Source organism: Aquibacillus koreensis (genome assembly GCF_025154055.1).
In the GTDB taxonomy this organism is placed as follows: domain Bacteria; phylum Bacillota; class Bacilli; order Bacillales; family Amphibacillaceae; genus Aquibacillus_C; species Aquibacillus_C koreensis.
In genome coordinates this window covers 1-57,671 of record NZ_JAOALK010000037.1, presented here as the reverse complement: position 1 = coordinate 57,671, position 57,671 = coordinate 1, and the positions used below count along the sequence as shown (strand labels likewise).

Annotated in this window: 53 protein-coding genes, 10 tRNA genes, 1 rRNA gene and 2 pseudogenes (1 of these 66 running past the window's edge); 12 read left to right on the top strand and 54 right to left on the bottom strand. The window is 37.8% G+C overall.

Annotated features, from left to right (window positions below; translation table 11 throughout):
- Together NYQ66_RS10335 and NYQ66_RS10330 are read right to left on the bottom strand one after the other, a co-directional pair.
- Positions 1–767, bottom strand: partial view of an ABC transporter permease gene (locus NYQ66_RS10335; protein WP_259869286.1) — the 5' portion only. The gene continues 220 nt to the left of window position 1, outside the view; the window shows 767 of its 987 coding nt (coding positions 1–767); it begins with the start codon at positions 765–767; its stop codon lies beyond the left edge, outside the window.
- A 78-nt stretch (positions 768–845) separates the two neighbouring features.
- A complete protein-coding gene (locus tag NYQ66_RS10330) occupies positions 846–1,913 on the bottom strand; it encodes an ABC transporter substrate-binding protein (protein WP_259869285.1) in 1,068 nt (355 codons plus the stop codon).
- Positions 1,914–2,086: 173 nt separating this feature from the next.
- Between NYQ66_RS10330 and NYQ66_RS10325 the strand changes: the two genes are divergently transcribed.
- Complete coding sequence (locus NYQ66_RS10325) at positions 2,087–3,205, top strand: NAD(P)/FAD-dependent oxidoreductase (protein WP_259869284.1); 1,119 nt, start codon at positions 2,087–2,089, stop codon at positions 3,203–3,205.
- Positions 3,206–3,242: 37 nt separating this feature from the next.
- Here the strand turns inward: NYQ66_RS10325 and NYQ66_RS10320 are convergent, their stop codons facing one another.
- Together NYQ66_RS10320 and ilvD are read right to left on the bottom strand one after the other, a co-directional pair.
- Complete coding sequence (locus tag NYQ66_RS10320) at positions 3,243–6,677, bottom strand: hypothetical protein (RefSeq protein WP_259869283.1); 3,435 nt, start codon at positions 6,675–6,677, stop codon at positions 3,243–3,245.
- 148 nt (positions 6,678–6,825) lie between these two features.
- Complete coding sequence (ilvD, locus tag NYQ66_RS10315) at positions 6,826–8,508, bottom strand: dihydroxy-acid dehydratase (protein ID WP_259869281.1); 1,683 nt, start codon at positions 8,506–8,508, stop codon at positions 6,826–6,828.
- Positions 8,509–9,242: 734 nt separating this feature from the next.
- Between ilvD and NYQ66_RS10310 the strand changes: the two genes are divergently transcribed.
- A complete protein-coding gene (locus NYQ66_RS10310; RefSeq protein WP_259869280.1) occupies positions 9,243–9,785 on the top strand; it encodes a M15 family metallopeptidase in 543 nt (180 codons plus the stop codon).
- A gap of 36 nt (positions 9,786–9,821) precedes the next feature.
- On the opposite strand, the gene NYQ66_RS10305 is transcribed toward NYQ66_RS10310, so the two are convergent.
- From NYQ66_RS10305 to NYQ66_RS10255, 11 genes are all read right to left on the bottom strand, one after another.
- Positions 9,822–10,400: a hypothetical protein gene (locus NYQ66_RS10305; protein ID WP_259869279.1), complete on the bottom strand. Its 579-nt coding sequence runs from the start codon at positions 10,398–10,400 to the stop codon at positions 9,822–9,824.
- A gap of 7 nt (positions 10,401–10,407) precedes the next feature.
- On the bottom strand, positions 10,408–11,295 hold the full coding sequence (locus NYQ66_RS10300; RefSeq protein WP_259869278.1) for a hypothetical protein: 888 nt from the start codon (positions 11,293–11,295) through the stop codon (positions 10,408–10,410).
- A 144-nt stretch (positions 11,296–11,439) separates the two neighbouring features.
- A complete protein-coding gene (gene fni, locus NYQ66_RS10295; protein ID WP_259869277.1) occupies positions 11,440–12,471 on the bottom strand; it encodes a type 2 isopentenyl-diphosphate Delta-isomerase in 1,032 nt (343 codons plus the stop codon).
- Positions 12,472–12,483: 12 nt separating this feature from the next.
- Positions 12,484–13,308 carry a phytoene desaturase family protein gene (locus NYQ66_RS10290; RefSeq protein WP_259869276.1) on the bottom strand — a complete coding sequence of 275 codons (825 nt, stop codon included), beginning with the start codon at positions 13,306–13,308 and terminating at the stop codon, positions 12,484–12,486.
- 258 nt (positions 13,309–13,566) lie between these two features.
- Positions 13,567–13,950, bottom strand: coding sequence for a phytoene desaturase family protein (locus NYQ66_RS10285; protein WP_259869274.1), 384 nt, complete (start codon positions 13,948–13,950; stop codon positions 13,567–13,569).
- Positions 13,947–15,071, bottom strand: coding sequence for a glycosyltransferase (locus NYQ66_RS10280; protein ID WP_259869273.1), 1,125 nt, complete (start codon positions 15,069–15,071; stop codon positions 13,947–13,949). Before NYQ66_RS10280 ends, NYQ66_RS10285 begins: the two co-directional genes overlap by 4 nt.
- Entirely contained in the window at positions 15,053–15,802 is a 750-nt protein-coding gene (locus tag NYQ66_RS10275; RefSeq protein ID WP_259869272.1) for a lysophospholipid acyltransferase family protein, read from the bottom strand. The genes NYQ66_RS10280 and NYQ66_RS10275 overlap by 19 nt, the downstream gene beginning before the upstream one ends.
- Positions 15,771–16,517, bottom strand: coding sequence for a carotenoid biosynthesis protein (locus NYQ66_RS10270; RefSeq protein ID WP_259869270.1), 747 nt, complete (start codon positions 16,515–16,517; stop codon positions 15,771–15,773). Before NYQ66_RS10270 ends, NYQ66_RS10275 begins: the two co-directional genes overlap by 32 nt.
- A 14-nt stretch (positions 16,518–16,531) precedes the next feature.
- A complete protein-coding gene (locus tag NYQ66_RS10265; protein ID WP_259869269.1) occupies positions 16,532–17,362 on the bottom strand; it encodes a phytoene/squalene synthase family protein in 831 nt (276 codons plus the stop codon).
- Positions 17,356–18,813, bottom strand: coding sequence for a phytoene desaturase family protein (locus NYQ66_RS10260; protein ID WP_259869268.1), 1,458 nt, complete (start codon positions 18,811–18,813; stop codon positions 17,356–17,358). The genes NYQ66_RS10265 and NYQ66_RS10260 overlap by 7 nt, the downstream gene beginning before the upstream one ends.
- On the bottom strand, positions 18,810–20,342 hold the full coding sequence (locus NYQ66_RS10255; protein WP_311202017.1) for a phytoene desaturase family protein: 1,533 nt from the start codon (positions 20,340–20,342) through the stop codon (positions 18,810–18,812). The genes NYQ66_RS10260 and NYQ66_RS10255 overlap by 4 nt, the downstream gene beginning before the upstream one ends.
- Before the next feature lie 246 nt (positions 20,343–20,588).
- On the opposite strand from NYQ66_RS10255, the gene NYQ66_RS10250 reads away from it, so the two are divergent.
- Complete coding sequence (locus NYQ66_RS10250; protein WP_259869266.1) at positions 20,589–21,479, top strand: MerR family transcriptional regulator; 891 nt, start codon at positions 20,589–20,591, stop codon at positions 21,477–21,479.
- Between the two features lie 94 nt (positions 21,480–21,573).
- On the opposite strand, the gene NYQ66_RS10245 is transcribed toward NYQ66_RS10250, so the two are convergent.
- Positions 21,574–21,816, bottom strand: coding sequence for a hypothetical protein (locus NYQ66_RS10245; protein ID WP_259869265.1), 243 nt, complete (start codon positions 21,814–21,816; stop codon positions 21,574–21,576).
- Positions 21,817–21,882: 66 nt separating this feature from the next.
- Between NYQ66_RS10245 and pepT the strand changes: the two genes are divergently transcribed.
- Both pepT and NYQ66_RS10235 read left to right on the top strand, forming a co-directional pair.
- Entirely contained in the window at positions 21,883–23,121 is a 1,239-nt protein-coding gene (pepT, locus tag NYQ66_RS10240) for a peptidase T (protein WP_259869264.1), read from the top strand.
- Between the two features lie 542 nt (positions 23,122–23,663).
- Entirely contained in the window at positions 23,664–24,458 is a 795-nt protein-coding gene (locus tag NYQ66_RS10235; protein WP_259869262.1) for a TIGR00266 family protein, read from the top strand.
- A 148-nt stretch (positions 24,459–24,606) separates the two neighbouring features.
- On the opposite strand, the gene NYQ66_RS10230 is transcribed toward NYQ66_RS10235, so the two are convergent.
- Positions 24,607–24,768: a hypothetical protein gene (locus tag NYQ66_RS10230; RefSeq protein ID WP_259869261.1), complete on the bottom strand. Its 162-nt coding sequence runs from the start codon at positions 24,766–24,768 to the stop codon at positions 24,607–24,609.
- Between the two features lie 771 nt (positions 24,769–25,539).
- On the opposite strand from NYQ66_RS10230, the gene NYQ66_RS10225 reads away from it, so the two are divergent.
- Together NYQ66_RS10225 and NYQ66_RS10220 are read left to right on the top strand one after the other, a co-directional pair.
- Positions 25,540–26,076: an HD domain-containing protein gene (locus NYQ66_RS10225; protein ID WP_259869260.1), complete on the top strand. Its 537-nt coding sequence runs from the start codon at positions 25,540–25,542 to the stop codon at positions 26,074–26,076.
- A 204-nt stretch (positions 26,077–26,280) separates the two neighbouring features.
- Positions 26,281–27,552 (top strand): helix-turn-helix domain-containing protein, encoded by a 1,272-nt coding sequence (locus NYQ66_RS10220; RefSeq protein WP_259869259.1) that lies wholly within the window; start codon positions 26,281–26,283, stop codon positions 27,550–27,552.
- 96 nt (positions 27,553–27,648) lie between these two features.
- Here NYQ66_RS10220 and NYQ66_RS10215 read toward each other — a convergent pair.
- The 9 genes and pseudogenes from NYQ66_RS10215 to NYQ66_RS10175 form a co-directional block, all read right to left on the bottom strand.
- Positions 27,649–27,849 (bottom strand): annotated as a pseudogene (locus NYQ66_RS10215) (MerR family transcriptional regulator); the annotation flags it as partial.
- 79 nt (positions 27,850–27,928) lie between these two features.
- Positions 27,929–28,663, bottom strand: a complete 735-nt coding sequence (locus tag NYQ66_RS10210) for an exonuclease domain-containing protein (protein WP_259869258.1) — start codon at positions 28,661–28,663, stop codon at positions 27,929–27,931.
- Complete coding sequence (locus tag NYQ66_RS10205) at positions 28,657–29,676, bottom strand: DUF294 nucleotidyltransferase-like domain-containing protein (RefSeq protein ID WP_259869257.1); 1,020 nt, start codon at positions 29,674–29,676, stop codon at positions 28,657–28,659. Before NYQ66_RS10205 ends, NYQ66_RS10210 begins: the two co-directional genes overlap by 7 nt.
- Positions 29,669–30,937 carry an ammonium transporter gene (locus tag NYQ66_RS10200; protein ID WP_259869255.1) on the bottom strand — a complete coding sequence of 423 codons (1,269 nt, stop codon included), beginning with the start codon at positions 30,935–30,937 and terminating at the stop codon, positions 29,669–29,671. The genes NYQ66_RS10205 and NYQ66_RS10200 overlap by 8 nt, the downstream gene beginning before the upstream one ends.
- A gap of 292 nt (positions 30,938–31,229) precedes the next feature.
- Positions 31,230–31,889: an SIMPL domain-containing protein gene (locus NYQ66_RS10195; RefSeq protein ID WP_259869254.1), complete on the bottom strand. Its 660-nt coding sequence runs from the start codon at positions 31,887–31,889 to the stop codon at positions 31,230–31,232.
- A gap of 222 nt (positions 31,890–32,111) precedes the next feature.
- Positions 32,112–32,321: a CDGSH iron-sulfur domain-containing protein gene (locus NYQ66_RS10190; RefSeq protein ID WP_259869253.1), complete on the bottom strand. Its 210-nt coding sequence runs from the start codon at positions 32,319–32,321 to the stop codon at positions 32,112–32,114.
- A gap of 70 nt (positions 32,322–32,391) precedes the next feature.
- The gene (metA, locus tag NYQ66_RS10185) at positions 32,392–33,300 is read right to left on the bottom strand and encodes a homoserine O-acetyltransferase MetA (RefSeq protein ID WP_259869252.1); all 909 of its coding nucleotides are present in this window, start codon (positions 33,298–33,300) and stop codon (positions 32,392–32,394) included.
- Between the two features lie 174 nt (positions 33,301–33,474).
- Positions 33,475–33,936: a hemerythrin domain-containing protein gene (locus NYQ66_RS10180; RefSeq protein ID WP_259869251.1), complete on the bottom strand. Its 462-nt coding sequence runs from the start codon at positions 33,934–33,936 to the stop codon at positions 33,475–33,477.
- 292 nt (positions 33,937–34,228) lie between these two features.
- Complete coding sequence (locus NYQ66_RS10175; RefSeq protein WP_259869250.1) at positions 34,229–34,981, bottom strand: HpcH/HpaI aldolase family protein; 753 nt, start codon at positions 34,979–34,981, stop codon at positions 34,229–34,231.
- Positions 34,982–35,093: 112 nt separating this feature from the next.
- Here NYQ66_RS10175 and NYQ66_RS10170 point away from each other — a divergent pair, with 112 nt between their 5' ends.
- A complete protein-coding gene (locus NYQ66_RS10170) occupies positions 35,094–35,921 on the top strand; it encodes an MBL fold metallo-hydrolase (protein WP_259869249.1) in 828 nt (275 codons plus the stop codon).
- 52 nt (positions 35,922–35,973) lie between these two features.
- Here NYQ66_RS10170 and NYQ66_RS10165 read toward each other — a convergent pair whose 3' ends face one another.
- Positions 35,974–37,401 (bottom strand): DHA2 family efflux MFS transporter permease subunit, encoded by a 1,428-nt coding sequence (locus NYQ66_RS10165; RefSeq protein WP_259869248.1) that lies wholly within the window; start codon positions 37,399–37,401, stop codon positions 35,974–35,976.
- Positions 37,402–37,796: 395 nt separating this feature from the next.
- On the bottom strand, positions 37,797–38,492 hold the full coding sequence (locus NYQ66_RS10160; protein WP_259869247.1) for an AIM24 family protein: 696 nt from the start codon (positions 38,490–38,492) through the stop codon (positions 37,797–37,799).
- A gap of 229 nt (positions 38,493–38,721) precedes the next feature.
- Between NYQ66_RS10160 and NYQ66_RS10155 the strand changes: the two genes are divergently transcribed.
- The 3 genes from NYQ66_RS10155 to NYQ66_RS10145 all read left to right on the top strand — a co-directional run bounded on the left by NYQ66_RS10155 (position 38,722) and on the right by NYQ66_RS10145 (position 41,062).
- A complete protein-coding gene (locus NYQ66_RS10155) occupies positions 38,722–39,783 on the top strand; it encodes an NAD(P)/FAD-dependent oxidoreductase (protein ID WP_259869246.1) in 1,062 nt (353 codons plus the stop codon).
- A 164-nt stretch (positions 39,784–39,947) separates the two neighbouring features.
- Positions 39,948–40,583, top strand: a complete 636-nt coding sequence (locus NYQ66_RS10150; RefSeq protein ID WP_259869244.1) for an FMN-dependent NADH-azoreductase — start codon at positions 39,948–39,950, stop codon at positions 40,581–40,583.
- Positions 40,584–40,852: 269 nt separating this feature from the next.
- A complete protein-coding gene (locus NYQ66_RS10145; RefSeq protein ID WP_259869243.1) occupies positions 40,853–41,062 on the top strand; it encodes a hypothetical protein in 210 nt (69 codons plus the stop codon).
- Between the two features lie 222 nt (positions 41,063–41,284).
- On the opposite strand, the gene NYQ66_RS10140 is transcribed toward NYQ66_RS10145, so the two are convergent.
- The 15 genes and pseudogenes from NYQ66_RS10140 to sigW form a co-directional block, all read right to left on the bottom strand.
- Positions 41,285–41,704 (bottom strand): DUF3237 domain-containing protein, encoded by a 420-nt coding sequence (locus tag NYQ66_RS10140; RefSeq protein WP_259869242.1) that lies wholly within the window; start codon positions 41,702–41,704, stop codon positions 41,285–41,287.
- A 298-nt stretch (positions 41,705–42,002) separates the two neighbouring features.
- Positions 42,003–42,971: a class II fructose-bisphosphatase gene (gene glpX, locus NYQ66_RS10135; protein ID WP_259869241.1), complete on the bottom strand. Its 969-nt coding sequence runs from the start codon at positions 42,969–42,971 to the stop codon at positions 42,003–42,005.
- A gap of 88 nt (positions 42,972–43,059) precedes the next feature.
- Positions 43,060–43,860: a pyruvate, water dikinase regulatory protein gene (locus NYQ66_RS10130; protein WP_259869240.1), complete on the bottom strand. Its 801-nt coding sequence runs from the start codon at positions 43,858–43,860 to the stop codon at positions 43,060–43,062.
- A gap of 18 nt (positions 43,861–43,878) precedes the next feature.
- Positions 43,879–44,514, bottom strand: coding sequence for a helix-turn-helix transcriptional regulator (locus tag NYQ66_RS10125; protein ID WP_259869239.1), 636 nt, complete (start codon positions 44,512–44,514; stop codon positions 43,879–43,881).
- A 301-nt stretch (positions 44,515–44,815) separates the two neighbouring features.
- Complete coding sequence (locus NYQ66_RS10120) at positions 44,816–45,580, bottom strand: IucA/IucC family C-terminal-domain containing protein (protein ID WP_259869238.1); 765 nt, start codon at positions 45,578–45,580, stop codon at positions 44,816–44,818.
- Between the two features lie 38 nt (positions 45,581–45,618).
- A pseudogene (locus NYQ66_RS10115) lies at positions 45,619–45,968 on the bottom strand (iron chelate uptake ABC transporter family permease subunit); the annotation flags it as partial.
- 56 nt (positions 45,969–46,024) lie between these two features.
- Positions 46,025–46,156 carry a YpzI family protein gene (locus NYQ66_RS10110; RefSeq protein WP_259869236.1) on the bottom strand — a complete coding sequence of 44 codons (132 nt, stop codon included), beginning with the start codon at positions 46,154–46,156 and terminating at the stop codon, positions 46,025–46,027.
- A 202-nt stretch (positions 46,157–46,358) separates the two neighbouring features.
- Positions 46,359–47,912 carry a sigma-E factor regulatory protein RseB domain-containing protein gene (locus NYQ66_RS10105; protein WP_259869235.1) on the bottom strand — a complete coding sequence of 518 codons (1,554 nt, stop codon included), beginning with the start codon at positions 47,910–47,912 and terminating at the stop codon, positions 46,359–46,361.
- Entirely contained in the window at positions 47,905–48,387 is a 483-nt protein-coding gene (locus NYQ66_RS10100) for a sigma-70 family RNA polymerase sigma factor (RefSeq protein WP_407652072.1), read from the bottom strand. Before NYQ66_RS10100 ends, NYQ66_RS10105 begins: the two co-directional genes overlap by 8 nt.
- Before the next feature lie 220 nt (positions 48,388–48,607).
- On the bottom strand, positions 48,608–50,410 hold the full coding sequence (glmS, locus tag NYQ66_RS10095; RefSeq protein WP_259869233.1) for a glutamine--fructose-6-phosphate transaminase (isomerizing): 1,803 nt from the start codon (positions 50,408–50,410) through the stop codon (positions 48,608–48,610).
- A 525-nt stretch (positions 50,411–50,935) separates the two neighbouring features.
- A complete protein-coding gene (gene glmM, locus NYQ66_RS10090; protein WP_259869232.1) occupies positions 50,936–52,282 on the bottom strand; it encodes a phosphoglucosamine mutase in 1,347 nt (448 codons plus the stop codon).
- Between the two features lie 210 nt (positions 52,283–52,492).
- Positions 52,493–53,731 (bottom strand): CdaR family protein, encoded by a 1,239-nt coding sequence (locus tag NYQ66_RS10085; RefSeq protein ID WP_259869231.1) that lies wholly within the window; start codon positions 53,729–53,731, stop codon positions 52,493–52,495.
- On the bottom strand, positions 53,724–54,545 hold the full coding sequence (gene cdaA, locus NYQ66_RS10080) for a diadenylate cyclase CdaA (protein WP_259869355.1): 822 nt from the start codon (positions 54,543–54,545) through the stop codon (positions 53,724–53,726). The genes NYQ66_RS10085 and cdaA overlap by 8 nt, the downstream gene beginning before the upstream one ends.
- 178 nt (positions 54,546–54,723) lie before the next feature.
- Positions 54,724–55,347 carry a zf-HC2 domain-containing protein gene (locus NYQ66_RS10075; RefSeq protein WP_407652069.1) on the bottom strand — a complete coding sequence of 208 codons (624 nt, stop codon included), beginning with the start codon at positions 55,345–55,347 and terminating at the stop codon, positions 54,724–54,726.
- A 6-nt stretch (positions 55,348–55,353) separates the two neighbouring features.
- On the bottom strand, positions 55,354–55,917 hold the full coding sequence (gene sigW / locus NYQ66_RS10070; protein ID WP_259869228.1) for an RNA polymerase sigma factor SigW: 564 nt from the start codon (positions 55,915–55,917) through the stop codon (positions 55,354–55,356).
- Positions 55,918–56,078: 161 nt separating this feature from the next.
- Here sigW and NYQ66_RS10065 point away from each other — a divergent pair, with 161 nt between their 5' ends.
- The gene (locus tag NYQ66_RS10065; RefSeq protein WP_259869227.1) at positions 56,079–56,243 is read left to right on the top strand and encodes an aspartyl-phosphate phosphatase Spo0E family protein; all 165 of its coding nucleotides are present in this window, start codon (positions 56,079–56,081) and stop codon (positions 56,241–56,243) included.
- 134 nt (positions 56,244–56,377) lie between these two features.
- Here NYQ66_RS10065 and NYQ66_RS10060 read toward each other — a convergent pair.
- The 11 genes from NYQ66_RS10060 to rrf all read right to left on the bottom strand — a co-directional run.
- Positions 56,378–56,453: transfer RNA gene (locus NYQ66_RS10060), tRNA-Ala, on the bottom strand.
- Between the two features lie 8 nt (positions 56,454–56,461).
- Positions 56,462–56,536: transfer RNA gene (locus tag NYQ66_RS10055), tRNA-Gly, on the bottom strand.
- A 140-nt stretch (positions 56,537–56,676) separates the two neighbouring features.
- Positions 56,677–56,749, bottom strand: a tRNA-Lys gene (locus NYQ66_RS10050).
- An 88-nt stretch (positions 56,750–56,837) separates the two neighbouring features.
- Positions 56,838–56,912, bottom strand: a tRNA-Gln gene (locus tag NYQ66_RS10045).
- 48 nt (positions 56,913–56,960) lie between these two features.
- Positions 56,961–57,046: transfer RNA gene (locus NYQ66_RS10040), tRNA-Tyr, on the bottom strand.
- 14 nt (positions 57,047–57,060) lie between these two features.
- Positions 57,061–57,136: transfer RNA gene (locus NYQ66_RS10035), tRNA-Thr, on the bottom strand.
- A gap of 3 nt (positions 57,137–57,139) precedes the next feature.
- Positions 57,140–57,215 (bottom strand) — tRNA-Val (locus NYQ66_RS10030).
- A 35-nt stretch (positions 57,216–57,250) separates the two neighbouring features.
- A tRNA-Glu gene (locus tag NYQ66_RS10025) sits at positions 57,251–57,325 on the bottom strand.
- A 25-nt stretch (positions 57,326–57,350) separates the two neighbouring features.
- A tRNA-Thr gene (locus NYQ66_RS10020) sits at positions 57,351–57,424 on the bottom strand.
- Between the two features lie 3 nt (positions 57,425–57,427).
- Positions 57,428–57,502 (bottom strand) — tRNA-Asn (locus NYQ66_RS10015).
- A gap of 75 nt (positions 57,503–57,577) precedes the next feature.
- Positions 57,578–57,671, bottom strand: a 5S ribosomal RNA gene (gene rrf, locus NYQ66_RS10010); the annotation flags it as partial.

Sequence of the window (57,671 nt, the reverse complement as noted above, 5' to 3'; positions counted from 1 at the left end):
ACAATTGTCTTCTTACCAAATATCGCTTCCCCAATAATAACGGATGCAAGACCAATAACGATCATACCAATCCCCGATTTCAAATCTACGAATCCATCATTTTGGGCGATTAATGCACCGGACAGTGCTACTAATCCGTTCGAAAACCCTAATCCTACAATCTTTAAATTATCTGTATTTGCCGATAAACTTCTAATCATCTTTTCATTATCACCAGTCGCTCGTAACGCTAAGCCTACTTCTGTCTTTAAGAAAAAGTCGGTTATTAGTTTAACAATGATCGTGACAATAATCATAATAAAAAGAACTATCCATGTGCTAGGAACCGCTTCTGCTCCCCATGCTTTTGCCCAGCTATTTAACTGTTGATCAATTCCAGTATTACTCCAAAAGTCTCCGAACATTTTAAAAACGGTTGTTTCCGTTAACAAAGGTATATTCGGACTGCCCCCCATAATCCTCAAATTAATGGAGTACAGAGCAGTCATCATCAAAATCCCAGATAATAATGGGTTTATTTTACCTTTTGTATTTAGAATCCCTGTAATATTTCCAGCGACGAAACCAGCTATTGTTGCCAAAATGGTTGCGGTCACTGGTGATACACCATTAACGATGCACACTGCTGCGACGGCACCACCCGTAACAAAGCTTCCATCTACGGTTAAGTCAGGAAAATCTAATACGCGGAAAGATAAGTAAACACCGAGTGCCATAATTGCGTAGATAATTCCAATTTCAACTGCACTGAACATAGAAAAAAACATGCCTTAATCTCTCCCTCTAACATTTGAAAAGAAAACCGACACTTAAACCTTAACGGAATTAATGTCGGTTTACTTTACTTATTCTGATTTTGTTTCTAAGAATTGAGCCTCTTCATCCCACGCAGCATTCCAATCAATTCCTTGTTCTTCAGCAGCTGCTTTATTTATAAATAACTGCATTTCAGGTGGAATCTCCACTGGGATATCCGACGTTGCTTTTTGACCAGTAAGTACTTCTACAGCCATTTCACCAGCACGGTAACCAATTGTGTGGTAATCAATACCATAGGTAGCGAATCCACCCTTTTCTACAGAGTTAGGTTCACCCACAATTAATGGAATGTCTTGTTCATTCGAAACACCGATCACAGCCTCTAAAGCATCTACCACTGTATTATCCGTAATAACGTAGATCACATCTGCTTCGCCAACTAAAGTTGTTGTTGCTTGTTGTACCTCTGCAGAAGTTGCAACCGTACGTTCCACTGTGCTTAGACTAGTACCTTCGATCGCAGCGTTCACTGCATCGATTTGAGCAACTGAATTAGCTTCACCTGAGTTATAAATAAGTCCAACTTTCGAACCTTCAAAATAAGTATCAATGAATTCAATTGTATTTTTAATGGCGTCTGGGTGAAGGTCTAGAACACCTGTAATGTTCTCTCCAGGTTGATCCATCGCTTCTACTAGACCCCCTGCAACTGCATCTGTTACAGAAGTAAAGATAATTGGAATATCTTTCGTAGCGGCCAAAGCACTTTGTGCACTTGGCGTAGAGTTAGCAAAGATTAGATCTACACTATCAGCCACAAAATTATTTGCGATTGTTTTCCCATTATTCACATCGTTTTGAGCACTTTGGAAATCATATTCAACCTCTAGACCGGCATCTGCAATCGCTTCTTGAAACCCTTCATAAGCAGCATTTAGAGATGGATGTTCTACAATTTGTGTAGCACCAATAACATATGTTTCTCCTTCTGCTTCTCCAGCTTCTTCTGCCTCTTGATTTGTATCTTCTTCTGTCTCATTGGAAGGCTCTGAAGATGAAGTAGTATCCTCATCCGTTCCACAAGCAGCTAACACAAACATACTTATCATTGCTATAACCAAAATAAATAGCCACTTATTATTCCTAACGTTCATACCTATTACCCCCGTTTTCTATCTTTTTTAAATTTTCAAAAGATTTGAGATACATTATATCACAGAATAAATTAATTGGGTACATGTTATAATTATTCAAATGAATAGGTTGTTTTTTTGGATAAGATAAACGTTATCGTAACACAAGATTTTAAATATAAAGGAGTATTATTTTGCCAAAACATATAGTAGTTGGAGCTGGAATTGTTGGCGCATCGGTTGGTTATCACTTAGCGAAAGCTGGGGTTGAGGTGGTTATGATCGACCGGAAAGACCATGGGCAAGCAACTGATGCCGCTGCAGGAATTGTCTGCCCGTGGTTATCGCAAAGAAGGAATCAAGCTTGGTATCAATTAGCAAAAAAAGGCGCTGCATTTTACCCGAAATTAATTGAAGAACTGGAGTCTCAAGGCGAAACGGAAACAGGTTATAAACAAGTCGGAGCAATTGCACTACGACAAGAAGAGAAGAAGTTAATAGCCATGGAGGAAAGAGCCTACAAACGACGTAAAGACGCACCGGAAATTGGAGAAATTACTCGATTAACACCTAAAGAGACAAAAGCGTTATTTCCACCCCTTTCAGATGCGTACAGTGCAATACATATAAGTGGAGGAGCACGAGTGGACGGTAGGCAAGTGCGTGATGCACTTCGTCGAGCAGCGGTTAAGCATGGAGCTTCTTTTATCGAAGGAAGTGCAACAATCCACTACACCGGAAAAGAGGTTCACGGTGTATCTGTCAATGACCAAGAAATGAAAGCCGATAAAATAATTGTTACGGCCGGTGTATGGGCAAAGGAATTTTTGAAGCCATTAGGAATCGACCTTGCTGTTGAACCACAAAAAGCGCAGATTTCTCATTTCCACATACCCAATACAGATACGAGTAAATGGCCAGTTGTTATGCCACCAAGCAATCACTATTTGTTAGCTTTTGATAACGGCAGAATTGTTGCTGGTGCAACACATGAAGACGACGTTTCACTTGAAGACACTCGCGTAACAACTAGTGGCATGAAAGAAATTTTCGATAAGGCACTTAGCATTGCTCCGGAACTAGGAGAGAGTTCGCTTTTAGAAACTCGAGTCGGATTTCGACCCGTTACACCAGGGTTTCTGCCAATTATCGGCGCTGTCCCTAATTATGATAACATTCTAATTGCGAATGGATTAGGCTCATCTGGACTGACGACAGGTCCATTTATTGGAGCTCAATTAGCGAAGCTTGCTACAGGTGAAGACATAGATATTGATCTTAATTTATATCCTGTTTCAGGGGCTTTACAATAAAAAACGAGGTGGTAAATAAGATTGCCACCTCGTTTTTCTATTGCCACTTCTTTAGATTATTTACAAGTTTCTTCATCCATTGCTTTAGTTTATCCTCTTTCTTCGATTGCTTTTGCCATTCGTTATAGCTTGCAACAGTTATTAGTGTAAAACCAGCAATTAATAAATATCCCCACCACGGCATATTTCCCCAATACGGTTTCGTTTGATATAGGACGTTAAACAATAACGTACCTACCCCAACAAAAAAGTAAGACTTGATTTTGGCTTGCATCCCTACAATCATCGAAAATAGTGATAGGAAACCAATGATGACTGCATCCCAGATCGTATTGCTCTGAATCGCATCCATCACAAGATAGGCAGTAATTAATACTAGAACAATAAGCTGTATCATGTGCATCATTTTTTTATGCGTTTTCCAAGTGGTTACAGTTAGAACGACCGTTAACGCCAACAACGGCAACATCATTAATTCCGCTTGAATCAAATCCGGAATACGATCGTAGTATGCATCAAAGACAATATAATACGATGGTAAAAGGCTGACTCCGATTAATGTTTGCGTGACCCTTCTTGCTATTGGCTTCATCATTCTTCTCAACTGAACAAATAAGCCCAATGTAATTAATAAAAACGGAATCACTTCCATCCAAATAGCTGCTTCTTGATCGATAAAATTCAGAGCATAGACGGCATAGATGAATGCAATCACTGCATACCAATCGATGTGAATAGGTTGAGCTTTCCAATTGTAAAGTTCCTTATGGAGAAGCTGACCTGCGACCATTAAGACAAAGAAACAAGCCACACTAATGAACCATAGACTTTTACTCGTTGAAAATGTAGGTTGTAATTGTTCCCACATCGCTATACTTAATAAAAGTGGAATCATATTCAACAATGTCCAGTGTCGCTTATGCAAAAAGAATAAATTCAATATTACATAGCCGACCAATGGAATTATTTCTACATAATGTTCAAAGATACGCGAAGATACAATTGCAACTAAACCATATAAAGAAAATGGAACAATAAAATATTCCATACGTTTTCGCCATTCACCTTTTACTCCAAACCAAGTGACTAGATAAATCAAACTAGCTCCAAGCCAATAATAGACGGGTGCAACAGCTTGGAATAGATCATAATAAGGTAGAACTGTGGCAAAAACTAGCGCTACCATTGTCATTGCAGCATATAGGTGGAGCCTCACGTGCCATTCTTTTTTATGCCATTGTGTACTGTATAAATAGATTACAAGCGGTACAAAAAGGATAATAGGGGTAACCGTCTTCGAGAACATCTGATCTAATACAATTGCCATGATTAATAGAAACTGCACACCGTGGCTAAACCAGAAGAAATATGGCTTCAATCCCGTGATCTTTACCCCTACCCATTTTTCTACAGCAAAAAAGATTACAATTCCAAATTGCAGGAAGAAGATAATTCCCTGAAAAGAGTCAATTGCTAACGTGCTTAATAAAGAAGCATAAAAACTATAAGCGACCATTGCCACTAAAAGCCATAACACATGCGCTTTCACTCGTTGAACAAGCTGTACCGCTAATGCAATTCCAATTAGTAAAATAATTGGACGCACGTATGTTTCATTCGTTTGGTATATACTCACTAATTGCAATAAACCAATAAAATATAACCCTTGTGCAATATAGAAGCTCGTATTCTCTAACTCTCTCTTATTGATTTTTTTCCAAAGGTAGCTAATAGCTAAGATTACTAACCCAGAAAAAGATAGATGAAATGGCCAGTCGAACATCGTCTGGTATAAAGGATATTGGTCTGTAATTTCAGGAAAAAGGACAAGTAAAGCCAAGCCCCAACTAATAGCATAGATCCATCCTGCCAATTTATTTTCTAATTTCTTACTGTGGAGCACAACTATAATTGCTAGCGCGCCAAAAGAGAAAAGCATGATTGCAAGTTGAATTGGGCTTTCCATTAATAGCTCATATAACATACATAAAAGCATGACACCAATGGAAGTATAATAGGTACTTTTTCTAATTGGAAGAAGATATTTATTCCTATTCCAGATCCCTAATGTTAAAAACAATAGTGTACTGTACCCAAACATAAATAAACCTGGCTCATCTACCTGTAGCCATTTATAAAAGCTATTCCACAATTGAAGTCCAGTTGCAAACAAGAAAACGGGCGCTAAGTAGCGAAAGATCATTTGGTTCGTTAAAAAAGCCAAATAAATATAATTAAAGGCTATGATTAAATACGCTAACAAGAGTATCCACGAATCTTCACCGGCTCTTATTATTAAGCCTTGATAACTCACATAAATAAAAGCAAAAACGGATATTACTCCGCTTGTGTATCGGAAAACTTTTGACATCCATCCATCATTATTTGCGAAGAAAGAGAAAGCTAAATAAGCTAAACCAATCATCGCATACATAACGACATCCACCGATTGTAAGAACGAATGCTCCGTTAATTGATAAACGCCATATGCAAATAGGGCTAAAAACACAAACTGGTATTCCTTGGTTTTATATAAAAATACCATTGCCATATATAAACTAGCAGTAATAAATAGGTTAAAACTATAAAAGACTTCTTGTTCATAAATAAATAGCATTAATAGTGTAGAAACAACAAGATTTAACTGCGCATAGCTTGGAAGTTCTTTTAGGAAAATCCCTAAACCTTCCTTGTTCTTCAAACGGTGATACCCATATAGAAGAAGCGCATTAAACAGCATAATCCCTAAATAAAAGAAATCTACAGATACGTGCGTTGCCGCAATAGCAAACCCCGCTGATAAACTTAGAAACAAATAAGAAATCCATACAAATAGTCTAGATTTGTGCTTGCTTGCATACCTAAAATATAACGGTAAAGGAACCAGTGTACCGATCAATCCCAAGACAAAACGACCATCACCAGTGAGAGACAAATACTCCCCCAAGAGTTCAAAGTAACCAATCGCTATAATTGTAATCGGAATAAGCATACTTCCTAATGTTAAGAAAGCGAAAGCCGTCTTATCAATTTTCAGAAACCTACTCGTGACTGTACTTAGTCCAATGAAAAAGACGGAAACAAAGGATAGAGAAATTACTTTTAATATTGGCCCCATTTGATCCCACGTACTTGTTGCTAACACAAGACCTCCTACCAAAATAAATAAAACACCTAAAATAAGCGACCAAGTAATATTTCTTTCTCTTACTTGTTCTGGAGTTTTCTTTTGTACAAATGGTTTTGGTTCTGCCTTTTTTACATTCGTTTGCAAAATAGGTTTCTTTTCTTGCTCTTCATTTTCTGTAACTGTAGCAACATCCTTATTAGGGTTGAATTTAAATTTTAGATAATCATCATAGGATGACATGAGTTTTTGGTACATTTCCTGCGAAATAAAACCTTCATTCCTTAATTGGACAAGTTCTTGTTGGAATACCTTCTGTCTTTCACGCTCCGTTATATGATCCAATATGTTTCACTCCCACCCCGCGCTCAATACTTTTGTAACGTTTAGTGTAATTTTACACTATACCTTTTTGTGTTTCAACCTATATTTACCATATTATCATAGAAAAATAACCTCCAAGAAATCTATTCTTGGAGGTCAAATATATGTCTTATCTATTAAAATAATCTGTTACAGCACCCTTGGATGAACAAGATACATTATGTGCGTATTTACCAAGCACACCTCTTGCGTGTAAAGGAGGTGCTGTCCAATTTTTACGACGATTATCGATCTCTTCTTCGGAGACATCCATTGTAATTTCTTGCAGCTCGGAATCAATTGTTACAATGTCTCCCTCTTTCAAGAAGGCTATTGGTCCGCCTACTTGGGCTTCAGGAGCAATGTGCCCTACTACTAAACCATGTGTACCACCAGAGAAACGGCCATCCGTTAACAATGCTACTTTCTGCCCTAAGCCTTTCCCAACTAGGATTGCCGAGATCGATAGCATTTCTGGCATTCCTGGCCCACCTTTAGGACCTACGTTACGGATTACTAGGACATCACCTTCATTGATTTTATTATCAATGACAGCATTCGTTGCCTCTACTTCATTATCAAATACACGCGCAGGACCTGTATGGCGTTTTACTTTTACACCAGACACTTTCGCTACTGCACCATTTGGAGACAAGTTTCCTTTTAAGATCACAAGTGGTCCGTCTTTACGTTTTGGATTATCAAATGGCATGATAATGTCTTGCCCCTCTTTAAGTGATGGTGCTTCAGCCAAATTCTCCGCCAACGTTTTACCTGTTACAGTTAGACAGTCACCGTGTAGGTATCCATTTTCAAGCAATAGCTTCATAACGGCTGGAACGCCACCAACTTCATGCAGATCTTGCATCACATATTTACCACTAGGCTTTAAATCAGCCAAGTGTGGTACTTTCTTTTGGATGCGGTCAAAATCATCAATCGTAATATCTACTTCGATTGCATTTGCAATAGCAAGCAAGTGTAGCACTGCGTTTGTAGAACCACCTAACGCCATTACTACAGTGATTGCATTTTCAAATGCTTCCTTTGTCATAATATCTTTTGGATAAATGTCAGCCTCTAGCAATTTATAAACGGCATCTCCAGCTTTTCTACAATCTTCTAATTTATATTTAGATTCTGCCGGATTGGATGAGCTACCTGGTAAACTCATACCTAATGCTTCCACTGCAGTCGCCATTGTGTTCGCCGTGTACATACCACCGCAAGAACCCGCTCCAGGGCATGCATTGCATTCGATCCCATGAAGCTCTTCTCCACTAATATCACCATTGTTATGCTTTCCAACACCTTCAAATACAGAAACAATATCCAGTTTTTCTCCATTTCTAAATCCAGGTGAAATAGTGCCACCATAGACAAATACCGCAGGAACTTCTGATCTTGAGATTGCGATCATACATCCTGGAATATTTTTATCACAACCACCGATTGCGACATAGCCGTCTAAATTCTCCGCACCAACGACTGTTTCAATTGAATCCGCAATAACATCTCGGCTAGGTAAAGAATAGCGCATGCCATCTGTTCCCATCGAAATACCGTCAGATACGGTGATCGTATTAAAAATTAACGGAACGCCTCCTGCTTCGGCAGCACCTTGCTTAGCACTTATCGCTAGTTTATCAATATGCATATTACATGGTGTTACTTCACTCCACGTGCTCGCTACACCAATCATTGGTTTCTTAAAATCTTCATCCGTAATCCCTACCGCACGTAACATCGCTCGGTTTGGAGCTCTTTTTGCATCATCAAACACCTGACTTTTAATACGTAAATCCTTTTTCATTGCAATTCCCCCTGTCATTCTTTCTATCAACTATAATATGTATTGCTATATAGTTCAATATATTTACTATATTCTGAAAATGGTATTAATAGACATTACTAATATTATAGAGGCGTTATTTTGTATGATGTTGTTAAGACTGATTTTATATAGAGTGCGTCGTAACACAAGATGATGGGAGAATACAACGCAAGCGGTCATGAGTTCCCTTATTTTCCTGTTTCTAACCATTTTTGAATCTGAGCGGTCATTCAGTACGCTATTTTAACAACATGCCATTGAAATCAATGCAATTAGGGCATATAACGGATCTCATGACCGCCAAGATTTCCTTAGAATTCTGAGCGGCTATGAGAGACCTTATTTTCCTATTTTAGGCCAATTTAAAATCTAAGCGGCTATACAGTACGCTATTTCAGCAAAATGCACACGCAATTAATGAAATAAGGGCAAATAAGGGATCTGGTAGCCGCTAAAATAATATAAACGAAGATTTCGGACAAATAACGGATCTCATAGCCGCCCCAAAATCGAACATAGATGGCGGGTGAGAGATAGTTACGTCGGATTTCCCATCAATTCTGATATATAAAAAGTAACCATATTTATAAAATGAACCTTTTTAATAGCAAAGTTTTGTAACTATTCATGTACTTTTTTCGTTTCTATATATAGGCATGATAACAAGTGCAGAAATGTAGTGTATCAATTAAAACTTACAGGAGTAATAATTTATGACAAAAAACCGACCTTTCTTATTTGTAACTGTAATCATACTCATTGGACTTATCTATTATGTAGTCAACAATTTTTCACTAGAAGATCAACCTATGCCAACGCAGCTACATCCACTTGTTTTAGAGAAATCAGATCAACTGATCGAACAAGCGGAGCAGAAAGGAATTACCATTCGAATTACAGATGAATTCCGTTCCATTGCAGAGCAAAACAATCTATATGAACAAGGCCGTTCTGATCCTGGTAGTGTCGTCACAAACGTGCAAGGTGGAGAATCCTACCACAACTACGGACTCGCCATTGACTTTGCGATTGAATTGGAAGATGGTAGTGTAATTTGGGATCTATCTTATGACGGTAACCAGAACGGGGAATCAGATTGGATGGAAGTAGTGGACATTGCAAAAGAGCTAGGCTTCACGTGGGGTGGGGACTGGGAAAACTTCCGTGATTATCCACATCTGCAAATGGATTTTGGATTAAGTATTTGGGAATTAAAACGAGGTAAACGGCCAGAAGGTATGGATGAAACGGAATGACCTGCACAAAAAAGTGCGCTCATTCCGTTTCGTTTTTTATCCACTTATATCTATATTCACTTTCATGAATCTGCGCAGTAATACTAGAAATATAATCTCCATAACAAATGCTATAATTCCTAAAACGAAGATCATTCCGAACATGATATCGACAGGGATATTTTTGAAAAACGGCGAAAGGATGAGTACCACAACATTTATGCCGATATACCACCGCATTGTATTCACCGTTCTATTTAATAAATAATTATCCTCAAATTGGGTTGCGATCGTCACCATTACTTTAAAGACATAAAAGACAAGTGTTACATGTATAACATGTAGAAGATCTGAATACATCCATCCCCACGATGACATCCAATACTGGGATGTTTCATTTGCAACATTTTCATCGATAAACATGGATGGTATGGAGAGGAAGATTAACAACAAGGATATACGTACCCCTATTTGTGCTTGCTGATAATTTTTCAGAAGGGCAGATAACCCCTTAAAAATAAGAAAATAACCAATTGGGTCAGGTATGAAATCGAAAGAGACCGCATCTGTTGAAAAATTAAAATCGAATAATACAAGTATGAATCCCCAAAAAACACGCGAAAATATAGTATGCACGAATAATCTACTCCCCCGTCTTAATTTTTATGATTCGATCTACTAACCTCTCATTCCAAAAAGGCTCTGTAAAAATTGGTCTTGAGTCCGTGAAACCTCCCCCTGTATCTGTTTCACCTTTAATTTGTAAATTAAATCTACTGTAATAGGTTCGATCTTCCCCTGATAACGTTGAAATAAGTAATCCGTCATTTTCATTTAGGTGGACAGGCAATGTATCATCAGCCAGTTCACCTAAAAAATTCACCCAGTCCTCGGGTAAATTATAGTGTACATCTTGATCTTGATCTATATCTATTTTAATTGTGAAATCAGCAGCTATTTGAGAAAAGGGAATCGAGACCGCATCAATTGTCATGGGTTCTAACGCCTTTCCCATTTGACTTTGCACATTATTACTACTACTACCGCTAACAATCCCTTCTAACTTAGGTTCTTGTTCCGAGTCATACCCTACTAACCGTACTTCTCCAATATCCGCCTTTATTGACGTGCCATCAGTAAAGTAAACATACATCTCGTTGAATAACCATTCCTCATCCTCTTCAATCTTCCCTGCTAGCTCGGTGGAAAAATCGATCGTAACTGCCTTTAAGTAATGATGCGTAAATGCTTTCTGATACTGTACTTCATCTGGGTTATGCCACATAAAGCCATCTCCATATGGATCATAAACATGTCCGGTCACGCCACCCATTTCCACAGAATTCACCTCAACCGGATCACTTTTATTAGTCAAATAATAAAAGGTTATAGGTTCATCACCTTCCACCCACTCATAATAATGGTCTAGGAAAACGGGGTGTTTCAGTTGTTGGCTTTGAAAGTAAAGATGATTTCCAACACTACTCAGTACGATTAATAGAATCCCAATCCAAAAGTACCTCACCTTCATATTTCATTCTCCTCTGTCTGTTCTGCAACAACACATTTTTTATTTAACAAACCTCACCTTAATATTACCATATTAAGGAAGGGTGTTAAGCGTACAATAAAAAAAGCTAGACATCTAAATGCCTAGCTTTCACACCTACAAAACCTATTTTTTTAAACGTGTTGTTTGCTTTAGGTCCTCTATCGACTGAGCACCAATACCGAACATCGTCATTTTTAATTCAAGCTCTCGTACTTCCATCACTTCTAAAAGGGCCTCGACGGATTCTGTTGCTTGCTTTAAGATGGATCGCCCAAATCCGGCAGCATCCGCTCCTAATGCGATGGCTTTTGCAACATCCATTCCATTCTTAATACCTCCACTAGCGATAATCGTATTGTCGCTAACACTTTCACGTACAGATTGAATACACGCTGCTGTAGGGGTTCCCCAATCACTAAATGCCTCTGCTGCTTTCTTTTTAATCTTTTCTTTGGACCTGAGTTTCTCAACCTGACTCCAAGACGTTCCACCCGCACCAGCTACATCAATGAATGAGATTCCCACTTCACTAAGTTTTTTCGCGACTTGTCCATCAATGCCAAACCCTACTTCTTTAACACCAACAGGAACTGCAAGCTCACGACAGAGCTTTTCAATTTTAGTTAGTAAATCTTTAAAATTCGTGTTGCCGTCCTGTTGGATGACTTCCTGAATGGTGTTTAAATGTAATACAAGTGCATCCGCTTCTGTAATATCAATGATTTGTTTACATTCTTCCACACCGAATCCATAGTTTAGTTGGACAGCACCTAAGTTAGCCACAATTGGCACGTTGGGTGCATACTTTCTAACTTGAAAGGATTGGCGATAAGCATGGCTCTCTATTAATGCACGCGTAGAACCGAGGGCAAAAATCCATCCCTTTTCTTCTGCTGCAATAGCTAGATTTCGATTGATCGTTTCTGCCATTGCCGCCCCGCCTGTCATTGAGCTAATCAAAAAAGGTGTAGCAATGGATTTTCCTAAAACGTTAGTTCCAACATCAATTTCCTCAAAATCAATCTCAGGAAGTGCATGATGTATAAAACGATAAGCATCAAATCCCGTAGTTATTCGGTCGCCTGTCACTTGATCCGTCAAACATAATTCAATATGCTCGGACTTCCTTTTATTAATCACATCATTATCCGTCATCGTATAAACCCCTTACTTTTTATATCTTCGTATGATTTCCTCCGCTACTAGTTTTCCAGAAAGCGTTACAATCGGTGTACCTCCACCAGGGTGTGCAGTACCTCCTACAAACCATAAATGATCATAATCATTAGCTTTATTCGGAATCCTAGAGAAGGCTTGTTGTATATTATTTGATGACATTCCGTAAATGGCACCCTGATAAGCACCTGTATTCCTTTTAATATCCGCTGGCGTCATCGTTTGTATGTAGGCAATGTTTTCTCTGAGATCAACTAGCCCTTTCTCTTCTAGCTTTTGCAAAATCTTTTCCATTAAAGGCTCGCGTAATTGTTCCCAATCCGTCTTTTCATTTATATATGGTGCATTAACAAGTACAAATAAATTACTCGTTTGCTTCTTTGTCATTGTAGGGTCAGAATAACCGGAATAGCAAATATAAATGGTTGGGTCATCTGGCATTTCTCCCCTATCAAAAATAGATATAAATTCATCTTGATAATTTTCTGGGAAGAATACGTTATGATGCACTAATTGATCATACTGTTTATTTACACCCAACAACATGGCATAACCAGATACAGACGGTTCACGTTTCGTCCATTTATTACGCTTACTCTTTGGAAGCATTTTTTCATATACTGTTAATGCATCTATGTTTGCTATAATTTCATCACCAGCGATAAACCCCTTTATTGTATCGACACCTATAGCTTTTTTACCTTCTATAACAATATGGTTTACATCGGTATTCGTTATAATCTGTACACCGAGTTCTCGAGCAAGTTTTTCAAATGCTTCTACAATTGTGTACGTTCCTCCTCGTACACCATACACCCCTAAGTTCCCCTCTAGGTGTGTCATCATGCTAAAAGTTGCTGGTGCTAGATAAGGAGAAGAACCAACATACGTAGCATATCGTCCAAACAACGCCAACGTATTCGGGTGCTTAAAATACTTTTGAAGCAATGTTTGGTAACGGGTAAATGGTTTTACACGTAAAAAGTTAGTGATTAATTTAGGGTCTAGTTTATCTTTATAGGTTAATAATAACTGATTTAAAAAATACTTGTCCGCGATTGTATAGATTCGCTCTCATTCCTCTAAAAAAGAACGATATTGCAGCGCATCCTCAGGACTATACACATGAATCTGTTGCTCGACATCGTCAATGGAAGTATTAAAATCAACGCTATATCCATCGGGGAACACATTTCTCGTCCCCGTCTCGATCGGATAAAATTGAAGATAATCCTCTACTTCTCGCCCACACGCTTCAATAACAGATTCAAACACATGCTTCATCGTAATCGTACTTGGCCCTAAATCAAAGGTAAATCCATTCGTTTCAACACGTTGTAGCTTGCCCCCAAGGGTTGCTTCTTTTTCCACAATCGTTACATTATACCCTTGATTCGCAAGGTGAATCGCACTAGATAAACCTCCTAAACCTCCACCTATCACAATGACTTTTTTCAAAAATAACGCCTTCCTTTCCAAGCGTAACCTAAATGATAAAAGGAACGCATCGCTGCATGGAGCGCGATGCAGATCGTGCCAAGAATACTAAATGGAATAAACAATCCATACCATGCTGATACACCATTTGATACATCTGAAATGCTTTTTGTCACTATAGCAAGCAGGTACGCAACCAGTGCAAATATATGTAGGTCTCCTGTAACGACTCCTTGTATGAGTACGAAGAAAGGAAAGACATAAAGCCAGACGTAACTAATTACTAAGATCGATAATAATAAAAAGTTGCGATTCATTCCCGTAAAAATATTTTTGCTGAATCCGTGCCAAACACCTTTCACATTATGATACATACGCATGTGAACAATCGAATCAACTTTCAACAAGGTAGTTGGTTGTTGACTAAGCTTTACTTGTTTCATTAACGCCATATCATCTAATAATTCACCCTTAATCGACTCATGACCACCACAAGTTTGATAGCTTTTTCGATTTATTAAAATAAAGCCCCCATGCGCCGCAACAAATTTTAATTGCTTTGATTTTCGAACCATCCAAATTGGTAAATGACACAAGATCACAAACATCATCATCGTTACGATTAACTTCTCACTAATTGTCCGTACAATTTGCCTCGGGAAGCCCGAAATCATACCACTGCCTTGGGATTCTATTGACGGGACTAGTTTTTCTACGGCATCTTTTTCCAACCTTACATCCGCATCTAAAAATAGGAACCAATCTCCTTTTGCTTGTTTGGCTAATTGGTGGCATGCAAATGACTTCCCTTGCCAATCTGGCTCAAGTGGCTTGCCTTTCATTAGTTTTACCTGTTGGTAATTCGCGGCCAACTCTCGCACAATCGAAGCTGTCTGATCGGTTGAGTGGTCGTCTAAAACAAGTATCTCTATAGGTTGATGCGTTTGAGCCAGGATAGACTGTAAGACACCCTGGATATTTCTTTCTTCGTCTCTTGCAGGAATTAATACGGAGATTGTTGGGGTAGGTCGACTAGACGTCTGCATCTTGTTATGAATAGATGGAAACGAATATAAATTTAAAACCATAAATAGGAATTGCGCAACTAAGAAACAACAAATAATTATGAGAAGGGTGTCCATTTACGCACCCCTTTTCTAAATTGGTCAAAATAATCACTCGTTGACTTACTTTCTTTCATTACCGGCAGAAATAGTGCGTTACGTAAAAAGGAAGGGTCACGGATCACCTGTAGTCTATGTACATCTACCTGTTTCTCTAATATCCTCGCAAGCTTTTCGGTCCAATCTTTACGATTATGATCACTTCCGTTATAGACCACACCATCATCAATCACAATAGAAGCGATTGGTTTCTGATGATCACCAAATGTATAATGTAAGCTAACCATTTTCACTGTTACCTTGTTACATACAGAGATTAAATGACCAATTCCAGAATCAAATTCGTAGGGGCGCTTGTCTTGGTGTTGGATACTCCCTTGAGGGAAAACCCAAACACTCTTTCCGCTTTTCAAAAGTTCTTCACTATACTTCAGCGTTCGCACTATCTCCCTCGGATTGTTTTTTTGGACTGAAAACGCTCCTAATTTACGAAAAAAGGGATACTTCTTTAGTCCTATTTCATCCATTAGAATATAGTGGTCCAACTCTGAGTATTTTTCGGTTAATTGAAACAGTAGTAGTCCGTCCCACCAAGAACTGTGGTTGGCAATATAGATTGTAGGACCAGATTCAATTGGGTCCACATCCCCTTTAACGAAAACGCGATAGAAATTTCTTTTTAATAAGTAAAAGTGTTGGTACATGTAGCATAGCTTTCTAAACCGTTTGTTCTTTTGCGCTGTTATCATAGCGATACCTACCCTCACAGATGAAAATAAAACAAACCGATAAGACAAAGACCATCAGTAGCCCCTCTTTTAAACCAAGTAATCCAAACATCAAGAGCATCAACTGGTAAAGTCTTGTCGCCAATTGCCTAACTTTTTGAGAAATGCGGAAGAGAGGCATAAAAAGAGAAACAACAGCACCGATCACAAACCAACTAATAAAGTTGGTGAGTGGTATATCATAGTACAAGCCATTCCCATACCAATCCCAAAAGTGCATGCGTTCTGCAACAGGATCGAGAATTAAATCAAGTAACACAACCCAGGCACCCACCTCCATTGCACGCCAGACCTTCGTCTTCTGATTAGAAATCATGATACTATTCACGATGACACCTAGCCACGCCACCGTAATGGTAAAAGGTACCCCAAATACTAGAAATCCTAATGTAGGTTGATATTGATATGCACCGAAAGGAAAACCCGTCGCTACACCGATAACTTCAATTAAAAATGTATTAATTGCAATCGATACGGCACCTTTTAAAATTATCAAATTCTTCGTTCCTTTGTCACTTGCATAGATGAATAGTTCCAACGCGCATACTGCATATAATATTAGGAAAATGCTATTGGAAAACGCTAGCCACGACGGAACATACCAAAATAACATCAGGAGTAAGCCAATGCTATACCATACTACAAATGCTGGATAAATTTTCAACGATTGTCGCATAACTAACATCCTTTTTAATTGGTAAGTTGTAAGAACAACTTACCTTTTCTCGTGTTTGTCACTACAGCTCTCTTCGTAAATACTTCATACTCATTTTCCTGAATGACTTGGGTAATTTCACGGTAATATCCGGCAGCAAGTCGAATAGACACCGCGCTTTCTCTTGGATACGTATGAATATATTTTAATCCTTCTTTAAACCATTCATCTGCAATATAAATCATTTCATTAATTAATAGTTTAAATGGCCAGTTGATTACCTTTTCTTCAAATTCCGCTTGTGTATAACCGTGCTTTGTCATGATATCTAATGGAATATACCTGCGACCTAGCTTCTGATCTGCCCCTACGTCACGGATAATATTAACAATTTGCATTGCCTTTCCTAGAGCAATTCCAGACTTCATAGCTAGATGATTGGGTTGATCATGTAAAATTGGTAACAACATCTCCCCTACAGAACCCGCTACACGGTAACAATACTCTTCCAATTCATCCATTGATTGGTAAGCAGTCTTCACATAATCCATCCTTTGCCCACTTATTTGGGTATAAAAAGGGTTCTTCGTAAGCGGAAAATGGGCAAACAACCATTTGAGCGCTGGCCATATAAAGTGATGGTCTTCCACTCTATCTAAATTCTCGAGACAATACTCTAATTCTTCCAATGTATAAATTGATTTTTCAGGTTCGTCAACAGCGTCATCAATCATGCGACAAAATGCATAAATAACAAACACTGCTTCCTTTTTAGGCGAAGGTAAAAACTTAAATGCGTGATAAAAACTTGATGACCCTTCCTTCATTGCTTGTTCACATGCACGAACAATTTCAGCACTTAGCATACTTCCATCTCCTTTTTCATCCATTCATGTAAGAGTTTTGCACCTTGCATAACGATTGGAATTCCACCGCCAGGATGCACCGATGCACCAACAGCATATAAACCTGCAATGGTTGGATGGATCACTTGTGGCCTGAACCCTCCAGATTGCAGCATATGTGGAGCAATGCCAAAGCTCCCACCCCTATATAGACCGGCTTGTTCTGCCTCTGATGGGGTGCGGATTGATTTCCATTGAATTGCATCACGTAATCCAGTAAAGCGCATGTTTTCTACCTTCTCTATTTGTTGATCAACCAATTTTTCTACATCCTGATCCCAATCGTCCGAATCATTCGATGGCACTGGAATTAACATATAAAGAACACTTTTTCCATTAGGTGCCGCATCTGTATCAATCGCAACAGGATTAAACACATAACAGGATGGATCGCTAGGAATCTTTTGATCTACAAATATCTCTTTCATATTTTGATTAAAATCATCCGGTAAGAAGAATTGGTGTGCTTGTGCATTTGACCACCGTTTATTAACACCTAAATAGACCAATAGACAACCTGAAGACGGTTTATAGGTTTTCTGGCCTGGCTTCTTTTTTTCCTTTGTTAATTGGGAAAGGTTTGGATAGTCACCGTTATATACCACTGCATCATATGGAATTGTTTTACCATGAACGACAATCCCTTTCACTTGTTGGTTTTCTACTACAATGCGATCAACTGCACTATTACAACAAATTGTAATCCCTCGCTCGATACACTTCTTTTCTAATACCGGAACAAGACTTGCATAGCCACCCTTGATATACCAAATACCAAAAGCATGCTCACTATACGAGATCAAACCATATAAAGCCGGAACACTTTGCGGTGAACCACCGATATATAGACTTTGTAGCATATATGCTTGTCGTAATCGCTCATTTTTAAAATACGTTTGAAGAAAAGCATCCACACTTTTATACGAATTAGATTGAGCAATGAATGCTAAGTTTTTATAAGATAAAAAGTCTCTTTTTCTATGAAATACTCTTGAAAGAAATGCGTCAAAGCCAAATTTATAGATATGCGTCATGTCTTTGATATAGCGTGTGAAATTTTCCGATTCTCCATCAAACATCGAATTTATCTCCTCTGTTTGCCTTGCTGGATCTCTATATTTCGTAAACTTTTGCCCATCTGCATAATAGATATCATATAGCGGGTCACAAGGAATCAGTTCTAATTGATCTCTTTCAATCCCAGCTTCTCCTAAAATATCGAGTAACAACTCGGGTAACAAAACAATGGTTGGGCCTTGATCCACCTTAAATTCACCATTCGTTTCAAAAGCTAATCTGCCGCCTAACGTTGCTTCTTTTTCATAGATCGTAACTTGATGACCTTCTCTTTCTAATAACAACGCAGTCGTTAATCCTCCAATACCTCCACCGACTATCGCTATATTCCTCATCGGCTATACTCTACTTTCTCTTTCAGGCTTGGATCTATCGCCTGCGTGTTAGGAATGTTGTATTGATTCATTAGGAGATCAGCACTAATCATTGCGGATTGGAATATTGTTGGTAGACCACTACCAGGATGTGTTCCCCCGCCTACTAAGAAGCAATGTTCCACTTCTTCAAATTTATTATGTGGCCGGAAATACATCATTTGGTCCAAATGATGGGATAAGTTAAACGTTGCACCTTTATATACATGAAAATCTTTTTCCCATTCTAATGGAGAGATGATATGTTCTTCCTCAATCCATTCTCTTATATTTGCCATACCTGATTCCTTTCCTATACGATCAAGCATTTGATCTCTTACTTTTTGTTTCTCTTCTCCCCAATCAATGCTCGCATCTAGATTAGGTACAGGCATGAGCATATATAATGCTGTCTTTCCTTTTGGTGCAAGGCTTGGATCTAATTGAGATGGATTATGTACATAAATGGATGGATCATCAGATAATATTTTTTGCTCCGTCATCTCTTCTACATTTTTCTTATAATCATCTGCAAATAAAATGAGATGATGAGGTAAATCCACTTCCCGATCAAGTCCTAGATATACCATAAAAGTGGAACAAGACAATTTTTTCTTAGCAAGCTTTTCCTTTTTATACTTTTTGAGTACTCCATTATCAAATAAGTTCGTCATCGCATAACCAAAATCAGCATTAATCACCACATCGTCTGCATCCAGAATGAACCCGTTTTCTAACTCCACACCCTTGGCGTTGCCGTCTTCCACGATTACTTTCTTAACGGTTGTATTGGTTCGAACATTGCCGCCATATTCTTGAATGACGGTGGCCATAGCATCACATAGTTGATTGACGCCCCCAATTGGATGGAACAAGCCATACCGATGTTCTAAATAAGAGAGGATTGTAAACGTTCCTGGACAATTCCAAGGGGACATCCCTAGATATTTAGCTTGAAAGGAAAAAGCCCACTTTAGTCTCTCATCATCAAAATATTTCGACAGCCTTCCATAAACGGTATCCAATGCATTGAGTTTTGGAAGTGCTCGCCACATATCCTTTGTGAAAAAATCACCGATACTAGAAAAAGGTTGCTTTAACAGTTCAATCACTCGATCAAATTTTTCACCTTCTATTTGTAAATAACGTTCATATCCTTGTTCATTTCCTGGAAACAACTGTTTGATCTGTTGGTATGTTGTCTCCTTATCACGGCTTGGCGTGAAGGTTACATCCTTAAATTTTAATGTGTACAACGGATCTACCTCTTTTAAATCAACGTAGTCATGTAAATTCCGATCCACTTTTTCAAATAGCTCTTCTAGTACTTGGGGCATCATAAAAAAAGTTGGGCCGATATCGAATGAAAACGCACCAACGTGAAGCTTTCCAGTTCTCCCACCTATACGCGGTTGCTTTTCAATCACGTCTACTTGATAGCCTTTCGCACATAATTGCATAGCCGTCGCTAACCCGCCCGGACCTGCCCCTATAATAATCACTTTGCGCACATCTACCACCCTCTCCGCTCACGAATAAGAAACAAGACTATTTTGTATAGATATTATATAATAATTGTATAACTTTTGTATAGTGTTTTAAACTCAATTGTATAACTTTTGTCAAAGATGTATTATAATTGAATTAGAACAACTCTTTTACTATGAAAGGTTCATTAAATAAAGATTAATATCTAGTAAATTAGACAGGGGCTATAGTCTTTTTGCTTATGTATTATTTGAAAGTGAGTGAAAGAAGTGTATGGAATTAAAAAGGTAACAGAAATTACGGGTATTCCTCCCATTACGTTAAGGGCGTGGGAAAATAGATATGATGTGATTAAACCAAGCCGCACAGATGGAGGTACTCGCGTGTACTCTCAAGAAAATGTGGATGATCTGTTATGGGTAATTGCGCAAAGAGAGGAAAAGAGCATTTCTATCAAGCAAGCGATGAAATTATTAAAAGAAGAAAAAGAAAAGAAAGATCCGTTTATACATGTAACATTTGATGATTCGGACGGCAGCTACGAATCTTATGTCCATGATATTTATCACGCATTGGTTAATTATGATACGAATCGCGCAACGCATCTGATAAATTTAGCGTTCTCCACACTGGATTACGAAGTGGTATTCCATGAAATATTTGTACCGATCCTCCACCAGGTTGGCGATCAATGGCAAGAAGGCAAGCTAAGCGTTGCGCAGGAACATTTTATTAGCCATTTCATACAGAGACGTTTATTCAGCTTCTTTCAGGAAATTTCTAGCGACGTTAATAAGGCAAAGGCACTTGCGATTTGTCCTCCATTAGAATTGCATAACATTGGATTAATTCTTTTCTCTCTTTTCCTAAAAAGAAGAGGTGTGGATGTTATTTTTGTTGGAGAGAATACGCCAAAAGAAAATCTTATTCCAATAATCCAAGCCAATAATATTCGATTGATTTGTTTTTCGATTACCATTGAAGAACATATCGATCATCTCGAATCTTTTATAAACTATGTACAGTCTTACCCATTAGATTTGGACTTCCTTATCGGTGGAAATGCAGTAGATAAGTTACCTGACAAGTATAAATCTCATATATTGACCGGGGATCTTAACAATTGGAAAAAATGGTTTGAAGAGACAGATTTATTTTAGTATTGACGAACAAATCGAAAGACCAAATCTAATGCAGATTTGGTCTTTTCTATATTTAAAAATAAGTGAATGTGAGTTAAATGAAGTTCTCTATTTATAAATTATCCCTTTGTTGCTTTATTTCTTCTTCAGCAAGATACGCATTAGCCGTTTCAAGGTTCTTATGCTCATTAACGGAATCACCTGCATAACGATCAATCATACCGGTTGGGTTCTCCGTACTCATATCGTTACGAACCCCCATACCTTCTGCACTGTTTTTCTCGGTTTGCTCTTTCTTATTTTTCTCCATTTCGATCACCTCGGCATTATCTTTTTCTAATCTACGTATTTTCATACTTTTCTTCTAAAGGTTATACTAATCTAAGATGAAGATATTATTTAATAATGGAGATGAAGACTCATGAGAGAAGAAATGATTAATCGTTTTATGTCCTATGTGAAAATTGATACACAATCTAACGAAAGTAACGAATCTTGCCCATCGACACCTGGACAATGGACGTTAGCCAATAAGTTAGTAGATGAATTAAAACAAGTTGGTATGGAAGACGTAACTGTTGATGAGAACGGATATGTGATGGCCACTCTTCCCGCTAACACAACGAAAGAAGTGCCCACAATAGGTTTCTTAGCACACGTGGATACCGCTACAGACTTCACCGGTAAGGATGTAAAGCCGCAGCTTGTAGAGAGCTATGATGGACAAGACCTTGTATTAAATGAAAAACTTCAGGTTGTTCTTTCACCATCTGACTATCCTGAATTAGCAAATTATAAAAACCATACGCTAATTACAACAGATGGCACGACACTTCTTGGAGCTGACAACAAAGCAGGAATTGCAGAGATTATGACAGCAATGGCCTACCTAATTCAACACCCCGAAATTAAGCACGGAAAGGTTCGAGTGGCATTTACTCCAGATGAAGAAATTGGTCGTGGTCCACATAAATTTGACGTGGATGCATTTGGAGCTCGCTTTGCTTATACGGTTGATGGTGGACCACTTGGAGAACTCCAATACGAAAGCTTTAATGCTGCCGCTGCTAGAATAACTTTTAAAGGTAATAACGTTCATCCAGGAACCGCAAAAGATAAGATGGTTCATTCTAGCAAAATAGCGATGAAGTTTCACAATCAGCTTCCGGAAGAAGATGCACCAGAGTACACCGAGGAATATGAAGGGTTTTATCACCTTATTTCTTTTGAAGGAGATGTAGAACAGACCAAAGTTTATTATATTATTCGAGATCATAACCGCGAAAAGTTTAATGCAAAAAAAGAATTAATCGAACAACTTGTTAAACAGTTTCAAGCTACGTATGGCGAAGAAAATATTGTACTTGATATGAAAGATCAATACTACAACATGGCAGAGAAAATTGAGCCTGTAAAAGAGATCGTGGATATTGCTTATGATGCGATGAAAAACCTAAGCATAGAACCACTTGTAAAACCAATACGAGGCGGAACGGACGGTTCCCAACTATCATTTATGGGCTTACCGACTCCAAACATATTCACCGGGGGCGAGAATTTCCACGGTAAATATGAATATATATCTGTCGATAATATGGAGAAGTCTGTGCAAACAATTGTAGAAATTATCCGTTTATTTGAGTTAAAAGCAACAAATTAATAGGGGCAGAAAAAGAGCAAGGAATCATTTCATTGCTCTTTTTTGATTTTTTGTAAGAAGGAAATGCCAAACTCGATGTAGAGTGCGACGTAACAGGGTCCGTTTTTCTGTGATTGTTATGTAAATAACGAATCTTATGATTGCTAAAAATCCAAGGGAATCTTGGCGGTCATGAGATCCCTTATTTGACTAAAATCCTTGATTATCAAAATTTGGCGGTCACCAGATCCGTTATATGCCCTGGTTGCATTGATTTCGATGGCATTTTGGTAAAATAGCGTACTGTACGACCGGTCAGATGCAAGATTGACCAAAAACAGTGAAGTAACGGATTCCATGACCGCTTACGATGTTTTCACTCGCATCCCCGTTACTCTTATTAAAAATAACCAAATCATGTTAATTTTTTAAATTTATACCATAGTATAGTGTTCTTATTAACGGAATAATGGTTTAATTATAATAGACATACTAACACATCCACACATACCTAATAATTAGTCATCGGATTTATCTATTTTATGATCGGAAGGGGAAAAAAGATGAATAACCATGAAATTGATTACAAGTTATACGGGGATGACATGCAATTTGTAGAGGTAGAACTCGATCCAGATGAAACAGTTATTGCCGAGGCCGGGAGCTTAATGATGATGGATGAACACATTAAAATGGAAACCGTATTCGGTGATGGCTCTGGTGCAGAAAAAGGCGGACTAATGGGGAAATTGCTTGGAGCAGGGAAGCGTGTTATTACAGGGGAAAGCTTATTCATGACTACTTTCACGAATCAAGGGCAAGGAAAAAAGCATGTGTATTTCGCCGCGCCTTATCCAGGTAAAATCATACCGATGGATTTAAGCGAATTAGATGGAAAACTAGTCTGTCAGAAAGACGCCTTTCTTGCCGCTGCTAAAGGAGTCGCTGTCGGTGTTGAATTCCAAAAGAAAGTCGGGGCTGGTTTTTTTGGTGGCGAAGGCTTTATTATGCAAAAGTTAGAAGGAGACGGCATGGCTTTTATTCACGCTGGTGGTACCATGCACAAAATGGACCTTCAGCCAGGGGAAACATTAAGAGTAGATACAGGCTGTCTTGTAGCAATGACACGTGATGTAGACTATAACGTAGAGTTTGTTGGTGGAATCAAAACAGCTATGTTTGGTGGAGAAGGCCTTTTCTTTGCTACACTTAGAGGACCGGGAACTGTTTGGGTTCAATCCTTACCATTTAGCCGCTTAGCTAGTAGAGTGTTTGCTGCAGCTCCTCAAGGTGGAGGAAAAGATAAAGGTGAAGGTGGCGTAGCAGGGCTATTTGATCTTTTCGGCGGGGACCGTTGATGAATAATTTAAATAAACGAACAGCTGAAACGATAGGATTCAGCTGTTTTTTTGTTGTTTTAGTAAACCACTGTAGTAAAAAAAACCTTCCGAGAAAATTCTCAGAAGGTTTATGTGATCTGACTTTCCACGGAAAGACAGCAAATGGTTATCTAATGGTTTTTGCCATTACTGGTTGTACTTGTACGCCAGCATCAAAATTAATATCAACACTTAACTTTTTACGACGTGTTGATATTTTTTCAACAAACGCCAAAACAAGGAATGTTAATAGAATAGTTAATGACACCAAGTATAGAGAAGTTACCATACCAACTATCCCCTTTCTACCCTCAAATTTCTTCATTTATTATTAAATCCATCTATATAATACCAAATAATCCAGGAAAGTAAATATATATATCGTAATTCTTTTAAATTCTTTTGATTACTTTACATTTCCGTCACATTCTTTGGGTTCCCTAACATAATTTGCAACCGAAATAGCATGATAGTCTTGTCTTCTCTTAGCAAATTTTTATAAGTTGGTTGAAAGAGATTTTTAAGGTGTGCTTCAACTTTACTATCTATTGGTTGCATGCGCGCTTTAAACTCGTTAAGACAGATAACAACGACGACGGGATCACATTCTCTTTTTTCTTACGCGTTAGATCTTGGATCACTCTCTGACGCGCTCGAATCACACTCTTGCTTACGTGTTAGATCATAGATCGCTCTCTGACGCGTTCGAATCACACTCTTGCTTACGCGTTAGCTCATAGATCGCTCTCTGACGCGTTCGAATCACACTCTTGCTTACGCGTTAGATCTTGGATCACTCTCTGACGCGTTCCTACGCAATAGCAGAATGAGCATTTATTTTTCAAAAAAACTTCGCATTCTTCTTCAAATACCCCACCTAAAACATGAACGATATCGAACTATAAACATAGGATTTTATATAGGAATTTCTAACTCTTAAAAAAGCATGTCAGTAGATCCTACAAACACATTGCAAGTAACCGAATATTATGATAATTTAATGAACAATATACTTTTTAATAAAAGCACTTCAAGACTTACTTATTAGGAGGATGAACAAATGAGAAAAGTTACACTAGAAAAGTTATATAAACACCCAATTGTTCAAAAGTATGTTGGTCGATCAGGAATGGCTCATGCTATTGCTGTTGCAGAGCATGCTTTTTATATCGCAACAAAAAACGGTGTGAATCCAGATATAGCAACGAAAGCAGGTCTCTTACATGACATCGGTCATTATAAATGGTATCAGGATGGCAAGTGGGATTTTGAACTTTATCGCGAAAATGATATTCATGCTATTAAAGGAGCAGCGCGTGCACATAAGTTATTAGTTCGATCTGGAGAAGATATGCAAATCGCAAAGGAAATTGCTGTGGCTATTCTACTTCACACGGATTCCTACCTACCAGGCGGATACCTTGAACTTAGTCCATTACAACAAGTTGTGGCAGAAGCTGATGAAGCAGACGAAGAACCAAGTGGAGCGCATCATTACCGAACGATTGAACCTACCGAAGCATTGCAACGAATTATACAACTAGATATAAAAATAAAACGGCAACTCGAATCAAATGATTTAGAACAAACAAGTTAAAACCTGTGGAATAAGCTATTGCTTCCACAGGTTTTTTAATTTCTAGTTTTTGTTACCCTCTTCATCCATTAAGGGTGATGCCCTTCCAAACGTCTAATTTCAACAAACTCTGCTATCATTCTACTGAAAACAGCACCTAAAAAAGGAACATATTGGAAATAAATGCAGTTTTCCGTTATAATAATTGGATGGAGGTGACTAGAAATGCATTTGGATTTCGGTAGAAAAATTAAATATTTTCGGACAAAAGCAAAAATGACACAGGATGAGCTAACACAAGGTATTATATCTGTCTCTTATTTATCTAAAATAGAAAAAGACACCGCAGATCCTTCACCTGAAATTATTAGCCAATTATGCACAAGGTTGAAAATAAAACCTTACAATACAGCAGAAAAATATACATATCAATTAAGTGAAGAGTGGTTTTCCTCCCTGTTAGATGGTGATGTAAAAAAGGCAAAAACGCTTTATCGTGATATTGAACAAAATATTGAACCGATTGTTGATGCAGGACTTATTCCACTCGTTGACATACATATGTTACATTTTTACATCTTAACAGGTGCTACTGATTTAGCCGACAGACAAATGCGTTATCTTAAGGAATCCCCAACTTCATTCAATCATTTAGAAAATTATTACTGGTTAAAGTTCTCTGGTCAATACTATTACTCGATAATGAATTACAAGCAATCGCTTCATTGTTACCGAAAAGCTGAACAGCTTCTATATGACCAGCTTTACAACCCTACTCTGGAGAAAAACGATTTATACTACGTCATATCCGTAACGGCTAGTAAACTTCAGATGTCCTATTTGGCATGTGCATATGCCAACAAAGCTTTAGACTATTACAAAAACGTCTTCCATTTAAGACGTAGCGCACAATGCCACGTAATATTAGGAATTTCCTATTATCGCGCAAAAGAATATACCAAAGCGGTTGAAAGCTATGAGGTGGCTTATCAACTTGCTTCTACTTTAGAAGATAAAAGAATTCTCTCTCTTTGCAATCAAAACCTTGGAAAACTACATGCTGAACTAGAAAATCGCGATAAAGCTATTTATTACTACTTGGAAAGTTATCATTTGCGGTTGGAAAGCACTAAAAAAAATCTGCTGAGCCCAATCACAAGTTTAATAGCAGAATATTACAAAACAGGAGAAAATGAAAAAGCAAAAAAGTGGCTCGAAAAGGGAAAAGAAGTTGCCAAGCACTTATCACCCTCCATGACCTATCACGTTTATATTGTTGAAGTGTATAAGCACCTTATTAACGGTTACGGTCCGACATTCGAAGATCTACTTTTAAAAGAAGTACTTCCATTTTTTGAGGAAAAACAGTTGCTCAGTCTCAAAGCAGAATATCAATCCATCTTGGCAGATTATTATTTCCTTAGACGCAAATACAAACTAGCAGCAATTTATTATCATCAATCAAATAAAACACTTGAGAAAATTTATATAAAATAATAACAAAAAAGCGTGTAATTGAAGTATTTTAAACTTCATTACACGCTTTTAACTTACCTTTATATAAACCATGGAAACATTGGCCTCCTAACGCTATCGATCTCTTAACATTGCTTTAATACCAGCAATATTTATTCCTTGATCAATTAGTGATTTAATCTCTCTTAATCTATGAATATCATTAATGGAAAAAACCCTTCTGTTTCCTTCATTGCGTTCAGGGCTTATAAGTCCTTGTTCTTCATAATAGCGTATTTGTCGGCCAGATAAGTTGGTTAAGTCTTTTACTACACTCATGGGAAAAGTCGCTACATCATCAGGAATGTCCTTATCTTTACTCAATCCCCCTTCCCCCCTCTTCGGTGCTCTAATTGCACTATTTCAATTTAGCAATATGTGTATATACGTCTTTTAAATTAGAAAAACCTAAATCCTCTACGCGCTTGATACTTTCAGACCACAATTTTGCCGTTGCAATTGCATCATACAATGCATGATGCCTATGATCAATCGTTATCCCATAATGGTTACAGCAATCATCTAACGTTACTAACTTCTGTTCTGGTTCAACAATTTTTGTTAAGAAAGCTGTATCAATGATTCGGTGTTCAAAATTACTCTTTAACGCAATCCATGTAGCATGTTTCATAAATTGTTTTTCGTGACTGGAGTGATGGGCTACTAGAATATCGCTTTTCACAAACTGATAAAAGTCCTTTAATACACTTTGAATTGGTGGTGCTTCTATTAACTGATCTTTCGTTATACCAGTTAACCGCGAGATTTCTTCAGATGGAGCAGTTTCACTATAGATCGGTGAGTAATACACCTCATCCTCTAACACTTGATCCCCTTTCATCTTCACTCCACCAATGGACAACATTCGATCCCCTTTATAAGGAAAAAAACCCGTTGTTTCAATATCAAAAACAACAACATTTAGTTCTCTAAACGGGACTTCTAAGACATCTTTACTTCTCATCTCTTTTTGCAAGTTTCTTAAATAAGCTATCTTAGCAGCATCTGCTTGGTTAGGTAAACCTGTATAAACATTTGAGTTTAATTTACCAGACATTTGTTTAACAAACTGAAGCATTTGATTCATCACCATGTTGAACACTCTTTTTCTATTATTGTTTTTGTTTCATCAAACAATTTATATCCTTTTTTCATTAACTGCTTGAGCGTTTGTTTTTCTTCTCGATTTAAGCTATTAATTTGAATGAGATGGACGTCTTTGTAACTTTGGGCATGTTTTCGATGTTGTAGCCGAAAGTCCAACAATCGCCTAAAGTCTTTTTCATATGATTGAAAGGATTGTAACGAAACAGGGAGTTGCTCAAACCTTTTTAAAGTCGAAGGTTCTAATATATTCTCCTTTAAAGCTAACAACCTTAAAGCATTAACATATGGAAAAAATGTGGTTTGCTTTAATTTGATTGCCCCAGATTCTTCACCATATTGCTCCGGTAACAGTTGGCCAAATACACCAATACCTTTTTTCACAAAATCTACATTTTCCACTAATCGCTTATACAACCGCGGTTGTTCATTCAAGATCATAAAAGCATAGTTCTTAATTTCTGTTAAAAAAGACGTTTCACCAAACATCACCCTTGAGTCAAAAAAGGTTGAAAAATGTCGAAGTGACTTCCAACTGGAGTCCTCCATCCAGTCCACTATTTGTTCTTCCCACTGCCTAATAGACTTACACCAGAGTGGATTAGAAGCCATTACTTGCCCATCACAAAGCTCATATCCAGTCTCTGATAATCCATTTGTGATTTCAGCGCCAAGTGTTAAGAAATAGGACTGACAGCTCTCATCATGACTTTGATAAATAATCCCATGATCTTGATCACTTAACACAGACTGCTCAAATCTTCCTGCACTACCCATTAAAAAGAAAGCAAAGGGAGCAGGGGGATTCCCCAACTCACTTTGCACCTTTTTCATTGCCACTTTTACCGTGTTTTCTATAATAGAATCGTGTAGTTCATTTAGTTTTTGATGATCAGTCATTACTCTTACAATTTTGTCTTGTCGCCATTCATTAATTTCCGTGTAATTATTCAAAGTCTCATCAATCCCCTTAATTTGACGAACAACCTGCTTATTATGCACCTTGTTTTTCATCCGGATTAGGGATATTTTCCGGATAACCATAACTTCCGTGTTCACTTAAGTCTAGACCAACAATTTCCTCTTCTTCAGATACACGAAGCCCCATAACTTTATCCATTACTTTCAAGATGATGAATGAAACAACGAATGCATATGCACCACTTGAAACAACACCTAGAACTTGAACACCTAATTGCTCTAGACTACCGCCGTAGAATAAGCCTGGAAGACCCCATTCTGCACCAACCGATAATGATTCAGTTGCAAAGAAACCTGTTGAAATTGTACCCCAAATACCTACTGTACCGTGAACCGATAGTGCAGCGATTGGATCGTCAATTTTCATCTTTTCGAAGAATCTCATGCTATAGAATACCATTATACCACCGATAAGTCCGATAATAACTGCTGCCCATGGATCAACAAACCCACAAGAAGCCGTGATTGCTACTAAACCTGCTAGAGCACCATTTAACATTGTTGGAACATCTGCTTTTCCTGTTACGATCCATGCAACGAATAATGCAGCAACCGCACCTGCAGCAGCAGCTAATTGTGTATTAAGAATAACAAATCCAAAGAATGCGTCGCCGACTCCAAATGTACTTGCACCGTTAAATCCAAACCAACCTACCCATAGAAGCAATACCGCTAAAGCTAAATATACTTGGTTGTGTCCTGCAAGCGCATTTGATGAACCGTCTTTGTTGTATTTACCAATACGAGGCTTCAAGATAATTGTTGCAGCTAGTGCAGCCATCGCACCAGTTAAGTGTACTACAGTTGACCCCGCAAAGTCTTGTTTACCGTGGTCAGCTAACCAGCCTCCACCCCAGATCCAGTGTGCAACAACTGGGTAAACTAAAGCTGAGAATAAAACTGCAAATATAACATATGCTGATAATTTCGCACGTTCTGCAAAGCCACCAAATGCGATTGTTAACGCGATTAAAGCAAACATCATTTGGAACATGAAGTCTACCGCTGGAGATAATCCGTCTCCACTAAACGATGTATCACCATAGAAGAAATTCGATAATCCAATGAACCAGTTACCTTCCCCGTAAATAAAACCATAACCTACTGCCCAGAAAACTAAAGATCCAATTCCTGCTGTGAAGATTGTTTTACCTGCAATGTGACCAGCGTTTTTCATTCTAGTCGAACCTGCTTCAAGTAAAATAAATCCACCTAGCATAAGTAAAACTAAGAATGTACCAATGACTACCCATAAATTATCCATAAGAACTAATTCCATCATTCATTCTCCCCTTTTGTGTGAATTGAGTTAACATCACTTGTTAATTAATAATTTAGCACCGTCTAAATATTCAAACAATAAAGTTGTAAGATAATCTAACAAGGTAATTTCATTGGCACACTTCCTTGAATCCGTTTACTTGTGCATGGGGGTAAGCTGAACAGTCATTTTAGAAAGATTTATATTTTTTCAAAAAAAGGTTTTGAATAACACAAAACGATCTGCTAATCTTCCTAACATGTAGGTCAAAAATCAAAATTTGCTTAAAGACTTATACAAATGCCTGCTTTCATTATGGTGTATAGCTAAATTTCATTTCTACTCTTGCCGTTACTTCTAAACGCCCTGGCTCGATTGGTGTAGATACTCCCGCCACTTCTGCACTTACAAACGGCATAGGAGTCTGATCTTTATTTACCAACTCTTCCTTTATCGATATTGGATAGTAATCAAGATTTAGTCTCATCGTCCTGGCCATTGTCTGCGCTTTTGCTACCCCATTCTCTAACGCCTTCGTTAATGCTTGTTGATAATAGAATTGTTCATCTTTCACTTTGAAGTTGATGTTAGAGACTCTGTTAGCCCCTTGCTGTACGGCTGTATCAATAACCTCACCTACAAAACGAAGGTTTTCAATGATTATACTGAGCATATGCGTTACTTGATAACCAGTAAAGATACTTGTTCCATCTTCGTAATCATATTGAGGAATAATGAAATAATCAGCAGTTTGAATGTTATTTCCACTAACCTGCAAAGAGGCAAGCGAATCGATGATTTTATTAATGACCTGGCTATTTGCTTGCTGCGCTTGCGTTACATTTGTGTCCTTTGTCACAACACCTACTTGTATTTCTGCGATATTTGGCTCAACAGAAATCTTCCCCACTCCATTAACCTTCATGTATTTCAGACCAACCTTATTCTGTGAACTAACTGGAGGATGGTTCATGTACACACCCCCTTCCTTGATGGAATTCTTATACTTAAATACATGTGGAAGTTGGAACATATATGTCTTTTTTTATTAATGTATAAGTAAGAAGTTTGATGTAGTGCGAGCTTGGTTTCGTTTGCGACACGCAATTTCATTTCTCACTCAAGTTCGTGCCGCTAAGTGCGTTGAACACAAAAAGAGACTATAAGCTTAATAAACTTATAGTCTCTTTTCACTTTATTTTACTCTGCAAGTATCTTGGAATCCTATTTTCTTATGCGAACCATCACAGAATGGTTTGTTACTTGATGCCCCACACCGACATAATGAGAATGCGGGTTTTGTTTCGTACACATTACCTTCGGCGTCCAATAACTCAACATCACCTTTCACAAGTATAGAGCCATTATCCCTTACTTGAATAATCGTTTTGTTATTTTCACTCACGCTTGTCACCCCTTATTTCATTTTACGCATAGTTATTCCATGTGTCTAGATATAACTGAATAAGGATTCACTACTCTAAAATATAAGGCGTTTCTTGATAAACATAGTAATTCAACCAGTTTGAAATTAACATATTCGAGTGCGATCGCCAACGTAACCTCGGACACTGTGAATCATCGTTCTCAGGGAAATAATTTTCCGGTAACTTGGTTTGTAATCCTTTATTTTTATCCCGTTCATATTCCTCTTTAAGTGTAAACGCATCGTATTCAGGATGGCCTGTAACATAGATTTGTTTACCGTTTTTCGAAGTTACAATATATACGCCGGCTTTTTTTGATTCACTTAGGATTTCTAATCCAGGAACACTTGTTATCTCATTACGATCTAAATCAGCGTATCTAGAATGTGGAACAAGAAATTCTTCATCAAAACCACTTAATAGTTTTGCTTTTGATTCATTCGTGTGATGTGTAAACACACCAAAAATCTTCTCCTCAAGATTTTGTTTAGATACACCATGATGGTGATACAATCCCGCTAAAGCACCCCAACATAAATGAAGCGTGGATGTAACATTTGTTAAACTCCACTCCATTATATCGGTTAACTCTTCCCAATATGTCACCTGTTCAAAATCAAGTTTTTCAATTGGGGCCCCAGTTATAATTAAGCCATCATACTTTTCACTTCTAACATCCTCAAACGTTTTATAAAATGTACTTAAATGATCATGCGGTGTATTTTGAGATGTATAAGAATTAGTATGTAACAAATATACATCGATCTGCAGTGGACTATTTGCCAAAAGACGTAATAGCTGTGTTTCCGTCTTTTCTTTTAATGGCATTAAATTTAATATAATTATTTTTAATGGACGGATGTCTTGCCTATAAGCACGACTTTCATCCATCACAAAAATGTTCTCTTGTTTTAATTTTTCTTTTGCCGGTAGATGATCCGGTACTTTAATAGGCATATTTTATGACTCCTTCAAACGGAATTTATTCATATTGCATCTGAGTTTCACTCAACAATATTCAGAGTTTTCAAAACTGAATAAGCCTTCTTATTATAACTGATTTTAACACATATGAAAAAAGACTAGCTTCCGAAAATGCAACTTATTGCATCTCTCAACTAGTCAAAAATTTTAATCATTATGCAGATAAGGAGCCATATTCACCAAAACCTCTTCGGGTAGTGCTTCCTCAATCATTGGAAAAATAACTCTCTCTTCTCTTCTAATATGTGTATCTAATAACTGACCTAACTCATACATGACGGCCTCATCCGCTTCATTCTTATCTAAAATTTGCTTCATGATCGCTCTTATGGAAACATGCTCTAATAACATTTCTGCAATTTCTGGATGATTAGTCGAGCTATACAACGCAAAGTTAGGTAACAAAATTTCTTCTTCATCGCGAAAATGTTGTTGCCCTCCATCTTCCCAAAAAACCCGTAACTCTTCTTTTAACTCATCTAATGTATAGTTACTTTTATCTGTTCCTACTTTTCTAAGGTTTAATGCCAAAAATAGTGCGTGATGATGGTGATGGGATAACGGATATAAAGATTCGTGTCTTTTTATGCCTTTATTTTTTGTTTTCAAAACAATCGCCCCCATTTGTTTATGTCTCATACACTAAGTATAACGAATAGTTTAGAAACTAACTGTGAGCTAGATCATCATTTGATTAAAATAATTTTTGTGGATAATTGATGACACACTGTGTGAAAGATTCATGCATGTTAGAAAAAGCTTGAAATGCTTGTGGATATCATCTAAATTAGCCACTTATCCACTAATTCATACACAATCCGACCGTTTAAATGCCTTATTAGTGGATAACTTAACCCGATTTTGAATTGCCTTGCAATCTCTACCTGTGGATAATACACTTTTATTTATCTATAAGGTCACTAAATCCCTTTCTTATCACTTCCGTTGCAACAACAGGAATGTACAAGGCGCCTTTTCTAAATGTCTTATCGATACGTTCCTTTGTATTGGCGACCGTTCCAACCGCGATATGATTTTCTTTTGCTTTCTCATATACAAAATCAATAGCTTTATTCACTTCAGGATGGTCGATTCCTTCCTTATACCCCATATTCACTGATAGGTCATAAGGACCAACAAACGCAAGATCTATTCCATCAACACGAACAATTTCCTCAATATTACGAACAGCCTCTGGTGTTTCAATATGTACAATAACTACTATGTTTTCGTCAGATCTGTCCATGAAGTCTTTACCTGCATCATAGCCAAAACTAGCCGCCCTTGTCATAGGAGCAGTTCCACGTTTACCTATTGGTGGGTATTTCGCGCGTCTTACAACCTCTACCGCCTCTTCTTTTGTGTTAATCATTGGTACTTGAACACCTAGTGCACCTCGATCAAGCGCTTTTTGGATACTTGATTTATCATAGTCTACTCGCACAATCGGTACTAAGTCGGATAGCAATGCTGTTCGTATCATATTCTCCATTTCGCTCGCACTATACGTACCATGCTCATCATCTATGATAATGAAGTCATAACCTGCATGACCAACCATCTCGACAAGTGACGGAGCATAAATGCCAAGAATTACTCCAATAGATGGCTTTTTATTCTTAAGATTCTCTTTCACTTTATTCTTTAGTCGCAAAAAATCATCCTCCTATCGCTCTTTTTACGTTTATCTTACCTTAAATAACATTCATTGCATAACAATGACACAATCAATCCACACTAAATAGAAAAAGGAGGCTTTTTTACACATGGATAAATACGAAGAGCAATCCCATATAGATAAAGATTTAGACATGGATCATGCTGAGGCAGAAGCAGTGTATGAAGATGTAGCCTTCTATCGAACGTTATTAGTCAATGTCATTATGCTCGGCAAACCTGAATCTGATGATTGGTTACTGATTGATGCAGGGATCGCCCACTATGGGAAACGAATTATTGCTGCCGCCGAAAAAAGATATGGTAATAAGCCTCCAAGAGCAATTATCCTAACTCATGGTCACTTTGATCATGTCGGTTCGGCAAAAGAATTAGCTAAGTTTTGGGACGTTCCGATTTATGCACATGAACAAGAATTAGATTTTATAACGGATAAACAGGTGTATCCACCCGCAGATCCAACAGTTGGCGGTGGTATGTTTTCATTATTGTCACCTATTTTTCCACAAAGACCCGTCAACTTAAAGAAGTGGGCTAAAGCGCTCCCTGACGACGGTAGCATTCCGTTTTTAGACGAATGGAAATATATCCACACACCAGGGCATACACCGGGACATATCTCTTTATTCCGAGAAAAAGATAAAACATTACTTTCCGGGGATGCCATTGTTACGGAAAATCCCGAATCGAGCTTTGCTGTTTTTTTTCCGTTAAAAAAGGTTTATGGACCACCCGCTTATTTCACCCAAGATTGGGATCTTGCCGAAGAGTCTGTTAAAAAGATTGTCGATTTGGAACCTAATGTAGTAGTGGCAGGACATGGATTACCAATGGAAGGAGAACAATTAAGAAAGCAATTACGCGAGCTTAGTTCAAACTTTCTAACAGAAGCTATACCGAAGAATAAAAGACATTAAAAAAACAATGGTTGGTTCGGCGCACGCCCTACTCAACCATTGTTTCCTAATTTTAACCTTCTCTTACTGCCTGACCTTGATTTACCTCATCCTCATACGGCTTACCTTTTTTAATAAATAAAGAAAGAAGTAAACCTATTAATGAAAGAACGGATACGACAATAAAAGCTATATTAGCACCATAAATGTCAGGATATGCGATATCCACTTGTTGGTCAGCATTCGCAGCCGTACTTGTCATGACTGTTACCAATATTGCTGTACCGACAGAAGCTGCTATTTGTTTCATTGTATTGTCCATTGCAGCCCCATGCGCTAACAGGTGTTTCGGTAACTTATTCAAGCCTGCTGTTGCTACAGGCATTAACACCATAGATAAACCAAACATTCGAATACTATACATTACTGTAATGAACGTAAAGGATGTAGACGGATCTAATGTTGCAAAAATGAAAGAGGAAACGGTCATAATGGATAAACCGACGATGCACAACCACCTTGCTCCAATTTTATCAAAAATCCTACCTGTTATTGGTGCCATCAAAGCCGTAATCAGGGCCCCAGGTAGCATTGATAAGCCCGCTTCAAATGCAGTAAATTCCCTCATATCCTGCATATAGAGCGGAATAATTGTTTCTACTCCTATTAGTCCCATAAAAGTGATCATACCAATAACTACTGCAATCGGGAATATCGAATATTTAAACACACGGAACTCGAGCATCGGATGTTTTAAAGAGAATTGCCTTAAGATAAAAATGAACAGCGCTATAGCACCAACACCTAGCGCAACAATAGTAGTTACATGCGTCCATCCGTTATTCCCCGCCGCCGTAAATCCGTATAGAAGTCCTCCGAAACCGAATGACGAGAGGATGATGGATGGAATATCTAATTTCGGCTTTTTCAACTCTGTTACATTCTTCAAAGCAAATGCCGCAATAATAATATCAATAATAGCAATTGGCAAAATAATAAAGAATAGTAATCGCCATGAATAGTGAGACGTTACATAGCCGGATAGCGCTGGACCAATTGTCGGTGCAAAGGAAATAACCAGACCGATCAATCCCATTGCCGCTCCCCGCTTATGTACTGGGAACACTAATAAAAATACGGTTTGCATCAGTGGTAACATAACACCTGCACCAGTAGATTGAATGATTCTCCCTATTAATAATACGGTGAAATTAGGCGCCAGTCCTGCAACAAGTGTACCGAAAGCAAAAATACTCATCGCCGTAATAAATAATTGTCTTGTCGTAAAGCGCTCCAATAAAAATGCACTTACCGGAATCATGATTCCACTCACTAGCATGAAAACGGTAGTAAGCCATTGAGCTGAATTAGCCGTAACCCCCATTTCGTCCATAATTGGCGGAATCGCTGTAATCATTAATGTTTGATTTAAAATAGCTATAAATGAACCCGCAAGTAAAAGGGCTACAATAACATTACGGTTATAACTTGGTGTCTTCATGTCTTCCCCTCGTTCCTTTATCCTTAAAATTTATACACATGGATAAAGATTACATGATTTATAGCTATTTATCTATTATTTCGATTTATTGTTTGAATTTACCAAACTGCTACATGAAAGCATGACGTTTATTTCCCCTTTAGTTAGGTTAACCAACAGATATTCTCTTCTCATTCACATTTATCTGTTGTTTTATTCGATTAAACAACAGATATCATCCTCTCTTTCACTTTTATCTGTTGTTTTATTGGGTTAAACAACAGATATCATCCTTTCATTTACTTTTATCTGTTGTTTTATACTACAGGTAGACAAGTTCGTTCCTTTTTAACAAAATAGATAAAAAGGAACTCTCTACGTTATGCAGAAAGTTCCTTTTCGCTTCAAAAATCCTACTAAGACTGCGTTCCACTTGAACTAATTTCTTCAAACGGTTGTACAATAACGAATCCCTCACCTGAAAATTCCATTTGAAATGACTCACCACTACCTCGGCCAAGTAAGGTGCGATAGCTAATGTCTGTACGAAATTCTGGCTTTAAGTGCCCTGACCAAGCAACAGTCGCATTAGGGTCGGTTATAACTGGCTTACCTGGCTCTACAAGCAACGTTAGTGGTTCATAATGAGATGTAATAGCTACTTTCCCAGTTCCATTTAATGTGACATTAAACAGACCACCCGATAACATACCCGCTACTTTCTTCATTAAATGTATATCCCAATCAATGCCTGGCTCAAACGCAAGTAAATCATTACCGTTGACTGTAATCGCTTCGTTCTGCAGGTCAAATATTGTAATCTTTTTACCTTGGTCCGCCAAGTATAGCTGACCTCTCCCAGTTGCCTTCATTAAGGAACTACCTTCACCCGTGAAAGCCTTCTTAAACATCTTCCCTACACCATGTTCTAATACTTTTTCTCGTTCAAATTTAATATTACCAACATATGAAATCATGGAGCCTGCCTTCGCCCAAACTTGATCAAGTAAATTCACTTCTAAAATACGAGGTGTTTCCAATTCAAAATACTCATTTTCTCGCTCATCTTGCTTGGTTTGATTAATAAATTCATCAATGGAATATTTACTCATGAATCGAATATCTCCCTTCCCTTTGTCATACTACATATACGGATACGTTTATACCTACGTTTCATTTCCGACATGTTACTTTCCATTACCACAAAATAATTATTTTTTAACATTAACGTTCTTCTAGTTTTTTATTCTTTTTTTTGTTAGTCTTTAAGATGGATAGTAAGGAAAGCGTTTTTATTAGGTTTTTATAGCATATATTTTAAGAGATAAGGAGTTTCATTGAATGAAAAGAATAGTCATTTTAGGTGGTGGCTATGGCGGAGTTAGAATCCTCCATAAGTTACTAGATAGTGGATTACCTAGCGATGTGCGGATAAACCTGATAGACAGAAACCCGTATCACTCATTAAAAACAGAATTCTATACGATAGCTGCCGGAACTTCTGCAGATAAAGATGTTCGTACTACGTTTCCAATTCACGAGCAAGTAGAATATTTATTTGGTGAAATTGAAAATATTGATACTGAGGATGAACGGATTTTCATACGTGAATTAGACGATCCTGTTCCATATGATTACTTAGTCATTGGAGTTGGGTGTGAAGACAACTACCATGGCATCCCAGGTGCAGAATTGTACACAAATAGTGTTCAAACCATTAATAAAGCTCGGCGGACAGGATTAGCCGTTAGTAATTTAGATGCTTATGGGACGGTTGTCATTGTTGGAGCTGGTTTAAGTGGGATTGAGGTAGCATCTGAGATTAGAGAAAGTAGATCTGATTTAAATATTCGATTACTTGACAGAGGCGCTTCCGTACTCAATGGATTTGATCCTAAAATACAAGCATACGTGGAAGAATGGTTCCAAAAAAATGATGTCGAAGTAATTCATCACGCGAACGTCGAGTATGTGGAAGAGAAAGCAGTCTGCAATAATGGATCTTGTTTTCCAAGTGATGTAACGATTTGGACAGCTGGTGTAAAACCTAATCATTTAATTACTGATTTACCTTACGAAAAGGATCAACAAGGTAAGATTATACTTAATGAATATTGTCAGGTACCTACAAGCACTAATGTTTATGCAGTTGGTGATTGCGCTTCGTCAGAATACTCTCCAAGCGCACAGTTAGCTGGAAAGCAAGGGGAACAAATCGGGGATGTATTAAGAGCCATTATTCATGATCAAGAACCACAGGTGCCAAAAGAATTTAAATTAAAAGGAACATTAGGCTCATTAGGTAAATCAGATGGGTTTGGTAATATGCTAAAACAACCAATTACCGGATTATTACCTCGACTAGCAAAGTCAGGTGTTCTTTGGTTAAATAAACGACATTAAAAAAAGGCAGTCATATTGACTGTCTTTTTTCGTTATTTTGTACACTAAAGATATTAAAAAGTTTCACAAATTTGTGATATTATTCACATTCACTAACTATCAAATGCGTTTATAATTTAGGTATATCGAAAAAACAAACAATTTCCTATAAAGGATGATGAGAAATGGCAAAAGTATTATATATCACTGCAAACCCTTTTGATGAAACTAGATCTTATGGTATGGCTGTTGGTAAATCGTTTATCGATACCTATAAAGCAAGTAATCCTACAGATGAAGTAATCCATATCGATTTATACAAAGAGCACATCCCTCACATTGATGCAGATGTTTTCCAAGGTTGGGGTAAATTACAATCTGGACAAGGCTTTGAAGAATTATCAAATGAAGAAAAAGCAAAAGTAAGTCGTCTATCCGAATTAAGTGATCAATTTGTAGATGCTGATAAATATATTTTTGTTACACCTTTGTGGAATTTGTTATTCCCACCAATTATGAAAACTTACCTTGATTCTGTCGCAGTAGTAGGGAAAACTTTTAAGCACACAGAGCAAGGACCAGTTGGCTTATTGACAGGTAAAAAGGCTTTACACATCCAGGCAAGTGGAGGCATTTACTCCCATGGACCAGCTGCAGAAAAGGAAATGGCGCACCGCTACTTGAAAGTATTAATGCGTTTCTTCGGAGTGGAAGAATTTGAAGGGTTATTTGTAGAGGGTCATGATCAAATGCCTGATCAAAAGGAAGAAATAAAAGCGGCAGCAATGAAACGTGCAGAAGAACTTGCAAAAGTATTTTAATAAAAAGTCATGATAGAGAGTCATAGTTGAAATATAAATAGACCAAATTATATTCTGATTTGGTCTATTTTTTCGCGGCGGTATAAAAACCGCTTTAGCACCACACTTTACTTATGAAGACGTTATTCTATATTCTTCTTGAAAAGGTACACATTTAATTGTTTTTGAGCTCGTGCTATACTTGGAAAGCTAAGGTGGTGGGGGAAAACCCATTCCTATAAAATGGATGCCTAGATATATGCAAAATAAAGAACATGGAGCTGTGAAAAATGAACAAACGATGGACGATCGATAAGATTAAAGAATTTGTCGAGAAAAACTCAGATAGCAAATTGCTCACAACGGAATATCACGGTTTTTCTCAAAGGTTACTATTCAAATGTGCATGTGGTAATAACTTTGAAAAAACATTTAAGAAGTTCAAAGATAATAACCAACGTAAATGTGACGTGTGCCAACCACCAAAGGTAGCACGCTAAGTAGTAAAAGCAAAGTACCTAACTCTCAATGGAAGTAGGTGCTTCTTTTATTTATGCTTTTTTCGTAGTAGTCTCATATGATTATGATACTGTAGCTACATAATTTAATTCATTTTGGAAATCATCTACTATGAATTCCATATCTTCAATGTAGCTACAATACTTCTTCCTCCATAATCATAAAATTTCAGGTAGTTCGGTCTAGGATTGATCTTGAGAAGTTCAAACCCATCTAAATATCTTAATATCAATTGTAGTTTCCCTATGTATAGCCTCCGCAACCAGAATATCATCATGTAAAAAAGCCAATGCCTCACTATTTGTAATAATCTTCGGATATGTACGAAACAAAATACCTTCTTTATTACTTGTTGCAGTACCATTATTCTCGATGAACATTTTGCACGGTGATCCAGTGAAGTCCGTCCCCTCAATCATATATCTAGCCGACAAGGTATGAACATTACCAGACTTACTTATAACTTGTGTATCTACTCCACCATCAAGCACTTCACCTTCAAAATATTCTCCCGTTACATTTCCACTAAATGTGATCATAACTACCGAATCACCAATCTTATTATCCAATTCCATTGTTTTATTTAACCGAACATGTACCGTTAATACTTCTTCTAAATTCATACTTGCTCCTCCTACACTACTAGTCAGTGAACATGGGGACGGTTCTTCCGTTCACGCTTAACTCATTTTTCCATTTGTTTCAAAAAAACGCAAGCGCCTTTTTCATCACCTTTAGCAAAGCATCGATATGTTGCACTTTATTTTTTGACTGTGACCTCGAGTGGGAGTCGCTGCAGTTAAATCTGTTCAGTTTATCCTTAATCGTGTACAAGAGAACCGTCCCCATGTTCACACCCATGTTCACACACTGTGAATAGAAAAAGCACCTACCTTTGCTTTGGTAGGTACTTTTTCTATTTTAGAATGATGAGATTACTAAATTCGGCTTCTTCTTCAAGCTATGCTTTCCATCAATAAAACGAACTGTTCCAGATTTCGCACGCATAACAATGGAATGTGTTGTACCCGTGTCTGATTTGAATTGAACACCTTTTAATAACTCTCCATCTGTAACGCCTGTAGCTGCGAAAATGGCATCATCACCTGATACTAAGTCATCCATGTACAATACTTTGTTTACATCTAATCCCATTTCAATACAACGTTTCAGTTCTTCTTCATTTTTTGGTACTAATTTACCTTGTATTTCCCCACCTAGACATTTCAATGCAACGGCAGCAAGCACACCCTCAGGAGCTCCACCTTCACCAATTAACATGTCTACACCTGTATGAGAAAATGCCGTGTTAATCGCACCAGCAACATCACCGTTATCCATTAATTTAATGCGTACACCAGCATCTCTCAATTCCTCAATAATTGGCGTGTGCTTTTCTCTTTTTAATATCGTTACTACAAGGTCTTCAATGTCCTTATTTTTTGCTTTTGCAACTGCGTTTAAATTATCAATTAACGGCGCATCTATATCAATGCAACCTACTGCTTCCGGCCCAACCGCAATTTTGTTCATATACATATCAGGTGCATGTAATAAGTTTCCTTTATCTGCAATCGCGATAACAGCTAGAGCGTTCCAACCACCAGATGCAACAATCGCCGTTCCTTCTAAAGGATCCACCGCTACGTCTACCCTTTGGCCGTAGCCCGTTCCTAGCTTTTCCCCAATGTATAACATTGGCGCTTCATCCATTTCTCCTTCACCGATGACAACCGTTCCTTTCATTGGTACTGTATCAAATACATCGCGCATCGCAGAAGTTGCAGCCTCATCCGCCTCGTCCTTTTTCCCTCTTCCCATCCATCTAGCCGATGCTAATGCAGCTGCCTCCGTTACACGTACAACTTCCATTGATAAACTTCTCTCCATTATTCATTTCCCCCTTGTGTTTTTTCAGAAAATTATTCCAATATTCTGTTATTTTTATTTATGAGAAACCTCTTCGTAAGAGGTTTGGTTATTTAGAAAAATGACTCATGATGATTCCAGCTGTCTCTTCAATAGACTTATCGGACACATTTAACACCGGGCAGTTAAGCCGCTTCATAATTGAATCCGCTTGATCCAATTCTTTCTTAATTTGTTCCATAGATGCATATTTCGCTTGATTTGGTAGTCCCAATGCCTTTAACCGTTCTGTCCTAACTTTTAAAAGATGTTCAGGTTCAATAGTTAAGCCTATAACTAATTGATTTTTGGACTTCGTTTGGAATAACTCCATTGGTGGAGTGGTGTCTGGCAGAATTGGTAAGTTTGCTGCTTTGATCCCTTTATGCGCTAAAAAGATACTTAGGGGTGTTTTCGATGTTCTTGATACCCCGATTAAAACGACATCCGCTTTTAGCAATCCTCTGACATCTTTTCCATCATCGTATTTTACAGCAAATTCAATCGCTTCAATCCTTTTAAAGTATGCTTCATCAAGTACCTGCCGTTGTCCAGGTTCCGGTTTTGGAGAATCATTGAATGTATCAATAAATGCTTGCATCATCGGTCCCATGACATCGACCGCTCTTATTTCTCTCAAAATCGCTTCTTGTTTCATCTTTTCTCTTAGCTCTGGTTGGACTAATGTATAGGCAATAAAGCCACCTGTTTCTGCAGCTTGATTTAATATATCTTGTATTTCTTCTTCTGTTTGGATATGTCCATATCGCTTCAATTGAACATTTTGATTGGTAAACTGTCTTAATGTGGCGTGTGCGACAGCTTCTGCCGTTTCCCCCACCGCATCAGAACAAACATAGATAATAGACATAATGGACTCCCTTCTTCATTAAGACTTTGTCGCTGCCTCTAACAAGAGTTTTGTCATCGTTGTTTTTGTAATACGACCCATTACTTGTTTTTTATTAGGATCATCGGTTGCTTGAACAACAGGTAAACTATCAAATTGATAGTGGACCATTTTTCGCGCCGCTTCCACAACAGTCTCTTCTTCAAGAATCGTGATAATGTTAGGTTGTCTTGTCATGACCAAACTAATTAGCATAGAGGAAGCTGAGGCATTACCTAAGGTTACTTTTAGTAGATCTTTTCTAGATACAATCCCCTCTAAATAGCCACTTTCATCGACTACAGCTAAAGTACCAACATCTTCTAAAAACATCGTTACCACAGCATCATTGACCGTTGTTGTCCCCTGCACCACAACAGGTAACCCTTGTACGTCTTTCACTTTAATATCATTTAAGCGATCCATAGCATTATCCTGATCCGTTAAGCTTTTACCTAGAAAATAACCAACCTTTGGCTTCGCATCAAGGTATCCTGTCATAACTAATACTGCTAAATCAGAGCGAATCGTAGCCTTGCTAACACCTAGCATATCAGCAATTTGATCCCCAGTGACCGGCTCATGCGTTTTTATTATTTCTACAATTTTCATCTGTCGATTGGTGAAGTCAAACATACCCAACCTCCTGTCTATCCCATGAATACTTGAACAGGCCCATAGGTATTTATTTTCATTATGATGTACTATTAGCTTTATTTTCGCATTAAGTGGAAAATCGGTCTGTTTCAATATTGATTAGTATAGCATAATTAATTAAATAATGTACACTATTTATATGGTTAGGTTATCCTACTCTATTTTTTGATTACTGTAAAAATAATCCTGATTTATAGCATGACTTTTCATTAAAAATTTCCGTAAAAAAAGACCCTATCGTACGTTGGCCTTCTGATACTTATAAAAGATAATGATCACATCATTTTAAAGGTAACTTCTTCAATTCCTGTTCACTCTTCGGACATGTGGAACAACATGTACCATCTTGGTTTTGTGCATAATAAAAACAACACGTTCGACGTAATCTCGTTTCATCCACTTGTTTCTTTGGCTTGTAAAATTGTTTGAACGGGTTTCTTTTTTCGTTAAATAATTGCGGTGAGGCCTGCTGCACTAGGTAGCAAAAGTCACTGTCCCGATGCGGGAGGTCTTCCCTTTCTTCTCCCATTCTTTGCTCATAAAGCCAGTACATGTAAACTGCCACATTCTCCCACAGTATCGGTTTAGGCACTGAGGAGACAGTTGAAACCGTAGTAATAATACGTGCGATATCTTTTCCTATTCCCTCTACAACACTTTCTCTCCATTCATATCTTTCCCCATTTTCAGGGGTTGAGATCGAGAAGTCCTTTAAGCGCAAATGCGGTAACCATACTCCCTGCTCACTATAGTAATTAACTAATTCACAATTAGTTAATTGAAGATTCAACGCTTTGTTATATACAGTCATAGAATAAAATCCAGGAACGGTAAATAAATAACCGATTCGTTTCATTAGTTGGGATGCCGCAACAAATGCATATGGTGTCTTTAACTGAACTTTTATATCCTCTATAAATAGCTTCACGAACTCCTCATCAAGCAATTGTTCTAACGAAAATAGCTCATCATTTAATGGTTGATCAAGAATACGAAAGTGATCAATTACATATTGTTTTTCACTTTTTGATAAAAGATTAGACATGATTTACACCTCAAATGTGAAACTAAGTTTTAGTAGCCTTACATATTTCTATTTCGATACAATAAATAAATGAAAAATGGCGCGCAAATCCCTGAAGTAAATACACCAGCAGGAATATCTAGGGGTAGGAAAGCTGTCCTTGCAACTAAGGCAGCCAACACTACAATGATACCACTAGTAAAGCAGATATGGGCACTAAACCCGCAAAAGAACGACTAACCATCATCCTTGCAATATGTGGTGCAATAAGACCTACAAACCCTATTCCTCCCGCAAAAGCTACTGCACGGTATAATTGTACTTTTACACCTAGCGCAGTTGCAACATCATCACCTAATTCTTTTGCGTCGATTATTGTTGCAAATAGAATCGTTGAAAATTTAAATAAGACGCAACTTATGTAATATAAGTTGCGCCTTTTTTAAGCTACAAAAAACAATGGAATTATAGTCTTCGTTTATTAGCTTGTTCCTTTTCTTCTATTCTTGTTGCACCACCATAATTAAGGCTCTGATCACGGTCTGACTCCACTTTACCTGATTTTCTAAGCTTTTTTTCTTGTCTATCTTTTCCCATTTTACCCGCCTCCTTTCTTTCTTAGTATGAGAAAAGAAAACAGAATCATTCTTGTAACGAATGAAGTCGGTAGATGGAACAAAAACAGGTATGCTTGATTACTCCTGATTGTTCTCTTCTTGGCCACTGTGATTACTGTATAAATAAGGTCTCTCACAGCCGCTTACATTGCATTCACATATTTCCCGTGTCTGACGCACTCTTAGCAAGGTACAGCTAAAGTATTAAATAACAAGCCAGTCTCTATTTCATTCGTTGGTACAAATGACTCTAAATACTCTTTCGTTGCAGATACTGCTAAATCTTGACTAACTACCTCGTAAATATAGTTACCTTTCTCTCCAATAAAGTGAGTATTTCCAGTAGGAAGTGTGTATTCTTCCCAATAAATATCATTCATCTCAAAAATCGCTTCTGGTTTCCCTTTTTGCTTGGTAAATCCTGTTCCGCTCTCTCTTACATAAGAGTCCTTATGATAGAATCTAATATTTAGCATTTTTGACTCTGTACTTTCTTCTTTAAAATTATCATTGTGCATATAGTATAAAGCACCTTGTTTATAATTCTCATACTGTTCTAGGCTCGCCGATATTAATGTAAAGTCTTTATGTTTTATTTCATATAGATATGGGATATTTTCTTGTATCTGCTCCAATACCTGTTGAACCTTTTTTGAACCTTCTTCATCGAAACCTTTTGCACCAGCAATATTTATTATTTCCTTATCTCCGGGGTCCTGTTCCGTCTCCATCGCCTTACTTCTTTCCTGATAACCTTCTAGGTCTGGTATAAAATCCTGCGAGTCAATGGGGATATTAATGTTTAGTTCAATTGGATGGACAAATTCTAAAACTTCTCCTGTTTCGTCATATGTTTCATATTTCATAAGAATTCCTGTTGCTTTTTCAACCCAAAACCTGAAGCTTTTTGCTCCAACTGTATTTAAATTTCCCTTTAAAACAATGACATTATGCCCAAGTAATTCTTCATTTTGGTTCTCTATTTCCCATTGCGCTAAATCCCTCGTATAGTTGGATGCTATTTCATATGGAAAAAGAGACTTACTTCCAAGACCTAATGGAGGATGATCTCGATATAGCGTCATATGATGGCCTTCATTATCTTTGGTAAAAGCTTCTTCTAGTGTAAGAGGAGGTGCACCATTATTATGAGAATAAGGCAAGGTTGTGTAATTTCTTGTTTGATCTAGCTCCCACATACGTTCCCCATTATAGTAAGTAGTACCATGATCATCTAAGCTATAGCCTCCAACAGGTTCCATTAAACTAACTTTATATTCTACTTGCATGACTTCACTATTTTCTTGTTTGTATTCAAATTTGCCTGTTGCAGTATCGAAATGATCTACTGTATTTATAAGCCTTAGCAACACTTCTTCTTTTGTCATGTTTCCATCAAACTCTTCGTGTTGCTCTGGATTTGCTAATACAGGATTCTGTTCTGTTAAATCGGTTTTTATTTGATTTGGATCCTTATTACTTCCTACGACCGTTTCATTATTCAATTTACTTTCATTCATTCCACCTACATTCTGACCAACGATATAGCCTAACCCAGATATAACAGCTAACGTAAGTGCAATGCTTACTGCCATATTTACCATCCTTAATGGAATACCTTTTCTCCCATCTCTGCTTACGCTTTTTAATACGGCTCGTTTATGTTTTTCTTCAAACTTTAGATCTTTTAACACTGTTCGATTCATTTTTTCTCGTAGGTTATCAAGTTCATTCATCACCTTCACCACCTATCAGTGTTTTTAATTTCTGTCTTGCACGGTATAGCCTTGATTTTACCGTATTTTGATTTATATTTAGTAATTCAGCTATTTCTTCAATTCGCAATTCCTCATAGTAAAATAAAACAATGCATTCTCTTAATTTAATTGGCAATGCCAATATCCTTTCTGCAATCCATCTTTCCCTCTCTCTTAGAACGACTTCAATTTCACTTGAAGGACTATACTTTTCTGTTGATCCCATAAATTTTGTAGCTTTAAATATATTAATAACGGATTTGCTTCTTAACATGTCCTTACATCTGTTAACCGTTATCTTATAAATCCATGTCTTATAACTTGATTCGTTACGAAACGTATCCATCTTTTGAAAACATTTTATAAAGACGTCCTGTGCTATGTCTTCTGCCGCTTGTTGCTCTTTCATATATGTAAACGCGATTCTAACTACCATTTGACCATATTCATCCATTAGCCAACGTAGTATTTCTTCTTTATCATCTATTTTGAATACTTTATCTGGGACCTTTTCGTTTCTTTTTTCCTTTGCATCCAAGTAAAATCCCCCCCTTTTTTGCGTGCTATTTTTTAGACGATATGTAGTGCTATTGGGTTTTGATTTTTTCAAAAAAAGTTTTAACATAAAAAGCCCTAGGAATCGGACTTCAATTCCTAGGGCTTTATTACATTTCCTATTCCACCGTTACACTCTTCGCCAAGTTACGTGGTTTATCCACGTCACAATCACGATGAAGTGCTGCGTAGTATGCTAGTAACTGCATAGGTACTACACTTACTAGTGGTGTTAATAATTCATGCACTTGTGGCACAACAAATGAATCCGTATCTTTTTCTAGGCCCTCAAGGCTAACAACACATGTCTTTGCTCCACGTGCAGCCACCTCTTGCACATTACCACGAATAGATAGGTTAACATTCGCCTGCGTATTAATAGCGATTACTGGTGTACCATCTTCGATTAAAGCGATCGTGCCGTGCTTTAATTCACCGCCTGCAAAGCCTTCTGCTTGAATATAAGAAATTTCTTTTAGTTTCAATGCTGCCTCTTGCACAACATAATAATCCATTCCACGACCAATGAAGAAAGCATTGCGTGTTTCAGCAAACAATTCTTTCGCTAACATTTCAAATTCGTCTTTTTGGTCTGTAAGTGATTCCATTACACTTGCCACGATTCCTAGCTCTTGTAATGGATCAAAGTCTAAATCTAAACCTTTTGCTTTTGCAGTATCTACCGCTAAAATCGCTAATACAGCAATTTGAGCTGTGTATGCTTTTGTAGAAGCAACGGCAATTTCTGGTCCAGCATGAAGGTGTAACGTATAATTTGCTTCACGAGAAAGGGTGGAACCCGGAACGTTTGTAATTGTTAACGCTGGGTGTCCTAATTCTTTGATTCGAACTAATACCGAACGACTATCGGCAGTTTCACCACTTTGAGAAATAAAGACGAATAACGGCTTTTCAGATAGTAGTGGCATGTTGTAAGAGAATTCACTCGCAATGTGCACTTCAACTGGTACATTTGCTAATTTCTCCATAAACTGTTTACCGACAAGACCTGCATGGTAACTAGTTCCTGCTGCGATAATATAGACACGATCCGTATCGCGCATCGCTTGACGCACTTCTGGATCTAATTTTATATTGTCATGGTCATCCTGATATTCTTGGATAATACGACGAATAACAGGTGGTTGCTCATCAATTTCTTTAAGCATAAAGTGTGGGTATGTTCCCTTTTCAATGTCTGTTGCATCGATTTGTGCAGTGTAAGGCTTGCGATCAATTGATTCCCCTTCTAAAGTTTGAATCTCAACTTGATCACGCTTCACAATCACTATTTCTTGATCGTGAATTTCCAAGTATTGATCTGTCTCTTTTAAAGTCGCCATTGCATCACTCGCAACAAGGTTAAATCCATCGCCTAATCCAACTAGTAAAGGACTTTTATTTTTTGCAACGTAGATTTGATCCTTGTTTTGTTCATCAATAAGAGCAAACGCATAGGAACCTTTTAATAGAGCTACCGCTTTACGAAATGCCTCTGCAACGTCATTGTATTCTTTATTTAGAATTTCAATTAATTGAACAACGATTTCTGTGTCTGTTTCACTTTTCAAGGAAACATCTGTTAAATACTCATCACGAATCTCATAATAGTTTTCAATTACACCGTTGTGAACGATGGTAAATCGACCAGACGCGCTTTGGTGCGGGTGGGCATTATCTTCGCTTGGTGCCCCGTGTGTCGCCCAGCGGGTATGGCCAATTCCCATTGTTGCATGTAATTCAGCATCTACTTTTTCACGTAACGCTGCAATACGACCTTTGACTTTAGTTACATGAATCCCATTTTCGTTTAATGTTGCGATCCCTGCAGAGTCGTATCCTCTATATTCTAGTTTCTCAAGACCGTTCAGTAGTACTTCCTTTGTATTATTGTTACCAATATATCCTACAATTCCACACATATTGTGTTTCCTCCTCAGTAAATAAGGGGCAAACAAACAACCTTTCTTATAAGGGGCCTATTTGCCCCTTTCTCGTGTTAATGTTGGTAACATCCTGTTTTTATTCTTGTGCAAAGAGTCACCTCTTTGTTTTCAAATAAAAACATATCGGTTGAGATGTTAGACAACCGGGAGGTATCCGCCGAACTTTCTCGATAACCCTCCTCCTCGTCAACTATTTTCCATTTCGTTCGGAAATAGTCCAGGCGCTTTATATTGTTGTAACTTACATCGATCCTCCTTTATTCATTTGAATAAATTCCTTGCTTTATTTTCTTACCTAGATTATAAAATAATGCATGGAACTTATTCCATTTTACTTGAGTTTTCTTGTAATGGCAATCTAATAATACATTTACCAATACAATGCAACTAACTTAACACTATACCTTATGAATACCATATTTTAAGTGTGAATCTTTCCATTATTTATTCCCATAAAAAAGGCACTAGTTGCCGTTAAACACGACTACTAGTGCTCTTCTCTTACTCCATTCCAAGCAACTCTTCAATTACTTGAACAACCTCATCCACATAACGATGACATTCTTCAATTGTAGGTGCTTCCACCATCACTCGAACTAACGGCTCTGTTCCAGAAGGGCGCACGAGCACACGACCTTCACTTCCCATTTCCGCTTCAACTTTCTCAATTGCCTCTTGGATCTTAGAGTTAACCAACGCTTCATTTTTATCTACTACGCGCACGTTTTTCAGTACTTGTGGAAACTTTTCCATCTCACCTGCTAATTCCGATAGGGTTTTTCCAGTTACCTTCATTACATTGACTAATTGTAGAGCTGACAGCATCCCATCTCCTGTTGTAATGTAATCTAGGAAAATCAGATGCCCTGACTGTTCGCCGCCTAGGTTATAACCACCCTTGCGCATTTCCTCCATCACATATCGGTCGCCAACAGAAGTTTTATCACTCTTCATGCCGTTTGCTTCTAATGCTTTATAGAAACCAATATTACTCATCACTGTCGAGACAACTGTAGAATGACGTAATAGTCCTTTGTCATTTAAATACTTTCCACATATAAACATAATTTGGTCGCCATCTACGATATTTCCTTTTTCATCTACTGCGATCAATCGGTCGCCATCGCCATCAAAAGCCAAACCAATATCGGCTTTCTTTTCCAATACTAGCGCCTGTAATGTTTCTGGGTGTGTTGAACCAACACCGTCATTGATGTTTAAACCATCTGGTGACGTACCTATGGTGGTAATATCTGCTTCTAAATCGGCAAACAAATGCGGAGCTAATGAAGATGTAGAACCATGTGCACAGTCTAGCGCAATATGTAAACCTTCAAAATCAGAATCTACCGATTGTTTAAGGTATTGAATGTATTTTTGACCACCTTCAAAATAGTCATTAATTTGACCTAGATGCTCTCCGGCTGGTCTAGGCAACGTATCCTCTTCCTCATCAATCAGTGCCTCAATTTCATTTTCCTCTGCATCAGTGAGCTTAAAACCATCTGGACCAAAGAATTTTATTCCGTTATCTTCTACTGGGTTATGAGAAGCGGAAATCATAACACCTGCTTCAGCACTCATTGCTTTCGTTAAAAATGCAACCCCAGGAGTGGATATAACTCCTAAGCGCATTACTTCAGCTCCGATTGATAATAACCCTGCTACTAATGCACTTTCCAACATACTTCCGGAAATACGTGTATCACGTCCAATTAATATTTTTGGCTTCGAAGTTTCCTTTGTAAGTACATAGCCACCAAACCGTCCGAGTTTAAATGCTAACTCTGGGGTGAGCTCCTTATTCGCAATTCCTCTAACTCCGTCCGTTCCAAAATATTTTCCCATAATGGACCTCTCCTTTACTTTCCTATTTAAAACCTATGAGTGCATACGGTAACCCCAAAATATAAAAGTTTAATAATATTATTGCGTTTTCTTTGGAGATAACTTTCTACATTAGGTTAACGTCTCTTATAAGCAGTATAGACAACTTCGCTCTCATATTTTCAAATTGGTTAATTCATGTTGTATTTATTTGAGTAATAGTTAGATAAGTTATTCAATCAGAACTGTAACATTCTCTATTTCTGTTTCCAATTCCACTCCCTCAGGGCCTTCTATACGGAGTGGCAATGTGTATTCACCTGCTTGATTTTCTTCCACTTCAATAAATAAACGGATATCATCAAGACTTAGTTCATTCACTAAATCCTCAAGCCCTAAAGCAGTCACATCTAGTTCACCTTCAAGTGGTTCCACAAATGAGATGGAAAGATCTTCTCCAAGATTATCCACCTCTATTGGAACTTCTTCAAACGTTGTTTCAATTGTTCTCTCTACTTCAATCAAAATCGTTACAACTTCAATATTCGTTTTTCGAATATCGGTTGGAACCTCAATTGGCACTTCAAGTGTAGTATTCTCGGTAATTTCAGAAAGGTCAATTTCCTGTGTGCTAACAGCACTTATATTTTCAAGCACTCCGTCAGCCGCAAACACTTGAACTACCTCTGGGTCTGCCTCCATATTGCTTATGCTAATGCCTTCTTGTGCCTCACCAGTAGTCTCTATATCAATTGGAACTTCTTTATTTGGGCTTCGAACATCTACCGATACACTCACAGTGGATGGTTCTACCCGTACCTGAAGTTCATTCCCTTGATTATCATATGCTTTTACAGGAACATCACTAAGCTCGATAGGCTCGTCCGCATCTTTTACATCAACAAATGCCTTCACTATAGCGATATTGTCCACTATACTTCTTGCACTTGTAATCCTTACAGCTGATGGTTCCACAGTAACATCGCCTAACTCATAACCAACTGGTAATTGTGCCTCATTGATAAAATCTACAGAAACCTCAAATTCGTCAGAAGCTTTTTCTTCAATTGTCACTTGAATCTGTTCTGGCTCAATATACACTGTTATACTACTAGAGATGCCTGAATATCTAATCGGCACAGTATGAGTTCCTGGTTCTAATTCTTCCAGATCTACAAACACATCAAAATTTTGTTGTCTTGCTGTAGATGTTACCTGACTGACAGATCCTTGCAGCCCGACAGATACTGTTTCTGGAACCCCACTAACTACATATCTATCTTCATCTATTCTTATCTCTACTGGTACTTCTTCGATTGTCTGTGTTTCCTCCGAACTACTAATCGATAAAGGAAATGATGAATCAGATTGTTGTTCCTGTTGATCTAAGGTAACAGCGATAAATAATAAAACCGCTAAAGCTAATGAAACAACTCGAATAACCCACGGTTTCTTTAACCATTCATCCATTCTTCTTCCCCCTCCAACTCCAACTTTTTGATGTAGGGGCTTTATACTGTGTATCTAGCTCTCTGCGTAATAATTCTACAAGTTTTTCCTGATCTAGATCTCGATGTAATTCGCCATTTTTTGTACAAGATATTTGTCCTGTTTCCTCTGATACTACAATCGTTAATGCATCAGTAACTTCCCCGATACCCATTGCAGCACGGTGTCTTGTACCTAATTCTTTAGAAATAAATGGGCTTTCAGAAAGCGGTAAATAACATGCAGCCGCTAGAATTTGATCTTGTTTAATGATTACTGCACCATCATGTAATGGTGTATTTGGAATAAAAATGTTAGTTAATAACTCACTAGTCAACTTTCCATTAATCGGGATCCCTGTCTCAATATAATCACCCATCGCAGTTTCGCGTTCAATCGTTATTAAAGCACCAATTCTTCGCTTAGCCATATAGGAACATGACTTATTAATCGCCTCAATAATTTGATTTAAACTTTCTTCTTCAGAATGACTGTTTCTAGAGAAAAAGCTACCTCTTCCTAGTTGTTCTAATGCTCTTCTTAATTCAGGTTGAAATAGGATAATAATCCCCAGAAAACCCCACATAATCACTTGCCAAATAATCATTTGTACCGTTTTTAATTCGAATACATTACTTACGAGATATATACCCAATACTACAAAAATACCACGTAGTAATTGAATTGCTTTCGTGCCCCTAATAAGCATAAGTAGTTTATACAATACATACCAGACAAGGGCTATATCTACGCCGATACGTAATAGGTTTAGTATATTTAGTTCCCCATCAAGCATGGTGACACAACCTTCTATCCATTGGATTCCTCTTCCTATCTGTGAAATAATGACTTCATCCATTATAGCATATTTTTTTCGTAATCAATAATGGGGCAAGTTAAGCCTAACGTAACAGTCTTCTAAACGTATAAATAACCTTTGTTACATTCATCTGCAACAAAGGTTATTTAGTCCCTTATTTTTTTGTAAATGCAAAAACATTTTTAGCGAAATCTTTTAAGTGATACCAGATCCAATCGAATACTTGATTTACATATTCTATTTCTCCACTAACATTACCAGCAGACGCCATTAAATGCTCGCCATTTATAATAACAACATCACCATCGACGGAACCATCTATTTTCAAACTACCATTTTTCACTACTAAATCGCCTTCAATCGTTACTCCCTCAGGAACGATTACTGTATCTTCTTGGATGATCAGATTTTTATCTTTAGATACAGACAGTTGGTTATCCTGATCCCAAGCAGAAAAGATACTACCGAACATTAGAATAAAGAAGATAGCTGCCGCGGTAAGAACAGGGTGGCCTTTGAACCATCTCATATAGCCTACACGCTTTTTCTCTTTCGGCAGGTTTGCCATTACTTTAGCAGTGAAATCCACCGACGGTTTTAAATCATTACTACTGTTTAATAAGGTTGTAGTTCTTTTTAATTCATGAAAATGACTTTGACAAGCATGACATGATTGCAAGTGAGAACGTAGTAGATCTTCCTCTGACTTTGTCAAATCCCTATCAAGATATTTATGCATTAATTCTACGATTGTATGATTACAACTCAATTTGTTCACACTCCTTTATACATGACGAAGCCTTTTCCGAAGTGCTTCTCTCCCTCTATGGATTCTGGTCTTTACAGTACCAACTGGAATATTCAGAATCTCACTAATTTCTATAAGGGATAGTTCATCCACAAACCGTAATGCAATAACACTTCGATATTTGGTAGGAAGTTGCATGATCTCTTGTTGAATATAGGATTGCAATTCTAAACTCTCCACTTCTTCTTCAGGTAATGCTTGTTCTGCAGGAAGTTGAGAATACATGTCTAATCCATCTGTCCCTTTTACTTCGGCATCAAGAAAGTAGTCTGGCTTCTTCTTTCTTATCCGATCAATTGATAAATTGGTCGCGATACGATAAAGCCAGGTAGAAAACTTTCTTTTGTCATCAAAGGTATGAATATTTACATACGCCCTGATAAAAGCTTCCTGCGCCAAATCCTCTGCTTCATGTGCGTTACCGACCATCCGAAAGCATATTTGATATACTTTGTTTTGATAGAAGTTAACAATGTCTTCAAACGCAGATTGATCTCCTTTTTTCACTTGCTTTACTATTTCTTTTATTTTCGCATCCATTTCTATATACCTCCGCTACTAATGCGGTCACCTCTATTACGAGTGACACTACCTTGAGGTTTCAATTTTTTTAGATTTTTTTCAAATTTATTGGTATGTTTAGCATAATTATTATTCGGGTACTATTTTATAAAGTTATTATATCAACTCAGGAGGTCCTTATGGATAAAAAATTGTATCTTTTACAAAAAATAGAAAACTGTCGTATGGAAATGATCGAGTTGACTGGCGAGCAAGCGTACACATCGGATGCAGTAGTGGATGCCAGTAAGCGTTTAGATAACTTATTAAATGAATTAGTTCAAATTGAATTAGTTGTAAACTAGTCTTATGTCCTTTACCTATTATAATTAGATTACTAACAAATAGAATGAATATCAATAATCACATTAGTTCTACACAAAAAGGATTGAATTACAACTAGTTGTATTCAATCCTTAGCTTTTTATATGATATGTATTGGTGGAGCCTAGCGGGATCGAACCGCTGACCTCCTGCGTGCAAAGCAGGCGCTCTCCCAGCTGAGCTAAGGCCCCAATTATAGTGGAGCGGAAGACGGGATTCGAACCCGCGACCCCCACCTTGGCAAGGTGGTGTTCTACCACTGAACTACTTCCGCACTCCATAATAATTTATTATATTGCATTTTTGATGAGCCATGGAGGATTCCGACGCCATAGGCTAGTCCTTCTCTCCTTTTTGTTCATTAAAGAGAAGGGGAACCGTAGGTGAGAATCCATACTCATATTGCATTTTTGATGAGCCATGGAGGATTCGAACCTCCGACCCTCTGATTAAAAGTCAGATGCTCTACCGGCTGAGCTAATGGCTCGTGATTTAAAGTTATTTCTTATATTGCTATGTTTTCCTCACAAAGCTAAAATAAACCCTATTTCATCTTAATTACTTATAAAAATAAATGGCTGGCCCAGCTGGATTCGAACCAGCGCATGACGGTACCAAAAACCGTTGCCTTACCGCTTGGCTATGGGCCAATAAAAATAAGTGCCTATTATTATATGCACTATTCATAAAATCTTATATGGTGGAGGGAGTAGGACTCGAACCTACGAACCCGATGGGAGCGGATTTACAGTCCGCCGCGTTTGGCCAACTTCGCTATCCCTCCATATTTGGAAAAGGTGGTGCCGGCCAGAGGACTTGAACCCCCAACCTACTGATTACAAGTCAGTTGCTCTACCAATTGAGCTAGACCGGCATATGGTGGAGGATGCAGGGCTCGAACCTGCGACCCCCTGCTTGTAAGGCAGGTGCTCTCCCAGCTGAGCTAATCCTCCACAATAGAAAGTTATTTTGCTGGCACAAAAAATATTGGTGACCCGTACGGGATTCGAACCCGTGTTACCGCCGTGAAAGGGCGGTGTCTTAACCGCTTGACCAACGGGCCATATAAAAAAACTGATAAATCACAGAGCTTCCAGCCGGACTTGAACCGGCGACCCCTTCCTTACCATGGAAGTGCTCTACCGAACTGAGCTATGGAAGCAAATGGCTCCACAGGTAGGACTCGAACCTACGACCGATCGGTTAACAGCCGATTGCTCTACCACTGAGCTACTGTGGAATAATTTCAATTACTAAATAAAATTTAGTCTGCTTCTCAAATTAGCTGTTATTCGTTGTTGATTTTATTTAGTCGGCCTAGCGACGTCCTACTCTCACAGGGGCAATGCCCCAACTACCATCGGCGCTGAAGAGCTTAACTGCTGTGTTCGGCATGGGAACAGGTGTGA

Coding starts and splice junctions, on each gene's coding strand:
- NYQ66_RS10085 (WP_259869231.1), bottom strand. CDS start 53,731: ATGGATGAATGGTTAAAGAAACCGTGGGTTATTCGAGTTGTTTCATTA.
- NYQ66_RS10155 (WP_259869246.1), top strand. CDS start 38,722: ATGAAAAGAATAGTCATTTTAGGTGGTGGCTATGGCGGAGTTAGAATC.
- NYQ66_RS10235 (WP_259869262.1), top strand. CDS start 23,664: ATGAATAACCATGAAATTGATTACAAGTTATACGGGGATGACATGCAA.
- NYQ66_RS10300 (WP_259869278.1), bottom strand. CDS start 11,295: ATGAAGGTGAGGTACTTTTGGATTGGGATTCTATTAATCGTACTGAGT.
- NYQ66_RS10165 (WP_259869248.1), bottom strand. CDS start 37,401: ATGAAGACACCAAGTTATAACCGTAATGTTATTGTAGCCCTTTTACTT.
- NYQ66_RS10280 (WP_259869273.1), bottom strand. CDS start 15,071: ATGGACACCCTTCTCATAATTATTTGTTGTTTCTTAGTTGCGCAATTC.
- NYQ66_RS10100 (WP_407652072.1), bottom strand. CDS start 48,387: ATGGATGAATATGGTCAAATGGTAGTTAGAATCGCGTTTACATATATG.
- sigW (WP_259869228.1), bottom strand. CDS start 55,917: ATGGATGCGAAAATAAAAGAAATAGTAAAGCAAGTGAAAAAAGGAGAT.
- glmM (WP_259869232.1), bottom strand. CDS start 52,282: ATGGGAAAATATTTTGGAACGGACGGAGTTAGAGGAATTGCGAATAAG.
- NYQ66_RS10210 (WP_259869258.1), bottom strand. CDS start 28,663: ATGGTGATGAATCAAATGCTTCAGTTTGTTAAACAAATGTCTGGTAAA.
- NYQ66_RS10230 (WP_259869261.1), bottom strand. CDS start 24,768: ATGGTAACTTCTCTATACTTGGTGTCATTAACTATTCTATTAACATTC.
- NYQ66_RS10120 (WP_259869238.1), bottom strand. CDS start 45,580: ATGTCTAATCTTTTATCAAAAAGTGAAAAACAATATGTAATTGATCAC.
- ilvD (WP_259869281.1), bottom strand. CDS start 8,508: ATGAAAAAGGATTTACGTATTAAAAGTCAGGTGTTTGATGATGCAAAA.
- NYQ66_RS10105 (WP_259869235.1), bottom strand. CDS start 47,912: ATGAATGAACTTGATAACCTACGAGAAAAAATGAATCGAACAGTGTTA.
- cdaA (WP_259869355.1), bottom strand. CDS start 54,545: ATGCTTGATGGGGAACTAAATATACTAAACCTATTACGTATCGGCGTA.
- NYQ66_RS10140 (WP_259869242.1), bottom strand. CDS start 41,704: ATGAATTTAGAAGAAGTATTAACGGTACATGTTCGGTTAAATAAAACA.
- fni (WP_259869277.1), bottom strand. CDS start 12,471: ATGACGGATAATGATGTGATTAATAAAAGGAAGTCCGAGCATATTGAA.
- metA (WP_259869252.1), bottom strand. CDS start 33,300: ATGCCTATTAAAGTACCGGATCATCTACCGGCAAAAGAAAAATTAAAA.
- NYQ66_RS10330 (WP_259869285.1), bottom strand. CDS start 1,913: ATGAACGTTAGGAATAATAAGTGGCTATTTATTTTGGTTATAGCAATG.
- pepT (WP_259869264.1), top strand. CDS start 21,883: ATGAGAGAAGAAATGATTAATCGTTTTATGTCCTATGTGAAAATTGAT.
- NYQ66_RS10160 (WP_259869247.1), bottom strand. CDS start 38,492: ATGAGTAAATATTCCATTGATGAATTTATTAATCAAACCAAGCAAGAT.
- NYQ66_RS10130 (WP_259869240.1), bottom strand. CDS start 43,860: ATGTCTATTATCTATGTTTGTTCTGATGCGGTGGGGGAAACGGCAGAA.
- NYQ66_RS10275 (WP_259869272.1), bottom strand. CDS start 15,802: ATGATAACAGCGCAAAAGAACAAACGGTTTAGAAAGCTATGCTACATG.
- NYQ66_RS10220 (WP_259869259.1), top strand. CDS start 26,281: ATGCATTTGGATTTCGGTAGAAAAATTAAATATTTTCGGACAAAAGCA.
- NYQ66_RS10200 (WP_259869255.1), bottom strand. CDS start 30,937: ATGATGGAATTAGTTCTTATGGATAATTTATGGGTAGTCATTGGTACA.
- NYQ66_RS10125 (WP_259869239.1), bottom strand. CDS start 44,514: ATGTTTGACTTCACCAATCGACAGATGAAAATTGTAGAAATAATAAAA.
- glpX (WP_259869241.1), bottom strand. CDS start 42,971: ATGGAGAGAAGTTTATCAATGGAAGTTGTACGTGTAACGGAGGCAGCT.
- NYQ66_RS10270 (WP_259869270.1), bottom strand. CDS start 16,517: ATGCGACAATCGTTGAAAATTTATCCAGCATTTGTAGTATGGTATAGC.
- NYQ66_RS10145 (WP_259869243.1), top strand. CDS start 40,853: ATGAACAAACGATGGACGATCGATAAGATTAAAGAATTTGTCGAGAAA.
- NYQ66_RS10245 (WP_259869265.1), bottom strand. CDS start 21,816: ATGAAAATACGTAGATTAGAAAAAGATAATGCCGAGGTGATCGAAATG.
- NYQ66_RS10065 (WP_259869227.1), top strand. CDS start 56,079: ATGGATAAAAAATTGTATCTTTTACAAAAAATAGAAAACTGTCGTATG.
- NYQ66_RS10170 (WP_259869249.1), top strand. CDS start 35,094: ATGGATAAATACGAAGAGCAATCCCATATAGATAAAGATTTAGACATG.
- NYQ66_RS10225 (WP_259869260.1), top strand. CDS start 25,540: ATGAGAAAAGTTACACTAGAAAAGTTATATAAACACCCAATTGTTCAA.
- NYQ66_RS10260 (WP_259869268.1), bottom strand. CDS start 18,813: ATGAGGAATATAGCGATAGTCGGTGGAGGTATTGGAGGATTAACGACT.
- NYQ66_RS10150 (WP_259869244.1), top strand. CDS start 39,948: ATGGCAAAAGTATTATATATCACTGCAAACCCTTTTGATGAAACTAGA.
- NYQ66_RS10265 (WP_259869269.1), bottom strand. CDS start 17,362: ATGCTAAGTGCTGAAATTGTTCGTGCATGTGAACAAGCAATGAAGGAA.
- NYQ66_RS10310 (WP_259869280.1), top strand. CDS start 9,243: ATGACAAAAAACCGACCTTTCTTATTTGTAACTGTAATCATACTCATT.
- NYQ66_RS10195 (WP_259869254.1), bottom strand. CDS start 31,889: ATGAACCATCCTCCAGTTAGTTCACAGAATAAGGTTGGTCTGAAATAC.
- glmS (WP_259869233.1), bottom strand. CDS start 50,410: ATGTGTGGAATTGTAGGATATATTGGTAACAATAATACAAAGGAAGTA.
- NYQ66_RS10110 (WP_259869236.1), bottom strand. CDS start 46,156: ATGGGAAAAGATAGACAAGAAAAAAAGCTTAGAAAATCAGGTAAAGTG.